At 64.5% G+C, this 56882-nt stretch carries 51 protein-coding genes (2 of these 51 cut by a window edge); 21 read left to right on the top strand and 30 right to left on the bottom strand.

What is annotated here, in order from left to right:
- The 3 genes in view from ACFVSJ_RS13615 to ACFVSJ_RS13605 are tightly spaced (at most 24 nt apart) and all read left to right on the top strand, a layout consistent with a single transcriptional unit that may run on beyond the window.
- Window positions 1–1054: the 3' portion of a CoA transferase gene (locus tag ACFVSJ_RS13615; protein ID WP_387437325.1), read on the top strand. It extends 317 nt beyond the left edge of the window; the window shows 1054 of its 1371 coding nt (coding positions 318–1371); its start codon lies beyond the left edge, outside the window; its stop codon occupies window positions 1052–1054.
- A 24-nt stretch (window positions 1055–1078) separates the two neighbouring features.
- Window positions 1079–1591: a GNAT family N-acetyltransferase gene (locus tag ACFVSJ_RS13610; RefSeq protein WP_387437324.1), complete on the top strand. Its 513-nt coding sequence runs from the start codon at window positions 1079–1081 to the stop codon at window positions 1589–1591.
- A complete protein-coding gene (locus ACFVSJ_RS13605) occupies window positions 1563–2933 on the top strand; it encodes an alpha/beta fold hydrolase (RefSeq protein ID WP_387437323.1) in 1371 nt (456 codons plus the stop codon). Before ACFVSJ_RS13610 ends, ACFVSJ_RS13605 begins: the two co-directional genes overlap by 29 nt.
- Here the strand turns inward: ACFVSJ_RS13605 and ACFVSJ_RS13600 are convergent.
- The 4 genes from ACFVSJ_RS13600 to ACFVSJ_RS13585 form a co-directional block, all read right to left on the bottom strand.
- On the bottom strand, window positions 2930–4240 hold the full coding sequence (locus ACFVSJ_RS13600) for an MFS transporter (protein ID WP_387437322.1): 1311 nt from the start codon (window positions 4238–4240) through the stop codon (window positions 2930–2932). The genes ACFVSJ_RS13605 and ACFVSJ_RS13600 overlap by 4 nt on opposite strands.
- 29 nt (window positions 4241–4269) lie before the next feature.
- Window positions 4270–5295 carry a TerC family protein gene (locus ACFVSJ_RS13595; RefSeq protein WP_387437321.1) on the bottom strand — a complete coding sequence of 342 codons (1026 nt, stop codon included), beginning with the start codon at window positions 5293–5295 and terminating at the stop codon, window positions 4270–4272.
- 169 nt (window positions 5296–5464) lie between these two features.
- Window positions 5465–7564, bottom strand: coding sequence for an excinuclease ABC subunit UvrB (uvrB, locus tag ACFVSJ_RS13590; protein WP_387437320.1), 2100 nt, complete (start codon window positions 7562–7564; stop codon window positions 5465–5467).
- A 157-nt stretch (window positions 7565–7721) separates the two neighbouring features.
- Window positions 7722–8276 (bottom strand): NAD(P)H-dependent oxidoreductase, encoded by a 555-nt coding sequence (locus ACFVSJ_RS13585; RefSeq protein ID WP_387437319.1) that lies wholly within the window; start codon window positions 8274–8276, stop codon window positions 7722–7724.
- A gap of 446 nt (window positions 8277–8722) precedes the next feature.
- Here ACFVSJ_RS13585 and ACFVSJ_RS13580 point away from each other — a divergent pair, with 446 nt between their 5' ends.
- On the top strand, window positions 8723–9775 hold the full coding sequence (locus tag ACFVSJ_RS13580; protein ID WP_387437359.1) for an Lrp/AsnC family transcriptional regulator: 1053 nt from the start codon (window positions 8723–8725) through the stop codon (window positions 9773–9775).
- Between the two features lie 23 nt (window positions 9776–9798).
- Here ACFVSJ_RS13580 and coaE read toward each other — a convergent pair whose 3' ends face one another.
- A complete protein-coding gene (gene coaE, locus ACFVSJ_RS13575) occupies window positions 9799–11067 on the bottom strand; it encodes a dephospho-CoA kinase (RefSeq protein WP_387437318.1) in 1269 nt (422 codons plus the stop codon).
- 22 nt (window positions 11068–11089) lie between these two features.
- On the opposite strand from coaE, the gene ACFVSJ_RS13570 reads away from it, so the two are divergent.
- Window positions 11090–11779, top strand: a complete 690-nt coding sequence (locus ACFVSJ_RS13570) for an IMPACT family protein (RefSeq protein WP_387437317.1) — start codon at window positions 11090–11092, stop codon at window positions 11777–11779.
- A gap of 96 nt (window positions 11780–11875) precedes the next feature.
- Here ACFVSJ_RS13570 and rpsA read toward each other — a convergent pair whose 3' ends face one another.
- From rpsA to polA, 4 genes are all read right to left on the bottom strand, one after another.
- Complete coding sequence (rpsA, locus tag ACFVSJ_RS13565) at window positions 11876–13351, bottom strand: 30S ribosomal protein S1 (protein WP_387437316.1); 1476 nt, start codon at window positions 13349–13351, stop codon at window positions 11876–11878.
- Window positions 13352–13557: 206 nt separating this feature from the next.
- Window positions 13558–14580 (bottom strand): polysaccharide deacetylase family protein, encoded by a 1023-nt coding sequence (locus ACFVSJ_RS13560; protein ID WP_387437314.1) that lies wholly within the window; start codon window positions 14578–14580, stop codon window positions 13558–13560.
- A 51-nt stretch (window positions 14581–14631) separates the two neighbouring features.
- Window positions 14632–15993, bottom strand: a complete 1362-nt coding sequence (locus tag ACFVSJ_RS13555) for a GNAT family N-acetyltransferase (protein ID WP_387437313.1) — start codon at window positions 15991–15993, stop codon at window positions 14632–14634.
- A gap of 76 nt (window positions 15994–16069) precedes the next feature.
- Entirely contained in the window at window positions 16070–18712 is a 2643-nt protein-coding gene (gene polA / locus ACFVSJ_RS13550; protein WP_387437357.1) for a DNA polymerase I, read from the bottom strand.
- Between the two features lie 160 nt (window positions 18713–18872).
- Here polA and ACFVSJ_RS13545 point away from each other — a divergent pair, with 160 nt between their 5' ends.
- The gene (locus ACFVSJ_RS13545) at window positions 18873–19361 is read left to right on the top strand and encodes a hotdog fold thioesterase (protein WP_387437312.1); all 489 of its coding nucleotides are present in this window, start codon (window positions 18873–18875) and stop codon (window positions 19359–19361) included.
- Here the strand turns inward: ACFVSJ_RS13545 and ACFVSJ_RS13540 are convergent.
- From ACFVSJ_RS13540 to ACFVSJ_RS13515, 6 genes are all read right to left on the bottom strand, one after another.
- Window positions 19358–19909, bottom strand: coding sequence for a dihydrofolate reductase family protein (locus tag ACFVSJ_RS13540; RefSeq protein WP_387437310.1), 552 nt, complete (start codon window positions 19907–19909; stop codon window positions 19358–19360). The genes ACFVSJ_RS13545 and ACFVSJ_RS13540 overlap by 4 nt on opposite strands.
- 50 nt (window positions 19910–19959) lie before the next feature.
- Window positions 19960–20904, bottom strand: coding sequence for a hypothetical protein (locus tag ACFVSJ_RS13535; protein WP_387437309.1), 945 nt, complete (start codon window positions 20902–20904; stop codon window positions 19960–19962).
- Complete coding sequence (locus tag ACFVSJ_RS13530) at window positions 20901–21878, bottom strand: hypothetical protein (protein WP_387437308.1); 978 nt, start codon at window positions 21876–21878, stop codon at window positions 20901–20903. Before ACFVSJ_RS13530 ends, ACFVSJ_RS13535 begins: the two co-directional genes overlap by 4 nt.
- 109 nt (window positions 21879–21987) lie before the next feature.
- Window positions 21988–22209: a hypothetical protein gene (locus ACFVSJ_RS13525; RefSeq protein WP_387437306.1), complete on the bottom strand. Its 222-nt coding sequence runs from the start codon at window positions 22207–22209 to the stop codon at window positions 21988–21990.
- Window positions 22206–23408, bottom strand: coding sequence for an anion permease (locus tag ACFVSJ_RS13520; RefSeq protein WP_387437305.1), 1203 nt, complete (start codon window positions 23406–23408; stop codon window positions 22206–22208). Before ACFVSJ_RS13520 ends, ACFVSJ_RS13525 begins: the two co-directional genes overlap by 4 nt.
- 177 nt (window positions 23409–23585) lie before the next feature.
- Window positions 23586–24092: an HAD domain-containing protein gene (locus ACFVSJ_RS13515; protein ID WP_387437304.1), complete on the bottom strand. Its 507-nt coding sequence runs from the start codon at window positions 24090–24092 to the stop codon at window positions 23586–23588.
- Between the two features lie 128 nt (window positions 24093–24220).
- On the opposite strand from ACFVSJ_RS13515, the gene kynA reads away from it, so the two are divergent.
- Genes kynA through ACFVSJ_RS13500 form a run of 3 tightly spaced genes read left to right on the top strand, consistent with a single transcriptional unit; the run spans window position 24221 to window position 27253 of the window.
- The gene (gene kynA, locus ACFVSJ_RS13510) at window positions 24221–25105 is read left to right on the top strand and encodes a tryptophan 2,3-dioxygenase (protein ID WP_387437303.1); all 885 of its coding nucleotides are present in this window, start codon (window positions 24221–24223) and stop codon (window positions 25103–25105) included.
- 34 nt (window positions 25106–25139) lie between these two features.
- On the top strand, window positions 25140–26378 hold the full coding sequence (gene kynU, locus ACFVSJ_RS13505) for a kynureninase (RefSeq protein ID WP_387437302.1): 1239 nt from the start codon (window positions 25140–25142) through the stop codon (window positions 26376–26378).
- Window positions 26375–27253 carry a PaaX family transcriptional regulator C-terminal domain-containing protein gene (locus tag ACFVSJ_RS13500; protein ID WP_387437301.1) on the top strand — a complete coding sequence of 293 codons (879 nt, stop codon included), beginning with the start codon at window positions 26375–26377 and terminating at the stop codon, window positions 27251–27253. The genes kynU and ACFVSJ_RS13500 overlap by 4 nt, the downstream gene beginning before the upstream one ends.
- Here the strand turns inward: ACFVSJ_RS13500 and ACFVSJ_RS13495 are convergent.
- The 6 genes from ACFVSJ_RS13495 to ACFVSJ_RS13470 all read right to left on the bottom strand — a co-directional run bounded on the left by ACFVSJ_RS13495 (window position 27213) and on the right by ACFVSJ_RS13470 (window position 33169).
- Complete coding sequence (locus ACFVSJ_RS13495) at window positions 27213–28595, bottom strand: MFS transporter (protein ID WP_387437300.1); 1383 nt, start codon at window positions 28593–28595, stop codon at window positions 27213–27215. The two genes, ACFVSJ_RS13500 and ACFVSJ_RS13495, sit on opposite strands and share 41 nt — an antisense overlap.
- Window positions 28596–28648: 53 nt before the next feature.
- Window positions 28649–28939 (bottom strand): Dabb family protein, encoded by a 291-nt coding sequence (locus tag ACFVSJ_RS13490; RefSeq protein ID WP_387437299.1) that lies wholly within the window; start codon window positions 28937–28939, stop codon window positions 28649–28651.
- Entirely contained in the window at window positions 28936–30594 is a 1659-nt protein-coding gene (locus ACFVSJ_RS13485) for an FAD-dependent oxidoreductase (protein ID WP_387437298.1), read from the bottom strand. Before ACFVSJ_RS13485 ends, ACFVSJ_RS13490 begins: the two co-directional genes overlap by 4 nt.
- 38 nt (window positions 30595–30632) lie before the next feature.
- Complete coding sequence (locus ACFVSJ_RS13480) at window positions 30633–31427, bottom strand: SDR family NAD(P)-dependent oxidoreductase (RefSeq protein WP_387437297.1); 795 nt, start codon at window positions 31425–31427, stop codon at window positions 30633–30635.
- Window positions 31428–31606: 179 nt separating this feature from the next.
- On the bottom strand, window positions 31607–32401 hold the full coding sequence (locus ACFVSJ_RS13475) for an IclR family transcriptional regulator (protein WP_387437296.1): 795 nt from the start codon (window positions 32399–32401) through the stop codon (window positions 31607–31609).
- Window positions 32402–32437: 36 nt separating this feature from the next.
- Window positions 32438–33169 (bottom strand): GntR family transcriptional regulator, encoded by a 732-nt coding sequence (locus ACFVSJ_RS13470; protein ID WP_387437356.1) that lies wholly within the window; start codon window positions 33167–33169, stop codon window positions 32438–32440.
- Between the two features lie 133 nt (window positions 33170–33302).
- Here ACFVSJ_RS13470 and ACFVSJ_RS13465 point away from each other — a divergent pair, with 133 nt between their 5' ends.
- The 6 genes from ACFVSJ_RS13465 to ACFVSJ_RS13440 all read left to right on the top strand — a co-directional run bounded on the left by ACFVSJ_RS13465 (window position 33303) and on the right by ACFVSJ_RS13440 (window position 39014).
- Window positions 33303–34211 (top strand): N-acetylglucosamine kinase, encoded by a 909-nt coding sequence (locus ACFVSJ_RS13465; RefSeq protein ID WP_387437295.1) that lies wholly within the window; start codon window positions 33303–33305, stop codon window positions 34209–34211.
- A 37-nt stretch (window positions 34212–34248) separates the two neighbouring features.
- Complete coding sequence (locus tag ACFVSJ_RS13460) at window positions 34249–35316, top strand: SIS domain-containing protein (RefSeq protein WP_387437294.1); 1068 nt, start codon at window positions 34249–34251, stop codon at window positions 35314–35316.
- A 115-nt stretch (window positions 35317–35431) separates the two neighbouring features.
- The gene (locus ACFVSJ_RS13455) at window positions 35432–36547 is read left to right on the top strand and encodes an outer membrane lipoprotein carrier protein LolA (protein ID WP_387437293.1); all 1116 of its coding nucleotides are present in this window, start codon (window positions 35432–35434) and stop codon (window positions 36545–36547) included.
- Complete coding sequence (locus ACFVSJ_RS13450; protein WP_387437355.1) at window positions 36534–37520, top strand: ABC transporter ATP-binding protein; 987 nt, start codon at window positions 36534–36536, stop codon at window positions 37518–37520. The genes ACFVSJ_RS13455 and ACFVSJ_RS13450 overlap by 14 nt, the downstream gene beginning before the upstream one ends.
- Entirely contained in the window at window positions 37510–38373 is an 864-nt protein-coding gene (locus ACFVSJ_RS13445) for an ABC transporter permease (protein ID WP_387437292.1), read from the top strand. The genes ACFVSJ_RS13450 and ACFVSJ_RS13445 overlap by 11 nt, the downstream gene beginning before the upstream one ends.
- Window positions 38374–38393: 20 nt before the next feature.
- Window positions 38394–39014 (top strand): L-threonylcarbamoyladenylate synthase, encoded by a 621-nt coding sequence (locus ACFVSJ_RS13440; RefSeq protein WP_387437291.1) that lies wholly within the window; start codon window positions 38394–38396, stop codon window positions 39012–39014.
- 39 nt (window positions 39015–39053) lie between these two features.
- Here ACFVSJ_RS13440 and ligD read toward each other — a convergent pair whose 3' ends face one another.
- A complete protein-coding gene (gene ligD, locus ACFVSJ_RS13435) occupies window positions 39054–40091 on the bottom strand; it encodes a non-homologous end-joining DNA ligase (RefSeq protein WP_387437290.1) in 1038 nt (345 codons plus the stop codon).
- A gap of 132 nt (window positions 40092–40223) precedes the next feature.
- Here ligD and ACFVSJ_RS13430 point away from each other — a divergent pair, with 132 nt between their 5' ends.
- A complete protein-coding gene (locus tag ACFVSJ_RS13430; RefSeq protein ID WP_387437289.1) occupies window positions 40224–40889 on the top strand; it encodes an alpha/beta family hydrolase in 666 nt (221 codons plus the stop codon).
- A 1-nt stretch (window position 40890) separates the two neighbouring features.
- Here the strand turns inward: ACFVSJ_RS13430 and ACFVSJ_RS13425 are convergent, their stop codons facing one another.
- From ACFVSJ_RS13425 to ACFVSJ_RS13415, 3 genes are all read right to left on the bottom strand, one after another.
- Window positions 40891–42993 (bottom strand): elongation factor G-like protein EF-G2, encoded by a 2103-nt coding sequence (locus ACFVSJ_RS13425; RefSeq protein ID WP_387437288.1) that lies wholly within the window; start codon window positions 42991–42993, stop codon window positions 40891–40893.
- 122 nt (window positions 42994–43115) lie between these two features.
- Complete coding sequence (locus ACFVSJ_RS13420; protein ID WP_387437287.1) at window positions 43116–43883, bottom strand: M50 family metallopeptidase; 768 nt, start codon at window positions 43881–43883, stop codon at window positions 43116–43118.
- Between the two features lie 30 nt (window positions 43884–43913).
- Window positions 43914–44531 (bottom strand): TetR/AcrR family transcriptional regulator C-terminal domain-containing protein, encoded by a 618-nt coding sequence (locus ACFVSJ_RS13415; protein ID WP_387437286.1) that lies wholly within the window; start codon window positions 44529–44531, stop codon window positions 43914–43916.
- A gap of 150 nt (window positions 44532–44681) precedes the next feature.
- On the opposite strand from ACFVSJ_RS13415, the gene ACFVSJ_RS13410 reads away from it, so the two are divergent.
- Window positions 44682–46139, top strand: a complete 1458-nt coding sequence (locus ACFVSJ_RS13410) for an APC family permease (protein WP_387437285.1) — start codon at window positions 44682–44684, stop codon at window positions 46137–46139.
- The gene (locus tag ACFVSJ_RS13405; RefSeq protein ID WP_387437284.1) at window positions 46129–47766 is read left to right on the top strand and encodes an amidohydrolase; all 1638 of its coding nucleotides are present in this window, start codon (window positions 46129–46131) and stop codon (window positions 47764–47766) included. The genes ACFVSJ_RS13410 and ACFVSJ_RS13405 overlap by 11 nt, the downstream gene beginning before the upstream one ends.
- Before the next feature lie 11 nt (window positions 47767–47777).
- Here the strand turns inward: ACFVSJ_RS13405 and hrpB are convergent, their stop codons facing one another.
- On the bottom strand, window positions 47778–50486 hold the full coding sequence (hrpB, locus tag ACFVSJ_RS13400; protein ID WP_387437283.1) for an ATP-dependent helicase HrpB: 2709 nt from the start codon (window positions 50484–50486) through the stop codon (window positions 47778–47780).
- A gap of 187 nt (window positions 50487–50673) precedes the next feature.
- Between hrpB and ACFVSJ_RS13395 the strand changes: the two genes are divergently transcribed.
- Together ACFVSJ_RS13395 and aqpZ are read left to right on the top strand one after the other, a co-directional pair.
- Window positions 50674–50898 (top strand): antitoxin, encoded by a 225-nt coding sequence (locus ACFVSJ_RS13395; RefSeq protein WP_387437282.1) that lies wholly within the window; start codon window positions 50674–50676, stop codon window positions 50896–50898.
- 51 nt (window positions 50899–50949) lie between these two features.
- Complete coding sequence (aqpZ, locus tag ACFVSJ_RS13390) at window positions 50950–51735, top strand: aquaporin Z (protein WP_387437281.1); 786 nt, start codon at window positions 50950–50952, stop codon at window positions 51733–51735.
- A gap of 64 nt (window positions 51736–51799) precedes the next feature.
- Here the strand turns inward: aqpZ and ACFVSJ_RS13385 are convergent, their stop codons facing one another.
- The gene (locus tag ACFVSJ_RS13385) at window positions 51800–52843 is read right to left on the bottom strand and encodes an NAD(P)-dependent alcohol dehydrogenase (protein ID WP_387437280.1); all 1044 of its coding nucleotides are present in this window, start codon (window positions 52841–52843) and stop codon (window positions 51800–51802) included.
- 191 nt (window positions 52844–53034) lie between these two features.
- On the opposite strand from ACFVSJ_RS13385, the gene ACFVSJ_RS13380 reads away from it, so the two are divergent.
- A complete protein-coding gene (locus tag ACFVSJ_RS13380; protein ID WP_387437279.1) occupies window positions 53035–54771 on the top strand; it encodes a DUF222 domain-containing protein in 1737 nt (578 codons plus the stop codon).
- A gap of 22 nt (window positions 54772–54793) precedes the next feature.
- Here ACFVSJ_RS13380 and ACFVSJ_RS13375 read toward each other — a convergent pair whose 3' ends face one another.
- The 3 genes from ACFVSJ_RS13375 to ACFVSJ_RS13365 form a co-directional block, all read right to left on the bottom strand.
- Entirely contained in the window at window positions 54794–56047 is a 1254-nt protein-coding gene (locus tag ACFVSJ_RS13375) for an RNA polymerase sigma factor (protein ID WP_387437278.1), read from the bottom strand.
- 35 nt (window positions 56048–56082) lie between these two features.
- A complete protein-coding gene (locus ACFVSJ_RS13370; protein ID WP_387437277.1) occupies window positions 56083–56502 on the bottom strand; it encodes a YciI family protein in 420 nt (139 codons plus the stop codon).
- 241 nt (window positions 56503–56743) lie between these two features.
- Window positions 56744–56882: the final stretch of a hypothetical protein gene (locus tag ACFVSJ_RS13365; RefSeq protein WP_387437276.1), read on the bottom strand. It continues 413 nt past the right edge of the window; 139 of the gene's 552 nt are visible here — the last part of the coding sequence; its start codon lies beyond the right edge, outside the window; the stop codon is at window positions 56744–56746.

Here is a 56882-nt window from a genome sequence, read left to right as displayed (position 1 = left end):
TGCCAATTATCCGCACCACGCTGCACGGTTGCTTGAAGCGCTCCACATACGCTCACCGGAGCACGCAGCGGACGCGCTCCTCGGCCTGACGGCGTTGGAAGCCGAAGCTCGCATCAATGACAGGGGCGGAGTGGCTGCCGCCGTGCGCCGCCGCGACGACTGGTACGGCACACCGATGAGGGAGCAGCTCGCCGGCATCCCATGGATCCAGGTTGTTCCCGCGTCCGGTCCACGGGCGCCGGCACGGACGTGGCAATCTTCCGCAGACGTACGCCGTCCTTTGCGGGGCCTCCGGGTCCTGGACCTCACCCGGGTCATCGCCGGCCCTGCGGCCACCCGCCTGCTTGGCGCCCTGGGCGCGGACGTCCTGCGCATCGACCCTCCGCAATTCCCGGAGTTGCAGGACGCCTTCATCGACTCCGGCTTCGACAAGCGAAGCGCCGTGGTGGACTTCCGCAACGCCGGAGGCCAGCAGAGGGTCCGCGACCTGGCAGCCACGGCGGACGTCGTCGTCCTCGGCTACCGCGACGGCGGACTGGACCGCTACGGGTTGGGCGCTGAAGCCCTCGTCCACGGGCGCAGCGACCTGGTGGTGGCCACCTTGACTGCGTGGGGCGATGGCCCGTGGCAACATCGCCGCGGCTTCGACAGCCTGGTGCAGGCGGCAAGCGGCATCGCTGCGACGTACGGGATGGCGGACGACGACGGGTGGCGGCCAGGTGCGCTGCCCGTACAAGCGCTGGACCACGCCACGGGCTATGGGCTTGCTGCGTCCGTGCTTGGACTGTTGGCCCAACGGAGCCTGACCGGGCGGGGCGGCTTGGCCCGCTTGTCCTTGGCCCGGACCGCCGAGGGACTCTTTGGGTTGGGGGAAGTATCCGAAAGGGAGCCGGTCGGCCCCCTCCATGCGCCGAAGTATGTGGAAAAGGGCAGCCCGCATGGTCGCCTGCGGTTTGTGGGACCGCCCCTCCTGGTGGACGGCACACCGCTGGAATATTCGGTCCCGCCGGTGGCCTACGGCTCCTCGCAACCCGCTTGGAGCCTTCCCGCGTGAGCATGCCCTAGTAAGCTCGAATCCATGAGTGTAATCCGCCCCGCAACTGTTGATGACGTCCCTGCAATCCTGCGCATGATCCATGATCTGGCGATCTACGAAAAGGAACCGGACGCGGTCAAGAACACCCCGGAGATGCTGACGGAGGTCCTGTTCGGGGAGAACCCGCGGGTCTACGCAACCATGGCGGAGAACGCCGCGGGAACGGTGCAGGGTTTCGCGCTCTGGTTCCTGAACTACTCCACCTGGGAAGGCGTCCACGGCATCTACCTCGAAGACCTCTACGTCATCCCTGAAGCCCGGGGCGAGGGCCATGGCAAGGCGCTCCTGCAGCACTTGGCGGCGACCGCCGTCGAACGTGGCTACGCGCGGGTGGATTGGAGCGTCCTGGACTGGAACGAGCCGTCCATCAGGTTCTACAAGGGCCTGGGTGCATTGCCCATGGATGAGTGGTCCACCTTCCGTTTGACGGGTGATGCCCTGGCGGCATTCGGAACGTTGAGCACAGATGACGGCAAGGCCCTGGCCCGTGGCTGAACAGCACTGGATCCGTGCACGCCACGAGTTCCGCGGACTTCGGACCGCTGAGCACTTTTTCACTGTTCCGCTCAACCATGGCCTCATCGAGGCCTGGGGCAACAAGGGTGGACACGGACCCAAGGCGACCACGGACGAGACCATCACGGTCTTTGCCCGTGAGTACTCGTCCACCGAGCACAGCGAAGAAGAAGCCGAACGGCTCCCATGGCTTCTGTACCTGCAAGGCGGTCCCGGTGGGCGCGGCAACCGTGTGACATCCCTGGCAGGCTGGATGAAGGCCGCCGCCAAGGACTTCCGGATCCTCATGCTGGACCAGCGCGGAACGGGCCTGTCCACGCCCGTGGAGCAGCCCACCCTGGCCTTGCGCGGAAACGCCGAAGACCAAGCGGAATACCTGACCCACTTCCGGGCGGACTCGATCGTGGCCGACGCCGAATTCATCCGGCGGACCCTGGGCTCAGGTCCGTGGAGTGTGCTCGGGCAGAGCTTCGGCGGCTTCTGCGCGCTGAGCTACCTGTCCTTTGCTCCCGAAGGACTTCGCGAAGTCATGATCACCGGCGGCCTGGCCCCCATCCAAGGTCCCGCCGACCGCGTGTATCGGGCCACCTTCCGTCGGGTGGCAGCCCGCAACACCGAATACTTCGGCTGGTATCCGGAAGACCGGGACGTGGTCACCAGGATCGCACGCCACCTGGAGCAACAGCCGGAGTTCCTCGCGAGCGGCGAACGACTCACCCTGGAGCGCTTCCAAATGGTGGGCTCTTACCTGGGCGGCAATACCCGCGTGGACTCCCTGCACTACCTCCTGGAGGATGCGTTCGTCGAAACAGCAACAGGGCCGCGCCTGTCGGAGGCGTTCCTGGAGCAGGTCCGTTCGCTGGTCAGCCGTGCCGCCAATCCCCTGTACGCCGTGCTCCACGAATCCATCTACGCCCAGGGGGAAGCAACCAAATGGGCTGCGTGGCGGGTCCTGGAGGAGTACCCGGAATTCGAGCCAACCGCAGGGCAACCTTTGTTGACGGGTGAAATGGTGTATCCGTGGTACTTCGACCAGGATCCGTCACTTGTCCCCTTCCGCGAGGTAGCGGAGTTGTTGGCCGCGAAGGAAGATTGGGCTCCGTTGTACGATCCCCACCGGCTCGCTACCAACACCATTCCTGTGGCAGCAGCGGTCTACAAGGACGACATCTACGTGGACCACGATCTCTCCATGGAAACCGCGGCAGCCGTACGCGGGCTCCAGCCGTGGGTCACTGACGAATTCCACCACGACGGTATTGGCGAGGACGGCGAAGGCATCTTCCGTCGGCTGTTCGGTTTGGTCAGGGGCAGCCGCTAGGCTGCCGTACGCACCTTGTGCCTGGCCACGGTGGCGATGGTCCAACCCAACGCCACTGCGGCCAGCACACCGCCCGCCACGTTGAGGCCCTGGTAGCCAAGTAACGCGAGGACCAGTCCTGACGTTGCTCCGCCGACTGCCCCGGCAGCGCCCATGAGCGTATCGGAGACACCCTGTACCGTGACCCTTTGCTTCTCCGCGACACTTTCCGCAAGGAGCGTTGATCCGGCGATGGTCGCCGCGGACCATCCGAGACCGAGCAGGATCAGCCCCACCGTCACGAAGAAGGGTTCGGCCTGGCCCAAGGCCGCCACGAGGACGGCCAGCAGGATCAATCCATGACCCATGGCAATCGTGGGAAGCCGGCCCGCCCTGTCCGTCAGCCAACCCCACAGCGGTGACAGGGCAAACATGCCGGCAATGTGCAGGGAAATCGTCAGCCCGATCACCACCAACGCGTCGGTGCTGTCGGTCGTGTGGTGTTCGGCGTGGGCACCACCCACCAACTGCTGCAGGTGAAGCGGGGTCATGGACATGACTGCCACCATGACGCCGTGGGCCACCAGCACGGCCGCCAGGGCCAGGATGGCCCGAGGTGAGGAGCGGATTGCGCCCAGCCCGGACCGGATGCTGCCGCGCACGGCAGGCTTCGCGTTTCCGGCGGCCTCCGAAGCAAGGCGCCGGGCCAGCAACAGCGGGTCCGGCCGTAGCCCGAGGAAGAGCAGCCCGGCGGCCAGGAACAAGCCCATGGCCGAGAAAACAAAGGGGCCCGCGATTGGCGGCATTCCCAATGCGGAGCCGACGGCGGCACCGGGCTGGATGAGGTTCGGTCCGGCCACGGCACCAATCGTTATGGCCCAGACAACGGTGGACAGCGACCTGCCGCGGTGCTCGGCTTCGGCGAGGTCGACGGCGGCAAACCTCGCCTGGAGATTCGCGGCGGTGCCCAGTCCAAGGAAGGCCCCGCCCAGCAGAAGCAGCACGAAGGATCCGGCGACGACCGAGGCCATCATGAGCAGCGCCCCCGCCAAAGCGGCAACCAGCCCGGTCACGAGGCCCACCCGGCGTCCCCGGGCTTCGGCGAGCCTGGCCAGCGGCAACGCCGTGACAGCTGCAGCGAGCGTAAGCACCGTGGTGATGGAACCAGCCCAGGCCTCCGAACCCGAGAGGTCTACAGCAAGCAACGATCCGATGGAGAGGGTGGCACCATTGCCGATGCCGCTCAGCAACTGCGAGGAACCGAGCAGGAAAACAGTACGGCGCTGGACCCGTTGGGGGTCCAGCGCCGTAGGTGAAGTGGTAGTCACCTCACGAGACTACAACGTCCGCGGTGCGGTTACTCCGCCTCGCTCATGCTCTTCTTGGCGTCTTCTTCCAGGCGGGCATCGATCTGCGCCTGGCGTGCGGCCGGGCTCAGCAGGCTGGCAACGACGGCGATGATGATGGTGCCGACAATGACGCCAAGGGATACGAACGTGGGAATCTCAGGTGCCCACTCGATGTGGTGGCCGCCGTTGATGAACGGCAGTTCGTTGACATGCATGGCGTGCAGGACGAGCTTGACGCCGATGAACGCGAGGATGACGGACAAGGCGTGCTTAAGGTACACGAGCCGGGTCATGAGGCCACCCAGCAGGAAGTACAGCTGGCGCAGGCCCATCAGCGCGAAGATGTTGGCGGTGAACACGATGAACGCGCTCTGGGTCAGGCCGAAGATCGCCGGGATGGAGTCGACGGCGAAAAGGAGGTCGGTCATGCCGATGGTGATGAACACAATCAGCATCGGCGTGAAGACCTTCTTGCCGTTGACCGTGGTGCGGATCTTGCCGCCGTCGAACTTCTCCGACATAGGCAGCACCTTGCGGATACGGGCAATCAGCGGGTTCTCCACGTCTTCTTCATGTTCACCGGAGTCGGTGGCTTGCTTCCAGGCTGTCCAGAGGAGGAACGCACCGAAGATGTAGAAGATCCAGCTGAACTGTTCGATGACCACGGCACCCAGGGCAATGAAGATGCCGCGGAGAATCAGCGCGATGATGATGCCCACCATCAGCACTTCCTGCTGGTACTTCCGGGGCACCGAGAAGCGGGCCATGATGATGATGAACACAAAGAGGTTATCGATGCTGAGGCTGTACTCAGTGACCCAACCTGCGACGAACTGGCTGCCATATTCCGGGCCGGTGAAATAGAACATCGCGCCGGCGAAGACCATGGCCAACGCTACGTAGAAGGCGACCCACAGGCCGGCTTCCTTCATTGACGGTTCGTGGGGACGCTTGACGACCAGAAGAAGATCGATCAGCAGAATGATTCCGAGGGCGACAAACGAGCCGACCTCAAACCAGATAGGGAGCTCCATTAAAGAAGGCCTTTCGCAGGGTACGGGAAAGCGGTGTAAGTCTCTCCGGCCGCCGTGATGCACTGGAAGGCAACTTGTGGCGACCCGCTAGGCCCGGCGAGGCATCTGTGCCTTGCGTGTTGACGGACGTAGCGCTTGGGATACTCCCCTACGTGGATCCAACTTTACCTTAGGCGTGCCCTGCTGATTGCATCTGGCGTAACTCGCGCTTCAACTCCTTGACTTCGTCACGGATCCGGGCCGCGACCTCGAACTGCAATTCGGCCGCCGCTCCGTGCATTTGCTCCGTCAGCTGCTCGATCAGACCCACCAGGTCCTCGGCGGGCGCGGCGGCAAGGCCGTCCTGCCGAACGGTTGCCGCACCTTTTGCACTGGTCTTGCTGCGCTTGGCGCCCTTGGCCAGCCTGTTGTTGTTGAGCAGTTCCTGGGTGTCAGCATCTTCCTTGGCCAGCTGGTCCGTGATGTCCGCGATCCTCTTGCGCAGTGGCTGAGGATCAATGCCGTTGTCCTGGTTGTATTTCACCTGGATAGCTCGGCGGCGGTTGGTTTCATCGATGGCATGGGCCATGGAATCGGTGATCTTGTCCGCGTACATGTGGACCTGGCCGGAAACGTTACGCGCGGCACGGCCGATGGTCTGGATGAGGGACGTGGACGAACGCAGGAAGCCCTCCTTGTCCGCGTCCAGGATGCTGACAAGGGACACCTCGGGCAAGTCGAGGCCTTCACGGAGCAGGTTGATGCCTACCAGCACATCGAACACGCCCATCCGGAGCTCCCGGAGAAGCTCCACGCGGCGAAGGGTGTCCACATCCGAGTGCAGGTACTCCACCTTGACGCCGTGGCCTACCAGGTAGTCGGTGAGGTCCTCCGCCATGCGCTTGGTCAGCGTGGTCACGAGGACGCGTTCGTCCTTGGCAGTCCGCGTCCGGATCTCTTCCAGGAGATCGTCGATCTGGCCCTTGGTGGGCTTGACCACCACTTCCGGATCGATCAGACCGGTAGGCCGGATGATCTGCTGGACGTAGCCATCGGCCTTGCCGAGCTCGTACTTGCCGGGCGTCGCCGAGAGGTACACCGTTTGGCCGATGCGTTCCAGGAACTCGTCCCACTTGAGGGGCCGGTTGTCCATCGCCGAGGGCAGGCGGAAGCCAAAGTCAACGAGGTTGCGCTTCCGGGACATGTCGCCTTCATACATGGCCCCGATCTGCGGAATGGTGACATGGGACTCGTCAACCACCAGGAGGAAATCGTCCGGGAAGTAATCCAACAAGCAGTGCGGGGCGGTCCCGGCGGCACGGCCATCGATGTGGGCGGAGTAGTTTTCGATGCCGTTGCAGAAGCCCATCTGCTGCATCATTTCGAGGTCGTAAGTGGTGCGCATCCGGAGCCGCTGGGCCTCCACCAGCTTGTTCTGGCTTTCCAGGACCTTCAGGCGGTCCGCCAGCTCGTCTTCGATCCGCTTGATGGCGCGGGACATCCGCTCCGGGCCGGCGACGTAGTGGGATGCCGGGAAAACGTACATCTCTTCCTCGTCGCGGACCACCTCGCCGGTAAGCGGGTGGAGGGTCTGGATGTTCTCGATCTCGTCGCCGAAGAACTCGATCCGGATGGCAAGTTCCTCGTACATGGGAATGATTTCCACGGTGTCGCCACGAACCCGGAATGTTCCGCGGTGGAAGTCCATGTCATTGCGGGCGTACTGCATGGACACGAACTTCCGCAGGAGGTGGTCACGGTTCATTTCCGCGCCCTTCCGCAGGGTGACCATTCCGGCGATGTACTCTTCCGGGGTACCCAGGCCATAGATGCAGGACACTGTGGCAACCACGATGACATCGCGCCTGGTGAGCAAGGCATTGGTTGCGGAGTGGCGCAGCCGTTCGACTTCCTCGTTGATGGAGGAATCCTTCTCGATGAAGGTGTCCGTCTGCGCGACGTAGGCCTCAGGCTGGTAGTAGTCGTAGTAGGACACGAAGTATTCGACGGCGTTGTTCGGCAGGAGCTCCCTGAATTCATTGGCCAACTGCGCGGCAAGGGTCTTGTTCTGCACCATCACCAGGGTGGGCCGTTGAACCTGCTCGATGAGCCAGGCCGTGGTGGCACTCTTGCCGGTACCGGTGGCGCCCAGGAGGACAACGTCCTTCTCGCCGTTGTTGATCCTCTCGGTCAGCTCGGCAATGGCGGTGGGCTGGTCACCGGCAGGTTTGTATTCGCTGACGACTTCAAAGGGAGCGACGACGCGGTTGATTTCCTGGGCAAGGCTCATGCAATCAATCTACCCCTGCCCACGGACAGCTACTGTCCGGAATAGGGTCCTTCCGCCACAGGTGAACCAGGGCCCCTAGGCGCAACGCTTGATCAAACCGGCTAGCCAACCCTCCCCCGGGGTTGCATGGCCACCCGCCGGCCCGAGGACACGATCGTCATCCCACAGGCACCCCACTCGTCGCAACAAGCCTGCCGTATTCCTTTGCATCGAGAATGAGGTCTTCGTCTGAAGGATTGAGCATCATGCCGTAAACCGCGTGAATACCTTGATACTCGAGTTGGCAGAACTCAAGTGTTTGACGCACAGGAGCGAGGTACTCCTCCAGGCTCCGCCGGGCAACTCCCTCTGGTGAGTATGTGTCGAAGTCACTGCCCACAGAAACTGCCAGCCAAGCCTTCTTGCCGCGGAGTGCTGAGGCTGAACCATCAAGGGTAAACGCGAAGCCATAGTTCAGCACAGCATCGAACCACGCTTTCATGAGTGGAGTTACGTTGTACCAGCACAACGGAAACTGCAGAATCAATGTGTCGTGTTCACGCAGCAGCTGCTGCTCTCGCGCCGTATCGATCTCGAAATTTGGGTAGTTCTGGTAGAGGTCGTGGACGGTGACGTTACCCAGGTTCTCTATCTCGGCGATCCGGGCAGCGTTGGCACGCGATTCTTCGAGATTCGGGTGGGTGATGATGATGAGTGTCCGATTCGTGGTCACAAACAATTCCGTTTCTCGTGTTGGATGCCAACCTGCTTGCGTACCAAGCGTCCGCAACTGCAGGAATGTTGGCCCTGAATACATGCTCGTCGCCGTCAGCCCTCTTGGAATGGCCGTTCTCGATGACGAACACGTATTCAGTCAAGTCGATCCGTCGGCCAGGGCGCATTGACTACCCAAGATTGACCTAATGATTCCATCGAGAAGGCCCCCGTGGTGGATATTCACGCAGACATGGTCCGCCAAACCTCTGCGATGGTGCGATGGAAGCCCTGCTATATTACTGGGGACTCAGCAGGTGGTTCCCGTCAGGACGCGGCGCAACAAGTTACACGTACTGAATGGAACCACCCGTCAGCGCCTCAGACTCAAACGTTTATCTTTCGGGGACGCACACCCAGTACTGCAACCCTAGTTTGGAACCTAAGAAACGGGTGTTGGGAAATATGCTGAGTGTCCCTGGTCAAAAGCAGCCAGACCTCGACGAACTGGACCATTCGATTATTCATGCCCTACGCATAGACGGTCGATTGCCGTTCAGCCGTATTGCCGAAGTACTGAACGTGTCCACACAAACTATTGCCCGTCGATACCGGAGGCTGAGCACCGAAGCAGCACTTCGTGTCGTCGGCGTAGTAGACCCTCGGCGCTCCTCGGGTGAAAAATGGATTTTGCGGCTCTCAACCCGCCCGGACACCGCTCAACGCATTGCGGAATCATTGGCTCGGCGAGACGACACCACATGGGTACGGCGCATGGCCGGCGGAAACGAGCTCTGCCTCGTCACGGCCGCAAATTCGGCGGCAAACCACTCATTGCTACTGCGCGAAATCCCTCGCACGGCCAGCATCACATCTGTGTCGGCCCATCGCCTGCTCCATACATATCTGGGTGGACCAACTGCGTGGCAGGGTCACACAGCCGCACTCTCCGACTGGCAGCAGACTCAGCTTCACGAAGGATCTGGTTTACCAAACGACGTTGACGTAGCGGATCCTGCAGCACCTTTGGGCCTTACGGATTGGCTCCTGCTGACCCAACTGCAACGTAACGGCCGCACGAGCTACGCAGACCTCGCCACCGAAACCGGGCTTTCCGCCTCCACGGTTAGACGACGGCTCACGGCCCTGCAGGCTGATGGCATACTCACCTTTGACGTTGAGATCGGCGCAGAAATGTACGGCATCACAACGCAAGCCCTGTTGTGGATGTCGATCGCCCCTGCCCATCTGAACCGAGCAGCAACGATCCTGAGCCAACATAAAGAAGTCGCTTTCCTGGCCTCCACTACCGGCCAAACAAACTTGGTAGCCCTGGTGTTCTGTAAAAATCCTTCGGAACTCCACGACTACCTTTCAGATGCTCTCGGTTCTCTGGATTCCATCCGGGTGCTCGAAACAAGCCCTGTCCAAAAAACTTTGAAAACCTGCAGTCCATTCCTGGCCGGCGTCCTTAGGACCGGTCAGTACGGCCGGAACTTGCGGGGGGCCAGCAATTAGTTGTCCCTGTGCTTTGACCGGGCTTACGAAGGGCCGGAATCCGGTCCTTCCGCCACAGGTGAACCAGGAACCGCAGAAACGGAAGGGTACGACGGCGGCACCCACCCCGTGCGCTCCGCCCACGCCTCCATGCGGGGCCAGGCAACGTCGGTGAACCACGGCTCCTTGGCGTCGGCGTACCCGGAGGTGCCCTGGTCTTCGGCGAACCTCGCAGCCAAGTCCCGCTTGTGCGACTCGTAGGCTTCCCGGGCCTCGGCATCGGCGCGCAACCAGTCCCGGAACATCAGGGCATAGCGCCACCCGGGCGATCCAGCGACGCGGACATGGAGGTTCACGGCGCGGCCGGGGTCGGCGTTGGCGTGGAACCGCTTCTGCCAACCCGAGGGATCTGGATCGGAGGGCTTGGGGGAATCGCTCGTGACGTGCGGAACCGCCGGGAATCCGGCGGAGGCCAGCAAGGGGGCAACGCGGTCAGCGACATCCAGGTCCTTCACGCCGAGTTGAAGATCAAGGACATCCTTCGCGGCCAGGCCCGGGACCGAAGTGGAGCCGACGTGATCCAACGAGAGAGCCCCGGCAGGGATTGCTGCCACGATGCGGGACATAAGGCGTGCGGCATCCGAAGGCCACTCCGTCCGGGATTCCGACAGTACCGGGCCGGTTCCCCGCAGGGCGCGTCGGTTCAGCTTGAGGTTCCCGGCGAAGGGCACCAGCCTCCCATTCCAGAGGACGTCGACCCGGGACACCAGTTCAGCCTGGCTCCCTGAGTTATCCAGGACGACGTCCGCCGCCGCGATCCTGTCAGCCCGCGTGGCCTGCGCTGCCATCCGGGAACGTGCATCCTGCGACGTCATCCCCCGCAATTCCACCATGCGCTGTATCCGCACGTCATCCGGGGCGTCCACGACGATGACCAGGTGGAAGCTGCTCGCCTGGCCGGTCTCCACGAGCAGCGGAATATCCTGGACGACGACTTCCCCGGGCCCGGCCGTAGCGAGTGTCGCCGCAGCCGAGGCGCGGACCAGCGGGTGGACGATGCCATTGAGCACTTCCCGTGCGGACGGGTCCTGGAAGACGATGGCGCCCAGGGCGGGTCGATCCAGGCTGCCGTCCGCGGCAAGAATCCCCTCTCCGAAGGCAGCCACTACCTGGGCAAGTCCAGGAGTGCCCGGCTCCACCAACTGCCGCGCCAGGACATCGGCATCAATGAGGGTGGCCCCCAGTTCACGGAGTCGGGCAGCCACCAACGATTTTCCCGAGGCAATGCCGCCCGTCAGCCCAATCTTCAGCACCCCTCCACACTAGACTGAAGCGGTGCAAAATGAGGACGAAAGCCGCGCGACCAGCTACACGACACTCGCAGCCGGGTCCGATTTCCGCAACGAACTGGAGATCCGCCGCTCACGCTTCATTACCGTCCTCCATCGGTCCCCTGACGAGGAGTCCGCCCGGGAACTTGTCGCAGGGCTGCGGCGTGAGTTCCACGATGCGCGCCACCACTGCTCAGCCTTCGTCATCGGGCCGGACCGGATGATCCAGCGTTCCTCCGACGACGGCGAACCCTCCGGCACTGCGGGAATTCCGATGCTCGAGGCCTTGACCAAACGCGAGACGGCACCCGGGGTGACCGACCTCAGCGACGTGAGCGCCGTCGTCGTGCGCTATTTCGGCGGCGTCCTGCTTGGTGCCGGCGGCCTGGTGCGCGCCTATTCCGAGTCGGTGTCTTCAGCCCTGGAGTTGGCATCGCTGGTGCGGCGGAAGCGCTTGCGGCTGTGCGACCTGGCGGTTCCGCACGCCGATGCGGGACGGCTGGAGAACGAACTCCGGAACAGCGGGTTCGTCATGGCGGACACGCTTTATGGGGCAAAGGAAGCGGTCCTTCGGGTGGCGCTCCCTGACGAAGCGCCGGCGATCGAAGACGCCCAGGCCCGGGTAGCGTCGCTGACTGCAGGGATGTCCGAGTTGAAACCGCAGGGCACTGAATGGATTGACGTTCCCCTCTAGTCCGACGAAACCGGCAGTACAGCGCAAAAGGACCCCCACCGAAAACGGTGGGGGTCCTTTGTTGGCTATTCAGCCCAACCCGTCAGGGCGGCGGAATTAGTTGCCGGTGAGCTTCTCGCGCAGTGCGGCGAGGGCTTCGTCGGAAGCCAGGGTGCCCGCGTTGGACTCAGCAGCAGCCGGCTCCGAGGAGTAGCTGGTAGCGCCGGAGTCACCTTCGCCGGACGTTGCCGCAGCGGCGTCGTCAGCAGCGTGCTGTGCAACCTGCTTCTTGTGGGATTCCCAACGTGCCTGGGCGTCAGCGTACTGCTGCTCCCAAGCGGCACGCTGTGCTTCGTAGCCCTCGAGCCATTCGTTCGACTCGGGGTCGAAGCCCTCAGGGTACTTGTAGTTGCCCTCATCGTCGTACTCAGCGGCCATGCCGTACAGAGCGGGATCGAACTCGGTGCTGTCTGCGTCAACGCCCTCGTTGGCCTGCTTGAGGGAGAGGGAGATGCGGCGACGCTCGAGGTCGATGTCGATGACCTTGACGAACAGTTCGTCGCCAACGGAGACAACCTGCTCGGCGAGCTCCACGTGGCGGACAGCCAGCTCGGAGATGTGCACGAGGCCTTCGATGCCGTCTTCGACGCGAACGAACGCACCGAACGGAACGAGCTTGGTGACCTTACCCGGAACAACCTGGCCGAGGGCGTGGGTGCGGGCGAAGGTCTGCCACGGGTCTTCCTGCGTAGCCTTGAGCGACAGGGAGACACGCTCGCGGTCCAGATCCACTTCGAGGACCTCGACGGTGACTTCCTGGCCAACCTCGACAACCTCGGACGGGTGGTCGATGTGCTTCCAGGACAGCTCGGAAACGTGGACGAGGCCGTCTACGCCGCCAAGGTCCACGAAGGCACCGAAGTTGACGATGGAGGAAACGACGCCGGGACGGACCTGGCCCTTTTCCAGCTTGTTGAGGAACGTGGAGCGAACCTCGGACTGGGTCTGCTCGAGCCATGCACGGCGGGACAGCACAACGTTGTTGCGGTTCTTGTCCAGCTCGATGATCTTGGCTTCGATCTGCTGACCGATGTACGGAGCGAGGTCGCGGACGCGACGCATCTCGACGAGGGAGGCGGGCAGGAAGCCGCGCAGTCCGATGTCCAGGATGAGGCCACCCTTGACAACCTCGATGACGGTACCGGTAACGACGCCGTCTTCTTCCTTGACCTTCTCGATGTCGCCCCAGGCACGCTCGTACTGAGCACGCTTCTTGGAGAGGATCAGACGGCCTTCTTTGTCTTCCTTGGTGAGAACCAGGGCTTCGACCTGATCGCCAACGGCGACAACTTCGCCGGGGTCAACGTCGTGCTTGATGGAAAGCTCGCGGGAAGGGATGACACCTTCGGTCTTGTAACCGATGTCGAGCAGAACTTCGTCGCGGTCGACCTTGACGACGGTACCTTCGACGAGGTCTCCGTCGTTGAAGTACTTGATGGTGGCGTCGACAGCTGCGAGGAAGTCCTCAGCGGTACCAATGTCGTTGATCGCGACTACGGGGGTACCGGGCTTCTCGGTGGAGGTGATGGTCATGTAGTAGGGGCTCCGTTGTGGATAGTATGTCGGTCAGGCAAACCGCTGCCGCCCGGGTCCGGACGGCAGAACACGGCGAAATGCCGGGTCATCCTGATTTGTGGATTATTACAAAATGGACGCGCGCACGTAGTACACGCCCGTTTATTGTAGTCGATTCTGCAAAGCAGGGTCAAAAGAGCACCCTCGCCGCCACCGGCACGGCGCTAGGCCGGAAGAACCTGCCCCAGCTGGGCAAACGTCACTCCGCCGTCCAGCAGGCGGGGCAGCACCTTGGCGTAGCCTTCGGCGGTCCCGGAAGCCGGCCGGTTGAAATGCGAGATCACGATGTCTCCGGCCTTGGCCTTGCCTACCTCAGCGGCGACTGTCGGAGGCGCGTAGGTGGCCCCGCCGTCGCCATTGATGGTGAAGTTGACCGGCAGCATGCCGAGCCTCCGCGTCATGGCCGCAGCGACGTCGTCGTAATACGCCGTTCCCGGCCGGAAGAACCGGGGCCACTTCCCCGTCAGTGAGTGCAGGACGGCCTGGTTGCCCGTCAACTCGTCATAGGCGTCACCGGCGCTGGCTGTGCCGGGAATGCCATAGGCCGCGCGTCCGCTGACGGACAGCGGCAGGTGCCTGGTTCCATGGTTGGCGAGCTCGAACAACGGTTCGGCGGCCAGGTCTGCTGCCAGCGATGGGTTCGCCGAAATCCAGCGGCTGTTGACGAAAAGCGTGGCCGGTACCTTGAGGCTCCGCAGCGTATTCAGGAGCTTCTGGTCACAGCCTGCTCCGCCCGGACCACCGCAGGCATCGAAGGTGAGGGCTACGTGCCGCCCCGGTGAACTGTCCACCACGCCCGTCACGTGCAGTCCCCATTCCTTGGGGCGTAACGTACCGAATTCGGCCAGGATCTGCTGCCGGCTTGGCGGCAAAGAAGCGTTCGACGGCGGTGTTCCCCTGCCAGCGTCCACGCCGCCTGCCGCTTCCCCGCTGTTGGCGTCGAGGCCCGCGGTCCCACCCGGAGCAGCCTTCCGGAGCGCCAGGGCCGCCGCTTCCTCTTCCCTGGACAGTTCGGCGATGGCCGGCGGTGGCGTAGCCGGCCCCGCCTCCACGAGCACTGAAGCCGTGGATGTCGCAGTCCCGTTGCCATTGGTGGTGCATGCGGCCAGGGCGGTGGACGCGAGGCCCACCATTCCGAGCAGCACTGATCGACGGCCGGCCAAAGACCGCCTTGTGGAATCCCCCATGGATGTCCTTCTTTTGTTACTGGCTATGTAGTTGTGAAGCGTTGGGTGAAGCTAGAAGTGCGTCAGGCAATGCGCAGGACGCTCGACGGCAAACAACTGCCGGGCCGCAAAGGCTGCCCCTGGTTTGTGCTCGTGGATCCGGCCCGCCGCAGCGAGGGTCACGGGCGACACAGCGCCGAGGTAGATCGAGGCCAGGTCTGAGATGTCCAGGCTGAGGTCCGGGTCCGCGCCGAGGTAGATCGAGGCCAGGTCTGAGATGTCCAGGCTGAGGTCCGGGTCCGCGCCGGTGACTTCCCGCACCGTGGCTGTGCCGGCGTCGGACGCGATTTCCCATGTCCCGCCCGCCAAGCCGAGGGTATCCGAAACCTGGAGAACCAGTGTGCTTGTTACGGGGTATTGCCGGGCCACCAAAGCGGCAGGGACATCGAGGATCCTGAGCCACAGCATGTCCCGGACGTCGGAGGAATCAATGCAGCGGGGATCCGTCAACGCCCAGGCCAAGGGGTCGTCCACCGGGGCTTCGTTCCAGGTGACCAGGTCGATGAGGTCGATGCTGCCCAGGAAGCGCCACAGATCAAGGTAGGCGGCATCGTTGCCGGCCACCAGATCCACGATTTCCATGGTGAAGGGCTTGGCGTCCCACCCCTTGAAACGGTACGAGACGTACCCGTCCGGGGTTCCCTTGGCGTCATAGTGCAGTGCGCTGCGCACGGCGAGGTCCGGCTGCCCGTCATGGCCGATCGATCCCGATGCCAAGAGGCGGTAGTACTCCTGGCGCCCAATGGAACCGGGGGTGGCACGCTGGACGCGTTCGAAGATCCGGGGGGCGATGTCCAGGAGGACGGCCGGATCAGCCACTTCCACGGTTCCGGTCATCATGCCGCGAACGCTGAACCGGGGCCCGGTGTCCACCTTGATGCTCCGTTCGAAGGTGGCTACGCCAAAGCCGAAGCGTCCGTAGATGGTGCCTTCCGAGGCGGTGAGAGCCGCGATGGCCAGTCCGTCATCCTTGGCCCCTTCAAGGTCCGCAGTGATCATGCCCCGCAGGATGCCCCGGCGCCGGTGGGTGCCCCGGACGGTGACCGCTGTGACGAGGTTGGCCTCAAGCTCGCGGCCGAAGCCGATGTTGAGTGGCTTGCGCATGGTGCCGTACGTGGCCACAGGAACGTCGGCACCCATCGAGTGCCGTGGTACGTCGCCGGCAACGTACACACCCGTCAGCTCGCGCTGGTCGATGGCATAGGAGGCCAGTGTCTTGGCAACGAAGTCATCATTGCGCCGGTGCTGGTGGAAGCCGTGGGAGACTGCGTGGATCCAAGCCGCACTGCGGGCGTAGTCAGGGTTGTCTTGGCCCGCGGCGGGGAATCGCTGGACGGTGTACTTTGCCTGGTTCGTTTCATTGGGATCAGCCACGGTCCCGAGCCTAGCCAGCGGCAGGAGGGCGCGCCACCATCGCGGCGGCGCGCCCTCCCGGTGTCATCCGAAGGGATTAGTGCCCTGCCTCGTGCCAGCTTGAGCCGACGCCGATCTGGACATCAAGGGGAACGGACAGGTCCGCTGCCGCACCCATTTGTTCAGCGACCAATTTCTCCACCGCCTCGCGTTCGCCGGGGGCCACTTCCAGGACAAGTTCGTCATGGACCTGCAGCAACAGGCGCGACTTCAGGCCTTGGCCGGCCAATTCGGCCGCCACACCGAGCATGGCCCGCTTGATGATGTCCGCGGCCGAACCCTGGATCGGCGAGTTCAGCGCGATGCGTTCGGCTGCCTCGCGGGCCTGCCGGTTGGTACTGGTCAGGTCCGGAAGGTAGCGGCGACGGCCTTCGATGGTGGCGGTGTAGCCGTCAACGCGGGCTTGGTCCACTACCCCGCGCAGGTAGTCCCGCACGCCGCCGAAGCGATCGAAGTAGTCCTTCATGAGCGTGCGGGCCTCGTCGACGGAGATCTCCAGCTGCTTGGAGAGACCGAAGGAAGTCAGGCCGTAGGCGAGGCCGTAGGACATGGCCTTGACCTTGGACCGCATCGCGCTGGTGACTTCCCCGGGTTCGACGTTGAAGATCCGCGAACCGACAAAGCGGTGCAGGTCTTCGCCGTCGCGGTAGGCCTGGATCAAGGCCTCGTCACCGGAAAGGTGCGCCATGATGCGCATTTCGATCTGCGAGTAGTCGGCAGACAACAGGCATTCGTACCCTTCGCTGACCACGAAGATGCCGCGCACGCGGCGGCCTTCCTCGCTGCGGACCGGGATGTTCTGCAGGTTCGGGTTGTTCGAGGAGATACGTCCGGTGGCCGCGATGTTCTGGGCGTAGGTGGTGTGGATCCGGCCATCCTCCGCCACGGACTTCTTGAGCGTTTCCACCATCTGGGCGAGCTTGGACGACTCGCGGTGCGCCATGAGCTGCACCAGGAATTCATGCCCGGTCTTCTCCAGCAGCGCCTTCAGCGAGGCGGCATCGGTGGTGTAACCGGACTTGATCTTCTTGGTCTTCGGCAAGCCGAGTTCTTCGAACAGGACGGTCTGCAACTGCTTGGGTGAACCAAGGTTGACCTCATGGCCGATCGCGGCAAACGCCTGTTCCTGCGCATTCTCGATCACCTTGGTCAGGTCCGCGAGCTGCTCGTTCATCCGGTCCATGGACACGTAGATGCCGGTCAGTTCCATCTGGGCAAGGACGCGGGCCACGGGAAGTTCCAGCGTGGTCAGGAGGGCATCGGCCTTGCGCTCGGCAAGTTCCTTTTCGAAGTGCTTGCTGAGGGCGTGCACGACGGCGGCCTGCTGGACAAGTGCCGCAGCGGCAGCTTGGTCACTGCCACCGGCGAGGTCCAGTTCAAGTTGTCCCGAGGGGGCTGCGGCCACGCCCAAGGTGATCTTGAGGTGCACTTGGGCCAGTTCAGCGAGGTCATAGCTGCGCCGGTCCGGTTGGATCAGGTATCCCGAGATCGAGGTGTCGTCCACGACGCCTTCGAGGCCCAGGCCGCGGTTGTGCAGGGCCTTGAGGGCGGACTTGAACTCGTGGAGGATCTTGGCTTCCTCGGGGTCCTTGAGCCAGGTGGCCAGCACTGATTCCGCTGCGGCATCCAGGCCGGTGAGTTCGATGAAGGCGGCTCCGTTGTTCCGGACCACGGCAACGGCGGCAGCGTCTTCGCCGATGCGTCCTGGAACAAACTGGACGGTGACAGCGGAACGCGTGCCCGAACCGGCCGCGAAGAATGCCTCCAGACCGGCAGCGTCGGACAACGTGGCAAATTCCGGGGCGTCAATGGTGTCCGGTGCAGCCCCGGCAGTGTCGTCCCCATAGAGGTCGAACAGGCGCGTGCGGAGCGTGCGGAATTCGAGCTCTTCAAACAGGTCCTCGACCGCCTGGCGGTCCGGCCGGGGTTCGTGGAGGTCGGCGAGGGAGACCGGAAGTTCCAGGTCCGTCAGCAGCTGGTTGAGCCGCCGGTTGCGCTTGACGTTCTCGACGTTTTCCTTGAGTGCTCCGCCGACCTTGCCGCCGATGGAGTCCAGGTTCTCCAGGATGCCTTCGAGGCCGCCATAAAGGTTGATCCACTTGGCTGCCGTCTTGGGACCCACGCCCGGGACACCGGGCAGGTTATCCGCGGTTTCGCCCACGAGCGCTGCGAGGTCCGAATAGAACGCAGGCTTGACGAAGTACTTCTCCTCGATCGCGGCAGCATCAAGTTTGGGAATGTTGCTCACGCCCTGCTTGGGGTAGAGGACGAACACGTTGTCATTGATGAGCTGGAAGGAGTCCCGGTCGCCGGAGACCAGGAGGACCTCGAACCCTTCGGCGTCGGCCTGGGCAGCCAAGGTGGCGAGGATGTCGTCCGCTTCGTAGCCCGGCAGCGCGATTGTCTTGATGCCCCAGGCTTCCATCACCCGGGCGATAAGTCCGATCTGTCCCTGGAACTCGGCGGGCGTCGCGTTCCGGCCGCCTTTGTACTCGCTGTACTCGGCCTTGCGGAAAGTGGTGTCGTCCGAGACGTCGAAAGCCACGGCAACGTGGGTGGGCTTCTGGTCCTTGATCAGGTTGATCAGCATGGACGTAAAACCGTGGACGGCGTTGGTGAACTGGCCGCGGGCCGTAGAGAAGTTCTCTGCGGGAAGTGCGTAGAAGGCACGGAACGCCATGGAGTGGCCGTCCAGGACCAGCAGCCGCGGCCGCTCCTCCCCCGTGATGGAAGTTGTTGCTGCGGAAGAGGGTGCTGGTGCCGTTGCGACGGCAGCAGCCTGGGCCGTTGGAACCTGGTCCGGTTTGGTTGTTTCACTCACAGGTGCCAGCCTAGTTGGCATGATGGACAATTTCACGCCGAACCAGTTTGTGGACGAACTGAACCAGGCAGGCATCCCTGAGGAATTCCATGGTTGGCTTTCGGCCCACGGCGTGGGTTCCCTCGTGGTCAAAATGGGCATCCGGTTCACCGAACTCAGCGCCGAGCGCACGGTAGCTACGATGCCTGTGGAGGGAAACACCCAGGTAGCAGGCATCCTGCACGGTGGAGCACACGTGGTCCTGGCCGAAACCCTTGGCTCCTTTGCCGCATCCCTGCACGCCGGACGGGGCCGTCACGCGGTGGGAATCGAAGTGGGCGCCACCCATCACCGTTCCATTGCTTCCGGCACCGTGACGGGCACGTGCACCGCCGTCCACCTCGGTGGAACCCTTGCCACGCACGAAATCGTCATCACCGACGAGAAGGGGCGCCGGCTTTCGACCGCCCGGATCACCAACATGATCCGGGACAACCGCCCCCAGCGCGTCGGAGCACCAGCGGACTAAGCGCCCTTTCGGGGCATCCGGTAATGGAGCTCGGCCGCCGCGCCTCCAAGGATGCGCGACGAGACCAACTCAAGGGGCGCCGTCGGGCCCTTAAGCGGCAACAACCGCTTCCCCGCACCGAGCACCACCGGAATGACGGTGACGATCATCTCGTCCAGCAGTCCGGCGTCGGCGAATTGGGCCACCAGGTCACCACCGCCTACCAGCCAAACGTTCTTGCCAGCGGCGTCGGCCACGAGGTCCGGCGCGAATTCGCGCACGTCGCCCCGGACAAACGTCACGTTGGCACCAGTTGGCGCAAGGTACTCGTGGCGGGTAAACACCCAGCAGGGATGGTCCGGATAGGGCCACTTCCCGGACTCATGCTCCATGAGCCAGCGGTAGGTGGCGCCGCCCATCACGATCGCTCCGACGCCCGCGAAGAAGGACTCGTAGCTACCGCTGACGCCCTCCACGCGATCGAATTGAAGCAGCCACCCGAGATCGTCCTCGGGGGAAGCGATGAAGCCGTCAATGGTGGACGCAACGTAGTACTGGAAGAGGGGCATGGCCCCAGACTAGCCAATAGGCACCGACTAGTCAGTGTGGACCCGGCGCATCAGCTGGAACCGGCATTTCCGTACTCCACCCGCACGCTTCCGTCGTCGCGCAGCACCACCACACGCCCCTGCGCCAGCGTCCAGCCCTCATTGAGCAGGAAGATCCTTCCACCGCTGACCACCAACAGGCGGAGGCCGGAGTACCGGTACAACGGTGCGGTTTCCGTCCCGGCCGATTCCTCGCGCACATTGGGTGCGGTGACGGCCAGGCGTTCCTTGCTGTAGACAACCGCCGTGGGCAGCAAGGCGGAACGCTCTTGGTAGTCGACGGCGGCACCCCGCCCCAAGGCCTGCGCGTAGTCCGAGGTTCCCCAGAACAGCAGCAAGGTCACCAGTACGAAGACCAGCGACCGTTCCAGCGCCCTGGGCGTGATGCGGAGGGTACGGATTCCCGGAGCCACCGAGCGGCGCCGGACACTCAACCCCCACGCGCCCACAATGAGGCCCGCCGCGATGAGGAACGGGACATAGAGCAGGGTCCGGTCCGGCTGGGCCACTATCACCACCCACATCACCGCCGCATACGCGAAACCAAGAACCAAAACCACCAAGGCGGTGCGGTGCAGAAGCACCCTGTAGCGGGCCGCATCCAAAAGACGCGAGACGGCACGGTCCACCATTAGCCACAGCAACCCCAGCACCACCAGCCACGCGAGGGGCTGGAACAGTGACTGGATGCTGCGCAGGATGAAGTCCTGCACTGTGTAGCCGAACAAGCTGACATCCAGGCCCATGGCCTTGGCCTGCGCATCGGTCCGCGCCCAGCCGAAGTAGACCAACAGCGCCGTCGCCACGGTGAGCGGCGGGCCGATGACGGACAGCACATCCAAGGTTCGCTGCCAGCGCGTATTGATCAGGCTGCGTTCCTCGGTGTCGGATGTGGTGGCCGTATTCGCTTGTGGGGTGGCTGCCTGTACTGCGTCAGGAACCGGGCCCTCGCTCATGGCGTGGCCGTGGGCGATGGCGACACCGACGGACTGGCCGGCGGCGTGCTGGGCTCCACCGTAGGCCGCGTCGGGCTGCCCGTGGATGGCGTGGCGGCGGAATCGTCGTAGTAGAACGTCACCGTTCCGCTGATGTCCACGGTGTCGGTGATCGAGATATGGACGGCATCCTGCCCGGCGGCCGCTGGAGGCATTTTGAGGTACACCGGAAGATAGTCGCCACCATCGGGGAGGATTTCCGGAAACACCACTTGCCCGTCGAACAGGATGTCCCCCACCCGTACGTAGTAGCCATCCAGCCGCACGATGGTCCCGCCGCTCCTGGGCCCGGAGGCACGCAGCATGCCCGGAACCGGGACCTTGTTCCCGTCCACGACGGTCAGTCCGCTCAAGTGCCGCGGACATGCTTGCCCGGGTGCCGTCGTCGTCCTCAGGGGAACGGCGGGCGTGGCGCGGTGCTGTGCCACGACTGCTGCGGATGTCGCAGCCACCGTTGACTCCAAGCACTGGGTCTGCGGTACGCGCGGGGTCGATGCCACGGCGTTGGACGCGGTCAGCCAGTCCTGCTGGCTGCCGGTTTGCAGGGCCTTGCAGACGGCAGCCGCGGCCAGCCATACGGCCGCATCGGGGTCTCCGGCGACGTTCTGCGCGAGGGCATCGCACTGGAACTGCTGCAGCAGGAGGTAGCGCTGGCCGGAGGTCGGATCGTTCGGACCGACAGGCCCTATCGGCACCCACCTGACGACGGGCGCTTCAGCTTGGGGCGCTGCCGGACCTGCTGGCCCCGCGGGCTGCTGGGCAGTCGGTCCGACGGCGGTTGGCTGGGACGCGGACGGCGCCGCCGTTGCCGTGGGAGCCGGGTTCGGCGACGGGCTGTCCGGATTGCTGGTGGGCGGAAGACAGGCAGAGAGTCCCAGCGTCAGGACCGGCACCAGGGCCAGTCCGACGAGGTGGCTTAGGGAATGGCTCTTCATGACAGCCCCACATCTGCCGGATCACCATCATGCAGTGATGTAAGTTCACTGCTGATTATTCTCCCGAATGGACTTTACTGCCAGAGGGCCGCTTCCCGGCCGGAGGAGGCTACTTCCCGAAGTACGGGACGATCAGGTAGATCCCAAAGAGGACGGCAAGGCCACAAAATCCGAAGCAGGCGTAGGCCAGGGACTTGAACAGTGCCGGTGATTTTTGCTGGGCGTCACCCGCGATGGCCGTGAGGCGGACACCCAGGGAATACATGACCACCAAAGTTACGGCTGCCACGAGCGTTACTCCGGCAACCTGCAGCAATTCCAACCATTTCATCGCTGCACATCCTTGTTCGTTGCGGCTTTGGCCTTCTTCTTCTTGCGGAACCTCACTGCGTGTCCGGCCTCTTCGACTTCCACGGCGTTGTGGTGCCCAACATGGGACCGGCGGGACACGACGAACATGAACAGCACTGCCGCCGTGCCCACCACCGCGGCGATGACGACGCCCACCACTCCGATGTTGACCAGCAATGCCGTCAGGGCGCCAACGATGGCCGAGGCGGGCAGCGTGAACAACCAGCCGAGGGCGATCTTGCCAGCCGTGCCCCAGCGGACCGAGGTGCCCTTACGGCCCAGGCCGGAGCCGATCACAGAACCCGAGGCGACCTGGGTGGTGGACAGGGCGAACCCCAGGTGCGAGGACGCCAGGATGGCCGTGGCAGTGCTCGTTTCGGCGGAGAAGCCCTGCGCCGGTTTCACTTCGGTAAGGCCCGAACCCATGGTGCGGATGATGCGCCAGCCGCCGGCATACGTGCCGATGGCAATCGCGAAGGCGCAAGCTGCGATCACCCAGAACTGGGGGCCGGATCCGGGAGCCTGGCTGCCGGCGGCAATGAGGACCAAGGTGATGATGCCCATGGTCTTCTGGGCGTCGTTGGTGCCGTGGGCCAGAGCCACGAGGCTGGACGTAAAGATCTGGCCGGTCCTGAATCCACCGCGCTTCTGGGTGAGCTTGTCACCGGTCTCCGGGTCGTGGCGGGACGTCAGGGCGTAGGCGAGGCGGGTGCAGACATAGGCCACGCCACCGGCGATCAGCGGAGCGAAGATGGCCGGGAGGATGACCTTCAGGAGTACTGTTTCGAAGTTGATGGAGTGCAGCCCGATGCCCACCACCGCGGCGCCGATCAGCCCACCAAAAAGCGCGTGGGAAGAACTGGACGGCAGCCCCTTCAACCACGTGATCATGTTCCACAGAACGGCGCCCATAAGGCCGGCAAAGATGATGTCCGGGGTGATGTGGATACCGTCGGTGCCTTCGCGGATCAGTCCGCCGGAAATGGTTTTTGCCACTTCCGTGGAAAGGAAGGCACCCACCAGGTTGAGGACGGCCGCCAAGGCAACCGCCGTCTTGGGCTTGATCGCCCCCGTGGCGATGGGCGTGGCCATCGCATTGGCTGTGTCGTGAAACCCGTTGGTGAAGTCAAAGAAGAGGGCCAACGCTATTACCAGCGCGACCATGAAGGTGATTTCCACCTGTTGCCCAATCTGCAGAGTCGACGTTCAGCAGTTTCACTTCCCCATACCTGCCAAGCACAGCATAGTTCAGCAACTGTTCACTGACTGGACTTGCCGGATTCTTCGTGGCGGGCTTGAAACCTTAAGAATCCTACGTGCCAGCCACCGAGGGGACAAACGTATCCGGGTGCTACTTCAGCCCAGAAATGCCCGGACCGCCACCAGATCGCGGCGGGAAAGCCCTCGCCGGGGATCCGGTGAGATGCACAGCACACGATCCTCCTGGTACTCAGCCCAGGATTGCGCCTCCGATTCCTGGCCGAGCTGATCGTCCAGCCAGATGAAACGCCCCGCACCGGCCGTGGCGAGATCCTTCTGCAGGGCCGTCAATTTCCACCATTCCGGACCCGCATCCCAGCCTTCGCTCGAAAGGACGGGCCACTGCCCACCGTTGAGTCCTATGGCCGGGCATAAATATTCCGGGGCGAGGCGCTCCCACGTGGTCAGCCAGACGAAGCGGGCCAAGGGGTGGTCCGCGATCTCGTTAAGTTCGGCCACGAGCTCGGGCGCGTACGCGACGTCCAGGATCCCGGCGTCGGCAATCTGCCACTCACTACCCCAATCGGTGACGCCCATGGGACTGAACGGGTTCACGACGCCGTCGACATCCAGATAGATGGACACCGGCACGATGGACGACATCAACAGTTCTCCCTTCCCCAAAGGTTCAGGTTCAGCGTACGGTACGGCGCGGGGGTGGCAGAAAGCCCGCCACATGGGGCTTGGTATCACTTCCTTGACGTGCGTCATGTGAATGATATTGTTAAGCCATGGAAAAGTCCCAGGCAGAGTCGCCGAACGGCCACTCGCACCAGAGCGTCCGCCCCATCGAAGATTCCGTTCGAACAGATTTCCGGCATGCCATGTCTTATGGCGGATACCTGGACCTGGACCGGCTCCTCAGCTCCCAGCACCCCTTGAGCCAGCCCGAACACCACGATGAACTGTTGTTCATCATCCAGCACCAAACCAGTGAACTCTGGCTCAAGCTGGTCCTGCACGAGCTGCTCGAAGCCCGCAGGCTGTTCGACCAGGACAACCTGGGCAAGGCCCTGAAGTGCATCGCCCGGGTGAAGGCCATCCAGCGCACCATGACCGAACAATGGTCGGTGCTTGGCACCCTCACACCGCGCGAATACGCACAGTTCCGTGGCTTCCTGGGCAGTTCTTCCGGTTTCCAGTCCTACCAATACCGCGGAGTGGAATTCCTGCTGGGCAACAAGAACCGGGGCATGCTCCGGGTTTTCGAAAGCGATCCCGAGGCCCACGCGCTGCTCAGCACGCTCCTGGCCGAGCCGACCCTCTACGATTCCTTCCTCCGGGTCCTCGCCCGCGCCGGATACGACATCCCCGCCGACATCCTGGAACGGGACACGAGCGAACCGTGGACCTACCGGAAGGACCTGGTCCCGGTTTTCCAGATGATCTACGAATCCGACGACACACCCTGGGGCCTCTACGAAGCCTGCGAAGACCTGGTGGACGTCGAGGACAACTTCCAGGCCTGGCGCTTCCGCCACCTCAGAACCGTCCAGCGCACCATCGGCTTCAAAGTAGGCACCGGCGGTTCTTCGGGCGTCGACTTCCTCAAGCGCGCACTGGACCTGACGTTCTTCCCCGAGCTCTACGCCGTCCGCACCGAGATCGGCAACTGACAAACCTTCCGCCCACTTTCGCAGGAGCAACACCATGACCACTACACAGCAGACGCAGCGGCCAACATCCGCCGAACTGGACGCAGCCGATCCCCTCGCCACCCAGCGCGAGGCCTTCTACACGCCCGACGCCGGGCAACTCACCTCGTACTTGGATGGGAACTCACTGGGCAGGCCCCTCAAGGCGACCTCGGCCTCCCTGCAGTCGTTCGTTGAGGACGCGTGGGGCAGCCGTTTGATCCGGGGTTGGGACGAGCAGTGGATGGACGAACCCACCCGCGTCGGCGACCGGATTGGCGAGGTGACCCTCGGGGCCGCCGCCGGGCAAGTGACGGTGGGCGATTCGACGTCGGTCATGCTCTACAAACTGATCCGCGCCGCGGTGGATGCCCGTCCCGGCCGGGACGAAATCATCATCGACCGGGACAACTTCCCCACCGACCGCTTCATCATCGAAGGCATCGCCAAGGAACGCGGCGCCACCATCAAGTGGATCGCCCCCAACCCGGCCAGCGGCGTCCGCGCCGCCGACCTCGAGGGCCTCCTCGGCGAGCGGACCGCCGTCGTCGTCCTCAGCCATGTTGCCTACCGCTCCGGGTTCCTGGCGGACGCCAAGGCGATCACCGCCCAAGTGCACCAAGCGGGAGCCTTGATGCTGTGGGACCTCTGCCACTCAGTGGGTTCCGTACCACTGGAGCTGGATGCCTGGGACGTTGACCTTGCCGTCGGCTGCACCTACAAGTACCTCAACGGCGGTCCAGGCTCCCCCGCCTTCGCCTATGTCAACGCTGCTTGCCAGGACCTCCTCCAGCAACCGATTTGGGGCTGGATGGGCGCGGACAATCCCTTCGGCATGACTGAGGCCTACCAACCGGCCCAAGGCATCCGCAGGTTCATCACGGGCACCCCTCCAGTGCTTGCAATGCAGCCGCTTAAGGACATGGTGGAATTGATCGCGACGGTCGGCATGGACGCGGTCAGGGAGAAATCCATCAAGCTTACGGAGTACGCGATCGAACTCGCCGACGAGTTGCTGGTACCGCTCGGCGCGGACATCGTCAGCCCCAGGGACGCGGCAGACCGTGGCTCGCACATCACCGTGGACCACCCACTCTTCGCCGACGTCACAGCCAGGCTGTGGGAGCGGGGCGTCATCCCGGACTTCCGCCCACCGCACGGACTCCGGATCGGTCTGTCCCCGCTCAGCACCAGCTTCGCCGAGGTGGAACTGGGCGTCCTGGCCATCCGTGACGTCCTCACAGAACTCCAGTGAGCGCCGTCCTCGACGACATGGACTCCCGCCCCGGGAGTACTCCGTCACTGCTGCGCACCGTGATCGGCCTCTACCTCCGGGAAGCCGGCGGCTGGATGTCCACCAAGGACATCGTGCTGCTCATGGAAGCCCTGGGAACGTCCGGGACGGTCACCAGGACAGCCCTGGGGAGGTTGCGCAAGAAGGACGTCCTCCAGCAGGAAGTCCGTGACGGCTCTCCCGGCGTCACCCTCACACCGGGGGCCGCCGCGATGTTGGCACGCGGTGACCGCCGGATCTTCACGCCCCGCACCATGGACCCGGCCGATCCATGGTGCTTGGTTTCCTTTTCCATTCCGGAGACCGAACGCGAAAAACGGCACCAGTTGCGCCGCAGGCTGCACTGGATCGGTTGCGGGACCGTGGCCGCAGGCTTGTGGATCTGCCCGGATACGCTGCGTGGCGAAGTGGAGGAAATCCTTGCGGATCTTGAATTGCGGGACATGGCCACCCTCTTCGTCAGCCAGGCTCCGTTGGTGGGCGGCAGCCTCAAGGACGCTGCCGCCGCATGGTGGGACCTCGACGCCGTGGCGGGACTGCACCGGGATTTCCTTCGCGAGCACGGTGCAGTTGCTCCGGCCACGGAAGCTTCGGCCGTGGAACCCACGGCCGAAGCGTTCGCCGGCTACGTCCGCAGCATCGACCGCTGGCGGATCATCCCGTATCTCGATCCCGGTCTTCCCGCTGCCTTTCTACCCGTCGACTGGCCAGGAGCCGAAGCATCAGCACTCTTCGCCCGTATTGTGGAAGCCCTCGCTGGTCCCAGCGCGCAGTTCGTCCGCCAGTCCCTGGGACTCACGGCCGTGGGACTAACGGCACCTCGGGGCGTCCGGTAGCCGCCCGCTCACGGGCTGCAATGCCACGGAGGTAGGGCTCGCCCAAGTCTGCAATGGGCGTCTTGGCCGTCTCACGGGAGAACAAGGCCGAGACGGCCGCGATTGCCATGCACAGGGCCGCGAAACACGCCACTGGCAGCCAGCCGTCCTGTCCTTTGCCCAGTAGGAGGCCGGCGATCAAGGGGCCGAATCCCGCCACCACCAGGCCCAGTTGATTACCCAGCGCCATCCCGGAATAGCGGACCGGTGCTGCGAACAACTCGGCAAAATAGGCGGGCCAGATTCCGTTGAAGCAGGAGTACAACAGGGTCATGTTGACGAACGCCGCAAGGAAAACCAGCACGATGCTTCCGCTGGCCAGCGCCGCGAAATACGCGAAGATCGTGACTGAGCAGCCGACGGCGGCCGTCAAAAGCAAGGGCCGCCGTCCCACAGCGTCCGACAACTTGGCGACGAACGGCATCACGAACATGGACAGGCCAATGGCCACCGCGTTGACCGTGAGGATGGACGCCTTGTCGAAGCCAGCCGAACCGGTGGCATAGGCCAGGCCGAAGACCGTAAAGATGGTCTGCATGACGGACATGATGGACATCCCGATGACGCGGAGCACGTCCGGGGATTGGAACCGCAGGACCTCCCGAAGTGGCATCCGGGCGACCGTCCGCTGCTCTTTGGCTTCCTCGAACACAGGAGTCTCGTCCAGATGGGTCCTCACCCAATATGCAATGGCAAGAACAACCACGGACAGCCAGAACGGAATTCGCCAGCCCCAGCTCATCAAGGCCTCGACCGGCAGGGCCGCCACCGGAATGAAGACCAGGGTGGCCAGGACCATGCCGGAGGCATAACCGGTCATGACGAAGCTCGTGAAGAAGCCACGGCGCCCTTCAGGAGAATGCTCCAGGGTCAGGGTCGAGGCGCCGGCTGATTCCGCTCCGGCAGAGAAACCCTGCGCCAGCCGGCCGACCACCAGCAGGATCGGAGCCCAGACACCTATTTGTTCGTAGCCCGGCAGGAAGCCGATTCCCAGTGATGCCAGCCCCATGACGCCTAGGGTGATCAGCAGGATCTTCTTCCTGCCCAGTTTGTCGCCGAAATGGCCCATGACCAGTCCGCCGACCGGGCGGGCGATGTAGGCGACCCCGAAGGTTGCGAACGCTCCTGCCAAGCCGGCGGCAGGATCGTCGGATGGGAAGAACAGCGGCCCGAAGACCAAGGCGGCCGCTGAACCGTAGATGAAGAAGTCGTAGTACTCAAGCGTGCTGCCCAGGAAGGAGGCGAGGGCTGCCTTCCTGGGTGTCTTGCGCAGCATGGCTGGCTGCGTGTTGGTGCTTTGCATGGGATTCTCCTTGGGACAACGTTGTCCGGCCGTACTGAGTTGTCCGGCCGTGCTTAGAGGTGGAAATCAACCGCGATGATCTGCTCGCTGTTGGGGAACGAGAACTTCTTCAAGGGCTCGTGGCAAGGGTGCGTGTCGTACACCGCGAGGTCTTCAACCGTGGCGAAGTCGGCCACAATGGCGTAGTGGAAGGATCGCTCCTGTTGCAGCACGTCGGGGCCATGGGTGAGGCGCAGGAGGCCCGGGATGGCGCCCTGCATCCGGTCCAGACCCTCGATCCATGCCGCTTTGTCGGCTTCGGGAAAGCCGGGCTTGAATTTGAACAGGACGGCATGCCGGATCATGCCACGGCTCCGGCCCTGGCGCCGGCGTACTCGGCGGGCTGCCCGGCAAGGGTGCGTCCGGCCAGGTAGCCCATGGTCATGATCGGTCCCAACGTGGCTCCTGCACCGGGATACCCGGCAGCGTAGGCATTCTCCGCCGTGTTGCCGGCCGCGAACAGGCCAGGGATGGGCCGCCCGTCGACATCCAGGACGCGGGCCAAGCCGTCTGTTGCGACACCGCCGTTGCTGCCGAAGGCTCCGTTGACCACCTCAAGCGCATAGTAGGGGCCGTACTGCAGGGGCCCGAGGGACGGGTTGGGCCAGGGGCTGTGGTCATCTCCCCAATAGCGGTCGTAGGCGCTCTGCCCCCGCCCAAAATCAGGGTCTTCTCCCTTGACGGCGAAACTGTTGAAGCGCTCCACCGTGGCGACGAGGTTGATAGCCGGAACACCAATTTTTGCAGCGAGCTGCTCCAGCGTGGGGGCCTCGATGAGGTACTCCGGCGTCGCCAGGCCCGCCCGGTGGGCCAGGATGCCGTACCGCTCCAGGTAACTGTGGTCGAACACTACGTGCGCCGGGGTGTTGAGCGTCTGGTTGTTGGGCGAGTCCCACGATTGCAGGCAACGTGCGAGGTCGTTGTAGTTCTGGGATTCGTTGGCGAACCTCCGGCCATGGCGGTTGACCATGAGGGACCCCGGTCCTTGACGCTCAAAACGGAGGAGCGTCCCAATCGGCTTGCCGTCGCGGGTGTCGCCGGTGATGGCCATCGGCGCCCACCAGGCCTCGCGGGTTCCGCGGGTCTGCGCACCGATACGTTGGGCCATTTTGAGTCCGTCACCTGTGTTCGAGGGCGGTGAGCACATGGTGTAGAGGCGTGAGGCCAGGAGCGAGTCCGCCAGGGCTTTGTCCCACTCGAATCCACCGGTGGCAAGGACCACTCCGTCCCTGGCCCGGATCGTTTCTCCCGTGGCGAGTTCCAGCCCCACTACGCGACCGCCGTCGAGCACCAACCGGTGGGCGCGGGCGCCAGTGACCAGCGCCGCGCCGTCGCGGACCAGGCTGGCCAACAGCATCGCTACAAGGGCATGGCCCTTGGCTGCCAATCCTTCGTCCTGGCGGTCCTTGAGCTCCTCCCAAGGAAACTTGGTGAATGCGCCCCACTCCTCGTATTCCTGCATCGTGAAAGGTGCCCGGCCGTCAGACCGGACATGGGCGGCCAGGTCGCCGAGTGCTTCGCGGATATTGAACAGGCCAGGCTCCACGGTTCGCCCTCCTGCCACGGCGCCGGGCAGATCCTGGCGGTAGTCGGGAAAGTTGTCCAGGAAGAGTAAACGCACGCCGCATTCATCCTCCGTGAAACGCAGCATCGAATCGCCGTAGGCCAGTGCGGCGTCCAGGAGCTCGTCCCGGCCCCGGCCCCGGGCGACGGCCCGGACGTACTGCCCGGCTGCCTCCAAGGAGTCGCTGAGGCCCGCGTCGCGGGCATGGTGGTTGTCCGCCACCCACAGCATGCCGCCGGAGACGGCGGAGGTGCCGCCCAGCAATTCTGTCTTTTCGAGGACAACGACGGACTTCCCGGCGCGGGCCGCCGTGACGGCAGCGGTCAGGGCGCCGGCGCCCGAGCCGGCAATAACGACGTCGTAGGTGCTTTTGGGGGTACCGTTCAGGTACTTCATGGCTTGCCTTTCAGGTTGGGGGGTTGTGCCGGTTGCGGCTAGACGGCCGTGTACCCGCCGTCGATCACCAGCTCCGCGCCGGTGGTGAAGCGGGATTCGTCGGACGCGAGGTACAGGACGCCATAGGCGATTTCGTCAGGCTCGCCCTGGCGGGGCACTGGATTCCCGCCGACGAGTTGCTTGTAGTAGGCCTCAGGGCCGATGTCCGACTGTTCGGCTGACCGCCGGCTCATCCGGGTATTCATCGAGCCCGGATGGATGGAATTGACGCGGATGCCGTGGGGTCCGTAGGTAGCCGCGTCAGCTTTGCTGAGGAGGCGGACGGCGCCTTTCGTGGCATGGTAAAGCGGCACGTTGCGGCCGCCGGTCAGGCCATGGATCGACGAGAAATTGATGATGCTGCCGTTGTTCCTGCCCATCATCGCCGGGACGACGTGCTTGGTCATCAGCCACACACCTTTGACATTGATGTCGAAGAGAAGGGTGAAGTCGTCCTCGGAGGCTGTGTGGCTGGCTCCCGATGGTCCGATGATGCCCGCCGCATTCACCAGGATGTCCGGTGCGCCGAGCTCAGCCGTGATGCGTTCCACGATCCCGGCAACGCTTTCTGCCGCGGTGACGTCCACGTCGTATTCCCGCACAGCGGGGTGGCCGGTGGAAGCCGGCGTTCCCGCCCGGTCGAGGCTGGCAACCTTTGCCCCGTGGGCGGCAAGCAAACGGACGGTCGCACCGCCCAGGTCTCCCCTGCCGCCGGTGACGATTGCCACCTTTCCCTCCACGCGGCGTCCGGTGGTTGGGCTGTCCCCCGTGCGGGGATCCGACGCTGTCTTCATTGCTCTGTCCTTCCCGCCGCGGCGCTGCGGCGTGTCAATTCAGCGAACCGACGCAGGGCAGCACGAATCCGGGCCAATGCAGCCAGAGGAAGACGGGTGACGGGCGATGTGCCCTGCGCTTGGCTCCACTGTGCCAACCATGGTGTGAGTGGAACCACAGCATTACCGATGATCGGGAATCACATGCGGCCGTTGCTTTGTCGGAGCGCGCCTTTGAGCTCGCCATGCCATCCCAGGCTCCGCGAGATTGCCCTGGCTGCAGCCATCAGGACCGGTACCCGGGCCGGGGCGTCTTCTTCGTTCCTGGGCACCACGACGCTGAGCGCCGCAAGCACCGTGTTGGATGGGCCGTAGACAGGAACGGCAATACCGCTGGATTCAGGCACGATGATGCCCGGCATGACGGCGAAACCCTGTTGTCGGATCTGAGCCAGATGGCGGCGAAGTTCGGCAGGATCGGTCAAAGTGGAGTCCGTGAACTTCTGCAGCCGGCGGGACAAGAAGAGCTCCTGGTACTCCGCTGTGGAGTGCGCCAGCAGCACCAGGCCGGAAGATGTGCCGTGGACCGGGAGCCGGCCGGCCACTTTGGTAATGTCCACCATGGACTCCCGCGATCCGATCCGCTCGATGTAGAGGACTTCGTCCGAATCGAGGATGCCCAGCGTTGTGGAGTGCTGGACGACTGATTGGACGTCTTCCATGAAGGGAAGCGCGGCCTCACGCAGGCCCATCATCCGGGAGCTGCGTGAGGCCAGCTCCCACAGTTTGGTGCCGATCCGTACGTCCCCATTGGCTTCCCGCTCCAGGAGCCCTTCGGCCAACAGTTCGTCCACCAAGCGGTACGTGGTGGTCACCGGCAGTCCCGAGCGGCGGCAAAGTGCGGCGACGCTCATGGTCCTGTGGCCGTCGTCGAAGGCTTCAACCAACCGCACCACCCTGCTGATGATCGATTCACCGGATGGGGAATTCGCCACTACGCCTCCTGCCGGCTCTCCCGTGTCATGACGTGGCTAGGAATCCGCCTTGACCCTGGAGACGAAGCGGAACCGGTCTCCGCGGAAGGCGCTGCGCGTCCACTCTACCGGCGCCCCCGCGGCGTCGCGCGCCAGGCGGTGCACCACCAGCAGGGGTGCGCCCATTTCGATGCCGAGCAGCCGGACATCCTCGGGACCGGCCAAGGCTGTTTCGACGGTGTCCTCGACGTCGGAAATGTGGATGCCGTACACGGTGGCCAGTGCGAGGTACAGGGACCCGGCTTTGGCAAGGTTGGCCTTGAAGCGCGGAAGCTTCCCCGGAAGCCAGGCCACCTCGTGCGCCAGGGGTTCACCATCGATGAGGCGGATGCGTACAAGGCGCGTCACGGGATCTCCGTGGTCCAGTCCCAGGTGCGCCGCGACGTCGGCGTCCGCTTTTGTGCCCGTGAGCGCCAGCAACTTCGAGTCCGGGCGGAGTCCTTGGCTCCGGGCATCGTCTGAAAACGAGGTCAATTGGCGGACGTGCGTCATCTTCGGTGGGGCCACGAAGGTGCCGTGGCCCTGGATGCGACCCAGCTTCCCTTCTGCCACGAGTTCGCTGATGGCCTGCCTGACGGTGGTGCGTGAGGTCTTGTATTTCTCGGCGAGGGCGCGTTCGGTAGGAATGAGTGTGCCTGGCTGCAGTCCCGAGATCAAAGTGAGGACCTCGGTCTTCAAGACGTAGTACTTCGGGGCGGCCGGCGCGACATCAGTGGACATATTGGACATCCTACTTGTAGACACAAATTTTGGTCTATGCCAATCTAGTCCGAGTTGGTCTGAAGCGGAAGGATCGCCCCATGAAGTTCGCCACGCACCACCCCGATTGCGGGAACGCCCGATGGACACAGGAGGAGGCCCGATGAGCCCGGCAGTCCTCGGCCTCCACATCGGCGGTTCACGAACGCATGCACTCCGCTCGGAGGTGGACCCGGCCCGTGGGCGCAGCAACGGCGGGGACCTTCCGGAAATCACCGAATCGAGCGCCAACCTTTCCTCCGTGGGCCACCAAGGCGTGGACGCCGTCCTGCGCCGCATCGCCGCGGCCGCGGGCGACGGCGTGAAAGCCGTCTGCGCCGGTGCGGCCGGGGCGGACACGCCCGCCAGCCGTGCCGTGCTTTCCGCCCTGCTCGCGGAGCACTTTCCCGGCGCCCGCATCAGCGTGGTCCATGACACCCGGATCATCCTCGCCGCCGCGGACCTCGAGGCGGGAGCCGTCCTGGTGGCCGGCACCGGTTCGGTGGCGTGGGGCCGGAACGAGGACGGCCGCGAGGCACGCAGCGGCGGCTTCGGTTATCTCCTGGGAGACGAAGGCGGCGGCTACTCCGTGGTGAGGGACGCAGTGCGGGAAGCTCTCCGTGAGCACTACGCGGGCCTTGAGCCGGGAACGCTGGTCCGAGCGCTCCTTGCCGCGACCGCGAGCGCCGATGCCTTGCAGTTGATGGACTTGTTCTACGCCAAACCGGAACCGGACCACTGGGCCAGCCTGGCGCCCTTGGTCCTGGAACTGGCCGTCGACGGCGACCCGGCGGCGTTGCGCATCCAGGCTGAGGCTGCCCACTCCCTCGCCTCCATGGCGAGGCAGGTGCTGGGGGAACTCGGGCTCCACCTGCCTTTGGTGATGGCAGGTGGCCTGCTGGTCAACCAGCAGCAACTGGCAAGCGCCGTGTCCAGGAAGATCGGCGCCGAGGACCCCGAGGCGGTCCGCATCCTGACCCAGTCGCCGGTGCGTGGCGCGGTGACATTGGCCGCGGAACTACTTCAGGCCTGAATACTCCGTTTTGCCCTTACGACAACCGACAGGAATCATGACCATCACTTCCCCTGCCCCCAGCGCTTCGAGTACTCCCGGCTTCCGGATGGCCAGCGAGATCAACCAACAACCAGCGGTGCTGGCCGGGCTCCTTGAGCCAGGGGGCCGGCAGTTCGCGGCCATTGCGGCGATCATCCGGAAGGCCTCGCCACGCTTTGTCCTCCTGGCCGCCCGAGGTACCAGCGACCACGCAGCTTTGTACGCGAAGTACCTCATTGAGATCAACCTCGGCTTGCCCGTTGGCCTCGCGTCGCCGTCGACCCTCACCGCTTACGGCGCCACGCCGCAACTGGAGGGGGTTTTGTGGTTGGCCGTGAGCCAGTCCGGCGGTTCGCCGGACCTGGTGGAGTCGACGGGGGCGGCCCGTCGTCTCGGTGCCCTCACCGTTGCGGTGACCAACTCGCCGGCGTCGCCTTTGGCGGCCGCAGCCGAACACCACCTGGACATCCACGCCGGGAACGAAGCTGCGGTGGCAGCCACCAAGAGCTACACGGCGCAATTGCTGGCCTTGTGGCTGCTGATCGACGCGTGGCGTGGTGGTACCGGCGCGGCTGCCGAAGGCCTGCCCGGTTGGGCGGAGACTGTCCTGGCGGATGATTCGGTGCTGGAGGTGGCAGGCCGGTACCGGTTCGCTGACCGGATCATCACCACGGGACGCGGCTACTCCTATCCGACGGCCCGTGAGGGTGCGCTCAAGCTCATGGAGACCTCCTACCTTCCGGCGCAGGCGTTCTCCGGCGCGGACCTCCTTCATGGACCGTTCGCCATGGTCGATTCCCAACATCCGGTGATCGCTGTGGTTCCGGAAGGCATCGGCGGAGCCGCCATGCGTCCCGTGCTCGAAAGGCTCGCGGATCGCGGTGCCCACGTTTGCGTTGTTGGTGACCCCACTGTGGCCGGACCCAAGGACCTGGTGCTCCCGGTGCCGGCGGGCATCCCGGAGGAACTCGCCCCCGTTGTGCAGATCCTGCCGCTGCAGCGATTGGCGCTGACGTTGTCCGTGGACCGCGGCAACGATCCCGACTCGCCGCGGGGCCTGCTGAAGGTGACCGAGACCTGGTAGACGCGGGTCGCGTGGCTGGTGCTGCCGCCCGGCGTTCACCAGCCACCACCCGTGATGCGCGGCAGTAACCGGAGTAGGCTGGAACCATGCCTCTCACGCACGGTGGTCGGTAACCATGTCACGGGCAAAGCAGCGTTGGCTGCCTGCTCTCCTCATCCCCCTTGCGCTCATAGCGGCGATCCTCGTTGGATCCATCCAAGCAGGTGCCGCCCCGTCGCTCCCGCCGAAGTCCGCCGCGGAAATCCTGGCCATGATCGCCAAGACGTCCGTCCGGGCATTCTCGGGAACGGTCTCCCAGGAGGCGAACCTCGGCCTGCCGGACGTGGGCACCGGCGTGGGAGCAGCGGCCGGGGCGGGCTCGGCCTTGGAATTCCTGAGCGGTTCGCATACTGCCCGTGTGTACGTGGACGCCCCCGGCCAGGCGCGGGTGCAGGTCCTGGACCGCATGGCGGAGCGGGACGTGATCGTCAACGGAACCGACGCCTGGTTCTACAACTCCTCGGACAACAGCGTGGTCCATGCAGCCCTGCCCTCGCGAACGGGCACCAGCGGCACGGAGGTCCCGCCCGCGAGGCAGCCCCGTTACGGGGAACTGACCCCCGAGGCACTTGCCACGCGCTTCCTGGCGGCCGTGGATTCCAGCACTGAGGTTACCGTGGGCGGGGCTTCCACCGTGGCGGGACGCAGCGCCTACAGCCTGACGCTGACTCCGCGCTCCGCGGACACGCTGGTGGACTCGGTGACCATCAACGCCGACTCCGAAACGGGGTTTCCTCTGGGCGTGACCGTGAAGGCCAAGGGCCAAGCTGAACCGGCCTACTCCCTCGCGTTCACGGAGCTGGTCCTCTCGGCCCCGGATGCAGCCCTCTTCACTTTCACGCCACCCGCGGGTGCGACGGTAAAGGAAGAGATCGTAGCCGCCAAGCCTGCTCCGCCGCTGCCGGTCCCCGAAACCACAACGCCCGCCCCTGATGCCCCACGGGCCATGCCGCTCCCCCACCCGGGCCCCAGCATTACTGGTGAAGGATGGGGTTCTGTCATGGCTTTGCCGGCTGGTTCCGCGCCGGCCGGGCTCCTTTCCAACCCCCAGCTGTCACAAGTACTGCAGCCGGTGGCCGGCGGGCGGGCTTTGACCACCTCCCTGGTAAGCGTCTTGATTCTCGACGACGGCCGCGTCTTGGCGGGCATGGTTCCTTTGGACCGACTTGAGTCAGCCGCTGCCGCCGGTTGAGGGACCTCCTGCCAAGGAGGCGCGCGTCGGGGACAGCGGTGACCTCGCCATAGAGACGCGTGGCCTGCTGAAGAGTTTCGGCCGCCGCGCAGCCGTGGACGGCATCGACTTGGCCGTGCCCCGTGGCGCAGTCTTCGGCTTCCTGGGACCCAACGGGTCAGGGAAGACCACCACCATCCGCATGCTCCTGGGCCTGGCCTCTGCGGACAAGGGCCTGATCCGGGTGCTGGGCCGGGACATGCCGCAAAGCCTGTCCGCCGTCCTCCCGGATGTAGGCGCCTTGGTGGAGGGCCCCGGCTTCTATCCGTTCCTCACGGGTGCAGGAAACCTCATGCGACTGGACGCCGCTGACAGGCATGCTTCCCCGGCCACGCGGCGCCAACGCGTGGAAGACGCGCTGGGTCGTGTGGGCCTCAGCCACGCAGCACGGAAGAAGGTCCGGGCATATTCCCTGGGAATGAAGCAACGGCTTGGCCTGGCCAATGCGCTGCTCAGGCCGAGGGAACTCCTGGTCCTGGACGAGCCGACCAACGGCCTGGATCCGCAGGGCACGCGGGAGGTGCGCAACCTGGTCAGGTCCTTGGCGGCCGGAGGCACCACGGTCTTCGTTTCCAGCCACCTTTTGGCCGAGGTGGAACACATGTGCACCCACGTCGGCGTCATGAGTGCCGGGAGGCTGGTGGCCCAGGGTCCCCTGGATCAACTCCGGTCCGCCGGGCAGGCACACGTATTGGTGCAAACGCCCGACGTCGACCATGCCGCCCGTGTCCTGACGCGCCTGGGCCTGGTACCCGGTCCGGCCCCGGCTCCGGGCGCGCTGCTGGGCACCGGGCTGGATGGTGTGGCACCCGAGGCGATCGTTGCCGCCTTGGTAGGGGACGGCGTCAGGGTGCGCGGGTTCTCCGTGGAAAACGCCAGCCTGGAAGAACGGTACGTTTCGCTCACCGGAGAGGGGTTCGACGTTGTCGGCTGAAGCAGTTGAAACGGGTGCTGCACGGCCTCGCCCTGGATCGGGCTGGCGGCTCGCAGGCTCCGAACTGTCGGTGCTGTTCCGTCGGCTCCGTACCTTGGCGATGCTGCTGGCCCTCGCTGCCGTGCCAGTGCTGATTGCCGTTGCGGTGAAGCTTTCTTCCCGGGAAGTCCCGCCCGGGCGTGGTCCGCTGTTCCTTGACCGCGTGAGCCAGAACGGACTGTTCGTTGCCGTGACCGCGCTGGTGGTCTGCGTCCCGTTGTTCCTTCCCTTGACTGTCGGTGTGGTGGCCGGAGACACCATCGCGGGCGAAGCGAACCTCGGCACGCTCAGGTACCTCTTGCTGGCACCCGCCGGCCGGATCCGGCTCCTGCTGGTGAAGTATGCCGGTGCCGTCGCCTTCTGTTGCGCAGCCACCGCTACCGTGGCGACGGCAGGTGCCTTGGCCGGCGTCGTGCTTTTTCCGATCGGTCCGGTGACGCTGCTCTCCGGCGACACCATCAGCGTTGGCGAATCCGTGGTGCGGTCCCTGCTGATCGCCGCCTACATCACCGTCTCCCTGCTGGGCCTTTCCGCGATCGGCCTGCTCATCTCCACGTTCACCGACGTTCCCGTGGGAGCGATGGCCGCCACGATCGTGCTGGCCGTCGTCTCGCAGGTCCTGGACAACCTGCCCCAGCTCGAATGGCTGCACCCATGGTTGTTCAGCCACCATTGGCTCGGTTTCGCCGACCTGTTGCGGCAGCCCATCGCGTGGGGTTCCTTTGGTGACAACGCACTGCTCCAGGCCGGTTACATCGCGGTGTGCGGCGCCCTCGCGTACGCAAAGTTCTCCAATAAGGACGTCCTGTCCTAGCTTTGCCGTAGGCTCGTCCCATGGCCAGATTCTTCGACGTCCATCCTGTAGATCCCCAACCCCGGGCCATTGGCCAGGTGGTCAACATGCTGCAGGACGGCGGACTCATCGCGTACCCCACCGACTCCTGCTATGCATTGGGCGCGCAGATCGGAAACCGGGAAGCGCTGGACCGGATCCGGGCCATCCGACACCTCGACGACAAGCACCATTTCACGCTGGTCTGTAAAGACTTCGCCCAGATGGGGCAGTTCGTGATGCTGGACAATGACGTCTTCCGGAGCATCAAGGCAGTGACTCCGGGCAGTTACACGTTCATCCTCCCCGCCACGCGCGAAGTCCCGAAGCGCCTCCTCCACCCCAAGAAGAAGACCGTGGGCGTGCGCATCCCGGACCACAAGGTGGTCCAGGCGATCCTTGCCGAATTGGGCGAACCGTTGCTTTCCAGCACGCTCCTGCTTCCGGACGAAGAAGAGCCGTTGACCCAGGGCTGGGAAATCAAAGAACGGCTGGACAACGAAGTGGATGGCGTCATCGACTCGGGAGACACCGGCTCGGAACCCACCACGGTGATCGATTTCTCCAGCGGCGTGGCCGAGGTAGTACGGCGGGGCACCGGCGACACATCCCGCTTCGAATAGCCCGACGGCGGGACTAACCGAAGCGGAACCGGCTTCACCCTAGCTCCCCGCTGGTTCCTCCGGCTTGCGTGCGCGGCTGGGCTGCACCCGCATGGGCTCGCCCGGCATCTTGGGGAATTCGGGCGGGAAGGGCATTTCCCCTTGGCCGTTTTGCACGTCACGTTCCCACCACTGCAGCAGCACATCGATATCGCCGGGCTTCTCATGCATGGCCGCCCAGGGGTCCCCCAGCTTCTTCAGGCGCTCCGGGACGGTCGTGATGGTGTACTTTGCGGGATCGGCGTTCTCCAGTTCGTCCCAGGCAAGAGGGCATGAGACCTGTGCCCGGGGAACGGCACGCGGGCTGTAGGCACCGGCAATGGTCCTGTCCCGGTTGGCTTGGTTGAAGTCCACGAAAATCCGCGCTCCCCTCTCCTCTTTCCACCAGGCCGTGGTGACTGTGTCCGGCATCCGGCGTTCCAATTCGCGGCCGGCAGCAATGACAGCATGCCTGACATCAAGGAACTCGTGCTTGGGGTGGATTGGAGCGTAAACGTGCAGGCCACGGTTGCCCGATGTCTTGATGAAGGCAGTCAGCCCCGCTTCGTCCAATACTGACCGGAGTTCCTGGGCGGCCGGGATCGCATCCGCGAAATCGGTGCCGGGCTGGGGGTCGAGGTCGATCCGCAATTGGTCCGGGTTGTCGGGATCGTTGGCCCGCGACGCCCACGGGTGGAAGACTACGGTGTTCATTTGGGCCGCCCACACAGCAGCCGCCGGTTCGTCAATCACCAATTGCGGGTGGGACCGCGCGCTCGGGTACGTCACCATGACCGATCGGATATAGTCCGGAGCGCCCTTGGGAGGGTTCTTCGAGAAGAACATGTCCCCCTCGATGGTGCCCGAGTAACGCTGCAGGCTGACCGGACGGTTCCCGTTCGCTGCGACAAAGGCATCGCCCACTTCCGCCAGATAGGTGGCAAGATCCAGTTTGGTCACCCCGGCCTCCGGCCACACGACGCGGCTTGGACTGGAAATGCGGACCTCGCGGGGACCTTCGGGGCCGGGCACGGTCAGGGTGGTGGATTCGCTCGCCATGGCCACAAGCTATCGCGTGGAGACCGTGCGCGTCAGCACGCCGCTGGCATTTCGGAGCATTTTTCTGCCCGCGTTTTGCCGAGGTGGCGGTTGCATGCCATCGGGACGGCCCGGCTGGACCATGATGGTTGTATGCCGCACACCGAAACCGCACTGACCATTGCCGTCGACGACCTCCGCGTCTCCGGGCTCCACATCCGTCCGGAGAATCCCTTTGCGACCTTGGTTGTTGCCCACGGTGCAGGTGCAGGGATGGAGCATCCGTTCCTGCAGGGCTTTTCGGAGGCCATGGCCAACGAAGGCGTCGCCACTCTTCGCTTCAACTTCCCCTACCGCGAGGCGGGCCGGAAGTTCCCCGACCGCCCTCCCCTGGCCATCGCGACCTGGCGGTCCGTGATGGACAAAGCCGCGGAACTCTCGGACGGTGAACCCCTGTGGGCTTCGGGAAAGTCCTTCGGTGGACGAATGGCCTCCATGGCAGTGGCCGAAGGCATGGCCGCCACGGGCCTGGTGTACTTCGGCTACCCCCTGCACGCACCCGGCAAGCCGGACAAGCTCCGCGATGAACACCTTTACGGCATCACCGCGCCCATGCTGTTCCTGCAAGGTACCCGGGATACGTTCGCCACGCCTGAGTTGCTTGAGTCCGTTGTTGAGCGGATCGGCCCGACGGCGACCCTCCAGTGGTGCGAGGGCGGAGACCATTCGTTCGCAGTCAAAGGCGTGAAGCGGACTGCCGCCGAGACAGGGGCTTCGCTGGCGCCGGCCACGGCGGCTTTCCTGCGGGATCAGGCCTAGCCTATTTGGCCAGCGGTTCGTGGCGAAGATACGAACGCCTGAACCTTCCCGTCCCGGCGGTCAACGCCCGCAGCTCGATCGCGTAGCGCAGGAGCTCCTGGTCGGGCACTTCGGCACTGACCTCGGCACCCTCGCCGCCTCCACTGTCCGTACCGGTCACCCGGCCCCGCCGGCCGGACAGGTCGCTCATGACCGTGCCCACATATGCGTCCGGGACGCTGACCACGACGCTGGACACCGGTTCCAGCAGTTGGATTTTTGCTGCCCCCGCGGCTTCGCGAAGGGCCAAGGCACCGGCCGACTGGAAGGCGGCGTCGGACGAGTCCACGCTGTGTGTCTTGCCGCCCACCAGGGTCACTTTGATGTCCACTACGGGAAAGCCCTCGGCGACACCCTTCAGCATTTGCGCACGGACGCCTTTCTCAACCGACGTAACGAACGTGCCGGGGATGACGCCCCCAACGATCTTGTCCACGAACTGGAATCCTTCACCCCGGGCCAGCGGCTCCACCTCGATGTCGCAGATGGCGAACTGGCCGTGGCCGCCGGACTGCTTCACATGCCGCCCGTGACCGGATGCCTTGGAGGCAAACGTCTCGCGCAGCGGCGTGACCACATCCACGGTTTGCAGCTTGACGCCTTGGTTGCGAAGCCTGTCCAGGACCACTTCGGCGTGCGCCTCCCCCATGCACCACAGCACCAGTTGATGGGTGTCCTGGTTGCGTTCCACCCGGAGGGTGGGATCGGCAGCAGCAATCTTGCCGATGCTCTTGGCCAACGCATCTTCGTCACTGCGGGAGGCGCCCTCAACGGCAATGGGCATGAGCGGCTCAGGAATGTTCCAGGTTTCGATCAGCAGGGGGTTCTCGCGGTCCGAAACCGTGTCCCCCGTCTCGGCGCCCGCGAGCTTGCTGATGGCACAAATGTCTCCGGCGATGCACTGCGGCACTGCCTTCAGGCTGGAACCAACGGGTGAGTACAAGTGCGTTACCCGTTCATCGCTGTCGTGGTCTTCGTGTCCCCTGTCGGCCAGCCCGCGTCCGCCGATGTGGATGGCCGAGTCCTCCCGCAGGGTCCCGGAAAACACCCGTACCAGGCATACCCGGCCAAGGAACGGATCCACGGTGGTCCGGACCACCTCTGCCGCCAGCGGCCCATCCGGGTTGCATCCGAGAGGCTTGAGGGACGCACCGTCCAGCTTCATGGCCGGTGGTGCTGAACGCTCGGCCGGTGAGGGCAGGGCGTCAGTGAGCAGGGACATAAGTTCGGCCAGGCCCAACCCTGTTTCAGCCGAGGTGGGTATGACGGGAAAGAAGCTGCCGCGGGAGACCGCTGTTTCGAGGTCGTCGATGAGGTCCGCCAAGGGCAATTCCTCACCGCCCAGGTAGCGGTCCATGAGTGTCTCATCTTCGCTTTCGGCGATGATGCCCTCAATAAGGGGTCCACGGGCGTCCTCCAAGGCTGCGGCCGTGGCGGCGTCGAACGGGGTGTCAGTTCCGTGAAGCACACCGGCGAGGGCGTCCCCTGCCGGGAGGTACAACGGCAGCACCGCCTCGCCGAACGCGTCCTGGCAGCGAACGACGGCGGCACTGAAGTCGGCGCGCGGATGGTCCAGGCGGCTGACCACTACGGCCCGTGGCAGGCGGATCCTCCCGCACTCATTCCAGAGGGCAATGGTGGCGCCGTCGATTCCATCGACGGCCGAGACAACAAAAAGGGCCGCATCAGCGGCCCTGAGTCCGGCACGCAATTCGCCGGTGAAATCCGTGTACCCCGGAGTGTCAATGAGGTTGACTTTGACGTCACCCACCCGGATGGGCGCCACCGAGAGCGTGACGGAGCGCTGTTGATGGACCGCGGACGGATCCGCATCGCCCACCGTGGTGCCTTCAATGATGGAACCCATCCGGGTGATGGCACCCGTCGCGGCCAAGAGCGCCTCGACGAGCATGGTCTTGCCCGCGCCGGAATGTCCCACCAGTGCCACGTTGCGGATCAGGGTGGGGTCGGTGGCGGAAAGGCCTGTCCCGTTGTCGCTTCGTCGGGACTCGGGAGCGCTTGCTCCCGCCGCCTTGGCTGTTTCCCGTGCGCCCTTCGCGGACATGGGCACCTCCTGGTGTCGTATCCAAGCCTGTGGTCCGAACGCCTGGGATGGTTCGAACATGTACAAGGATTGGACACCCTCAAGCAACCGCAGGGCAAGAGGCAACGGCGGAGCCGCGCGGATCAGCTGAGCACGACTCCCACTACATCCCAGAGCAGCCACACCAAGGCTGCGGCGCATGCTGCAATGACTGCCGTGAACGCTGTTATCCACACGAACCCTGGTACTCCAGTGGTTCGTCCCAGGATCCATGCATCCGATGACTGGAGCCGGTTCCGCCGCCGGGTATGGACACCGGCCAGTTTGAGCAGATCCCGCACACCGCCCACGGTCAGGGCGATTCCGAGCGCCAACACCACGTAGTTCACGGCTTCGGGCGACGCGAAGATGATCAACAGTTGGGCGGTGGCTGCGCTGACCACGGCCACCAGGATGCCCGTGAGGTTGCGCAGGAAAATCAGCGAAACCAAGAGGATGATCGCTCCGATGGACATTGCCGCGCCCGAACGTCCGGCTGAGAAGGCAGCAATCAGGGCCAGTCCGACGACGGCCGGCGCCGGATAGCCCCAGAACCCGGACCACGCCGCACCAAAGGCACTCCGGCCACTGCTGACCAGCCGGCCGGAGTGGTCCAGCCCGATGTGGAGGCTGTGTACAAAGCGTCCAGTCATGAGCGCTGCATAGGCATGGCCGAGTTCGTGCACGAACGTCACGTAAAGACCGAACCAACGCCAGGTGATGCGGGGAATGCTCAGGAGCGTGGCGCCCACAAGGATTGCGAGCAGCACAGGCAGCGGCACGGAGCTGGTGTGGACGTCGGTGAAGCCGCGGACTACTGCCGCCCACCACGTCTCGGGCAGGGAGGCGGGATCAATGGCGGTGTGGGTCACCGTCGAAATGGTACCCAAGAAGTCTGGGAGTCAGGCCACCGTTTGCTGGAGCCGCGACCGCAAACCGGCCACCAGGATTTCCAAGCCGAAGTGGAACGCAGCCTCACCACGCTGCGCCGGCGGTCCAGAGTGCGTCAAAGCCTCGGAGAGGTTCGGGTAGCCCTCGGCGGGCGGCGCCCACACCACATCCGGAGCCGCCAGATCCAGGGCGAACCCCAAGGCAAAGCTGTCAATCGTGGAAATCGCCGACACTACGTCCCGGCCCCGGAATCCTGCGTCTTCCAAGGCGATGGCGAGATTTTCGTAGAGTGCCAGAACTTGGGGATCCTGGACCGTCTGCAGGACCAACAGGGGCGCCAGGCGGGGGTGGCGGGCGAACGCGTCCCGGTAACTGCGGACGATGGCCCTGAGCGAGTGCTCCCAATCGCGTCCCTCGTCGAGCTGGTAGGGGGCTTCGGCAATGATCCGGCCTCGCATGAGCTCAAGGATTTCGTCCCTGCCGCTGACGTGGTTATAGATGGACGATTGGCTGACGCCGATCCTCTTGGCCAGTTTGGGCAGGCTGAAATCGCCGGCTTCGTCCACGAGTTCCAAGGCAGCCGTGACCAGGGCGTCGATGGATATGAGCGGGACCGGCGGGCGTGGCATAGGAACTCCAATCGGGTTGTTGGTACGACTCTAGCCAGAACTTCGGACGAAAGTATTGTGCGTCGGGTCACAACACCCTACGATAAAACGAAAGGCTTTCGCTAAGGCCTTCCTCCCCCACATTTCCAGCTTGAGACTTTCGAGGCCCCCATGTCTGATACCGAAACCCGCCCTCCGGCAGCCGATGCTGCCAACGGGCTGAAACGAAATGCCATCGGCACCGGAGGGATTGCCTTCCTGGTGATCTCCGCAGCAGCACCCCTGACCGTCATGGCCGGCGTGGCCCCGGTAGCCATCGGCATCGGGGGCATAGGCGCCCCCATGGGCTACCTCATCGCCGGCGCGGTCCTGCTGGTCTTCGCCGTCGCGTTCATGGCCATGACCAAACATGTCAAGGCCGCAGGCGGCTTCTACACGTACATCACGCTGGCCATGGGCAAGACCGTCGGGCTGGCCTCCGCCATCCTCGCGATCGTGTCCTACAACTGCCTGCAGATCGGCGTCTACGGACTCTTCGCCGTGCAGACCCAGGCCATGCTCCGCACGCTCTTCGGCCTGGATGTCCCCTGGCCCGTGGTTGCCCTCGTGGCCATAGGCGCTGTCTGGTTCCTTGGCTACCGGGGAATCGACGTCGGGGCAAAGGTGCTTGGCATACTGCTCATCGCCGAAACAGCAATCCTGGCCGTCATGGGCGTCGGTATTCTCAGCGCGGGAGGCGCCAGCGGCATCAGCGTGGCCTCCTTCTCGCCCGAACATGCGTTCACGCCCGGCGTGCTCGCAATCCTGGCCATTTGCTTCGCAGCCTTCATGGGTTTCGAATCCACGGTGCTGTATCGTCGCGAAGCGCGGAACCCGGACAAGTCTGTGCCGCGGGCGACCTACATCGCCGTCGGCTTCATGTCCGTGTTCTACGCCTTCATCGTCTGGACCGTGGTTCAGGCCTATGGGGATGGGGACGTCATTGCCGCCGCGGGCGAACTGGCCGACGGAATGTTCTTCGCCACCATCAACCACTATGTGGGGCCGTGGGCGGAAGTGGTCATGTACATCCTCATCGTCACCAGCGTCTATGCGTCCCAGCTGGCCTTCCATAACGCCATCAACCGCTACGTGTACATGCTGGCCAAGGACGGCGTCCTCCCGGCTTTCCTGGGCAGGACTCACCCCAAGTACAAGTCCCCGCACCGCGCCGGGCAGCTCCAGACGATCCTCGCCGCCGTCGTCATCATCATTTGCGCCGTTGCCGGCGCCGATCCCTACAAGCAACTGCTGATCTGGGTGAATACCCCCGGCATTTTCGGAATCGTCGCGCTCCAGGGACTGGTCTCGGTAGCAGCCTTCCTCTACTTGCGGCGCAACCCCGAAGCCGTCACCCACCGACTGCTGGTGCCGATAAGCATCGCCTCCGCCGTCCTCCTGTTCGGTGTGGTGGCCCTCATCGCCATCAACATCGAGCTGCTGACCTTCGCCGATGCACTGACCAACACCATCCTCCTGCTCGTAGCACCCGCCGTTTTCCTCGGCGGACTGCTGGCGGCCCGCAGCCTGCGCGCCCGCCGTCCCCACGTTTTCGACCGCATTGGAAGCTTTGAAACCCATGACTCCTGACCTGATAATCCTCGCCGACACCATCCACACGCTTGCCCGCCATCGCACCGAAGAAGAGCCCATCCAAGCCGTCGCGGTCAGCGGCGGGCTGGTTGCCGCCGTCGGGAGCCGCCTGGAGGCACAAGACTGGCGACGGCCGGGCATCCGGGTGATCGACCTGGGCAACGCGACGCTCACCCCGGGTCTGGTGGACTGCCACATCCACCCGGTGTTTGGACTGGACCTCACCGTCGGGTGCGATCTCTCCACCGCTGGAACCCTGGACGAAGTCCGCGCCATGCTGCAGGCCGAAAGCAGGCGAAGCAACGACGACGGCTGGTTGCGTGGATGGGGCCTGAACCCGAACGCCTTTGGTTCCGAGCCGCTTCACCGCTCAGTCATCGATGAGCTGGCAGAGGGTCGGCCGGCCTTGATCCGGCTGTTCGACGGGCACTCGGCGTTGGCCAACAGCCGGGCCCTGGAGATCGCCGGAGTCAACGGACGCCGCGATTTCGAGCAAGCGGCCGAGATAGTGTGTGACGCAGACGGCGCACCGACCGGCCTGCTCCTCGAAGCGGCAGCAATGGAACTCGTGCAACGCCACCTTCCCCAGGAGCCGTTCCAGGAACGGAAGGCCCGCCTGGGGCAACTCCTCCAGGATTTTGCGCGCTCCGGCCTGACGGGCGGGCACGTGATGGACCACAGCGACGAAACAACTGCACTCCTCCAGGCTTTGGAGGCCGAGGGCGATTTGCCCTTGCGGCTCCGGACTGCCCCCTGGTGCATGCCGGGAACGGGCGAGGCCGACTGGGACCAACTGGCACGGTCCATCGGCACTGGCGGGCGGCGGTGGTCCATTGAAGCCATCAAGCTCTTTGTGGACGGCACCATCGACAACGGCACAGCATGGCTGTACGAACCGGATATCTACGGCCAGTCAACGGCACCCTTCTGGCCGCGTCCGGAAGAATACGCGGCCGCGGTGCACTTCTTCGCCGCCCGTGGAATCCCCACGGCGACCCATGCCATCGGGGACGCAGGCGTTGAGCACGTGCTGGACGCTTTTGGCTCGCTGCCGCAGGCCGCGGGATCCGCTGGCCGGCAGGCCGTCCACAGGATCGAGCACATCGAAACCGTTCCGGATGAACTGGTGGAGCGATTCAGGGCCGCTGGTGTCATTGCCAGCATGCAACCGAGCCATTGCACCCACTACTCATTGGCTGACCACAGCGACAACTGGTCCACCCGGCTCGGCAAGGAACGGGCCGACCGGGCCTGGCGGTGCCGGGACCTCCGTGATGCGGGCATCGTCCTGGGCATCGGCTCGGACTGGCCGATCGCACCGTACCAGCCCCTGCCGATCATTGCCGACGCCCAGTTGCGCAGGCGCTCAGGGCATCCCGAACAGGATCCGGTTGCTCCCGCCCAGGCGCTGACCGCCCTTCAGGCCTTGGAGGGATACACCTCCCACGCCGCCCGGGCAGCCGGACTGTGGGATGTCTCCGGTTCGATTGAGGTGGGCAAACGAGCCGACTTCACGGCCTTCGAACTCGATCCACTCGCGACTGCGCCGGATGAGTTCGCAGCAAGCAGTGTCCTGGGAACCTTCGTGGACGGGGAGGTTCAGTTCATGCTGGACAGGCTCTAGGAACCCGCGGGCTACATCCGGTTCTTGGTCTTGGCCGTCGCAGGCGCCGTCCATGGGTCTTCCGGCCAAGGATGCTTGGGGTAACGTCCCCTCATCTCGGCCCGCACCTGGCTGTACGGGCCGGACCAGAAGGAGGCGAGGTCGTCGGTCACGGCCAAGGGTCGCCCTGCAGGCGACAGCAAGTGGAACAGCACAGGGACCCTGCCATCCACGAGGCGGGGCGTGCTGGCCCAGCCAAAGCATTCCTGGAGCTTGACCGCCACAACGGGCCTGCCGCCGTCGTGGTTTCCGCCTCCGGTGCCGGCCTCCGGATACTCGATCCGCACCCGCGAGCCGCTTGGGACCTCGAGCCTTTCGGGGGCGAGGCTGTCCAGGTGGACGGCCTCGGGCCAGGGAAGGAGCCGCCGCAGTGGTTCGGCGAGGTCGAGCGCGTTGGCAGGCTTTCCGTCCGCCAACGCTTCCAGTTCGGGCGCGAGCCATTCGTCCAGGCGGGCCAGTAGTGCGGGCTCGCTGACGTCGGGCCAGGGGTCGCCGAGGTGGTGGTGCAGAAGGGCGAGGCGTCGTCGCAGGCCATCAGCAGCTGCCGACCAGCCAATCATCGAGAGGCCGGTCTTCGCGAGAGCTTCGGCCACGGCGATGCGGCTCTCCTCCGGTCCAGGCCGCTCGGGTGTGGAAGCCAGGACGATGGCACCAAGTCGCCGCTCCAACCGGGCAGTGACTTTGCCCCGTTCGAAGCGTGCCTTGAGCGACTCTTCCAGCAGGTCCGGCGCCGCCGCGATGGCCAACTCCTCGGGGATCGGGGCCGCCGACCGGATCACGGCGCCCGTTCCAGCAGCGTCACGACCCTGGGCGCGGGAAACCTCGGCCACGGCCAGCCAGTCATGCCCGGCCAACGAACTGCCGGCCGGAAGCCCGGCGCGGGTTCCCGACGTCAGGAGGTACGTGGTTGCGCCATCTCCGGGCACCCGCCGGGCGATCCGGTCCGGAAAAGCCAGCGCGACGACGAACCCGGGTGCCTCAGACGCCGCGGTCTTGCGCGGTGGTTGGGAATGCACGACGCCGGTCCCACCTTGACGGGCGATCGATTCGAACCGCTTCGCCTCCTCGGCGAATCGTCTGGAACCCGGATCGGAACCGGACTTCAGGGCAGAAAGCAACCGGGTCAGATCAGCGCCTTGGGCCCGCTGCTCCCCCGAAACGAGGGCAACCGCCTCCGCCGCGGGCCGGGGACCAACAACTGCCGAACCGTCCAGCAGCGCCCTCGCGAGCCTCGGATCTGCGGGGATGCGGACCAACGTCTTGCCAAGGTCGGTGGCAGCGCCCTTGGACGTCACGGCGCCAAGTTCCCGCAGGACCTCCACAGCATCGTCCATGGCTGCCTTGGGCGGCGCGTCGGGAAGTGCCAGGCCGTCGCCACGCGGAGCGCCCCAACAGGCCAGGACCAGCGCTGCGCCGGTCAAGTCCGCGACGGCCATCTCTGGCACCTGATGGGCGGGCGCTGCGGCGAAGGCCTGCTCGTCATAGCAACGGACAACCGTCCCCGGACCTTGACGGGCCGCACGTCCGGCGCGCTGCTCGGCGGACGCCTTGGAACAGGAAACAGTAACCAGCCCGGACATGCCGCGTCCCGCGTCCCGCCGCGACTCCCGGGACAGGCCCGAGTCCACCACCAGCCGGACACCGGGAACAGTCAAGGACGATTCCGCGAGGGCGGTGGAAACGATGATCCGCGGCCGGCCGCCCGGCCGGCGCCCCGAAACCGCGCGGTCCTGCTGTTCCGGAGTCGCTTGGCCGTGGAGCTCAAGTACCTCAGTCCCGCCGCCCACGCGGCTGCGGAGGCGGGCAGCGACGTCGGACACTTCCCGGACGCCGGGAACAAAGACGAGCGCGTCCACGTCCGGATCGTACGCAAGTGCCTCAGCGTGGGACCCTTCTGCGGTGTCCGCGATGTGGTCCAGGAAGCTGCGTGTCACGCCGCGGCCATCGAGCCGGGGCGCGGACGCCGGAACCCATTCGACAGTGAGTGGGTGCAGGGCCGAAGGGCAGTCGACGACGGGAGCCGGCCTGCCGCCGTCGGGGGCTGGTTGTTCCTGGGTTGCCGCCGCTGGAAGGGCCGTCCGCCCCAGGAGGGCCGCGAAGCGTGGCGCGTCCAGGGTCGCCGACATCGCCACCAGCACCAGGTCGCCGCGAAGCTCGCGGACCTCCGCCAGCATGCCCAGCAACAGATCGGTCTCCAGTCCCCGCTCATGGACTTCGTCCAGGATTACCGCGTGGACGTTTTCGAGGCCCGGGTCCGTGAGGAGCCGTCGAAGCAGGATCCCGGGAGTGACGAACTCCACAACGGTATCCGGGCCGCTTGTTGACTCACCCCGGACGGTGAAGCCGACTCGCGCACCTGGCCTGGCCCCTGCAGGCTTGCCTTGCGTCCTGTCCCGCGTTTGGTCCAGCCGGCTGCCGGCGTCGAGGGCCGCCAGGCGACGAGCGGCGGACCGCGCGGCGACGCGACGCGGCTGGGTGACGATGACGCGGGGCTGGGATATGCCCCGTTCGTGAAGCAAGTTGACCAGCAGCGGCGGAACAAGAGTCGTCTTGCCGGTTCCCGGCGGTGCCTGGACAACCGCCGTGCCGCCGTCGGGCTGGCTGTTCAATGCCGAGGTCAGCTTCTCGATGGATTCGGCGAATACAAGGCCCTTGCCGATGGTGTCCAGGTTGAAAGTCACTGAACCATTCTCCCTTGGGGCGGGTGTGGTTCAGGGTTCAGGACCCGCTTGGCCAACGGTTCCGAGTCGGAATTCACCGACCATGCACAAGAAGATCGCCGAGTCGCGTCACGAATGTCCCTCTCGGAGGACAAAACCTGTGGAGCGAATCGGCTCCACGACCACACAGCAGAGAAAGAGGTACGGCATGGGACTGTTTGACGATCTCCAGGGCAAGGCACAGGACCTGATTGCGGGCAACGAGGAAGCCATCCGCGACGGCATAGAAAAAGTCGGCGATTTCGTCGACGCACAGACCGGAGGCAAGTTTTCCAGCCAGGTTGACCTTGTGCAGGGTGCCGCTTCGGACTACGTGACGAACCTCGAAGAAGAAGGTGGGCAAGCTTCCAACACGGAGTCTCCTCAGCAGTAGCTCTTCTTCTGTCGTTCCTACCCCTACGATCCCTCGTTTGAAAGGCCCAGCATGGTCAGCCGCAATACCCAAACCCCCGTACGACCCACGGATGGAGATGCCGGACCAGCGCTGGCGTCCAGACTCGGGGCCGAGGCAATCGGTACGTTCATTTTGGTCTTTGGTGGTGTTGGCACTGCATTGTTCGCAGCGAACTTCCCGGATGCCTCAAACACCTTGGGCGTTGGGTTCCTCGGGGTATCGCTGGCCTTCGGGCTGACGGTCGTCGCCGGCGCCTACGCTTTCGGCCACGTTTCCGGCGGGCATTTCAACCCGGCTGTGACCATAGGCCTGGCGGTCGCCGGGCGCTTTCCGGCCAAGGACATCGCAGCCTACGTCGTGGCCCAGGTTGTGGGCGGAGCGGCGGCCTCCAGCGTGCTGGCCGCGATCGCCGCGGGCGGTCCCGATGGCTTCTTCTCCGCCGCGCGCGCCGGCGGGTTCGCCTCCAACGGTTACGGTGAACACTCCCCTGGCGGGTTTGGGCTCATGCCGGCGCTGGTGATCGAGTTCGTTCTGACAGCGGTCTTCCTCTTGGTCATTCTTGGAGTCACGGACCGGCGTGCCACGCCCGGCTTCGCGGCACTTGCCATTGGGTTCAGCCTCACGCTCATCCACCTCATCAGCATCCCCGTGACCAACACCTCGGTGAACCCTGCACGTTCCATTGCCACGGCGCTTTACGCCGATGGCTGGGCCGTCAGTCAACTATGGGTCTTCATCGTCGCGCCCATCGCCGGTGCCGTCGCGGGAGCGTTGCTGGACCGTTTCGTAAGGAACAGGAACTGCACGGACGCCTAGACGCAACAGCGTCCGGGCGTCCGGCAGTAAACACGCAACCAGGGCGGCCCCGTTGCCGGCCAGGTCAGGCGATGGTTTCGGCGTCGATCACGAAGCGGTACCGGACGTCCGAGGCCAAGACGCGTTCGTAGGCTTCATTGATCTTCTCCGCCGGAATGACCTCGATTTCTGCACCAAGGTCGTGCTCGGCGCAGAAGTTCAGCATCTCCTGCGTTTCGCGGATTCCACCAATGGCGGACCCGGCGAACGACCGGCGCCCACCGATCAGTGCGAACGCGTTGACCGGAAGCGGCTCGGCAGGCGCGCCGACATTGACCAGCGTGCCATCGAGGGCCAGCAACTTGAGGTAGGCGCTGATGTCGATGGACGCGCTCACGGTATTAATGATGAGGTCGAACGTGCCGCCGAGTTGTTCAAACGTCGAAGGGTCGCTCGTAGCGTAGTACGTGTCGGCCCCGAGCTTGAGGCCGTCCTCCATCTTCTTCAACGACTGGGAAAGCACAGTGACCTCGGCGCCCATGGCATGTGCCAGCTTGACGGCCATGTGACCCAGGCCGCCCAGTCCGACGACTGCGACCTTCTTGCCGGGTCCAGCACCCCAGTGACGCAGGGGTGAGTACGTGGTGATCCCGGCGCACAGCAACGGCGCCGCGACATCGAGGTCCAGGCCCTCGGGGATGGTGACAACGAAGTCCTCGTTCACCACCACGGCGCTGGAGTAGCCACCCTGGGTGATGGTGCCATCGCGGTCCACCGAACCGTAGGTACCTACGTTGCCGTTCAGGCAGTACTGCTCTTGGCCGGCCTCACAGTTGGCACATTCCTTGCAGGAATTGACCATGCAGCCAACGCCGACGCGGTCCCCCACTTTGTGCTTGGTCACTCCCGGGCCGACCTCAGTGACGACACCGGCGATCTCGTGGCCCGGGGCCAGGGGATACTGCTGGGGTCCCCATTCGCCGCGGACGGTGTGGATGTCCGAGTGGCAGATGCCGGCGAACTTGATGTCGATGTGGACGTCGTGGTGGCCAACTTCGCGACGCTCAATGGTGGTCAAGGCCAGATCGCCCGTGGCCGAAGGGGCAGCGTATGCGGTAGCGGTAGGCATGTTTCTCCTGCTGGTCATCATTTGTGGATGCTTCCATCAAACCTGCTTTTATCGGCCCGAGGGAGTGTCTGCTGAGACTGGGATTGGGAGTCCTACCCACACAAGCCGATGACTGTGCGAATTTTCGGGGTTTATCCACATAGGGATGTTGGGATGATCACAGGGAAACGGGAGGGTGTCAGGGTTGGTTTATGGGCATCAGCGGGCAGGATTCGGGGTTACGGGCGGAGGCGTCCGGTGCTGTTCCTGCCGCTGGTTCCGAGGTCACGACGGCGGTGGCCGGTTCCGTGGACACCGCCCGACCCTCCGGGCTGCTGATCAACGGAAACAGCATCAGCGAAGCCATCCCCGGTCACCACGCAGTTCCTTCGACACCGGTGGATCCCGCCGCCGAGGATGTAGGAACGGCGCTCGAAGACGGAGCGACAGCACTCGGAACGTTACGGGACGCGGCCTTGGACGCGGCACGGATGTTCGACTTTTACGAAGCAGCCGACTTCGCCGGGCACGTCGAGGACCTTTCCCGCACCATCGAGTACCTGCAGATCGTTGCGGCGCAGGCGGTCGAACGAACCCGCGAGGAAGCCAAAATCACCTCCCGCTCCCGTTTGGCTGTAAACAGCCGCCCGACATGGCGAACGGGGTGGGCGGAACCGGAGTCCAGCACGGCAGATCCGGCGGAGACTCCGGCTGCCGCGGCCGGTTCGATCTTGGATGACGGATACCGGAATGCTGCCGAGTTCCTCCGCGCCAGGCTCCGGATCGAAGTCCGGGAAGCCCGCCGCCGCCTTGCCCTGGCCGCCACCCTGCTGCCCTCAACCACCTTGACCGGTCAAACCACCCCACCCCGCCACGAACATCTCGCCGCCGCACTGGCCACCGCCTTGGTGCCCACCCGCGCGGCAACCATCATCACCGGAGCACTGGACCGCGTCGCGTTCATCGCCGAACCCGGCATCCTGGCCGCCATGGAACACGCCCTTACCCGCACGGCCACCGAAACCGACCCCGACTTCCTGGCCAAGACAGCCCGCCGCTGGACGGACAGAATCGACCAAGACGGACACGAACCCAGCGAAGAAGAACTCCGCACCCTCCAAGGCGCGTTCCTCCGCAAACCCCGACGCGGCCTGCACCACATCGAAATCTTCGCCACTGCCGAACAATACGAAACTCTCACGACGGTCATGAACGCTGCCACCAACCCCCGGCTCACTACCGCCGCCAGCGCCGTCGCAATGGACACTGCCGTCGCAGGCACCGAGAACGAGGAAACAGAGTGGGCTCCGGAACTGGACCGTCGCTCGCGCGCCCAGAAACTCCTCGACGGCCTCGTCGGCGGCTGCGCACTTGCCTTAAGAACAGGCAAGCTCCCCGCCAACGGCGGCCTCAAACCCCAAGTCAATGTCTACATCGGTGCCGAGGACCTTTGTACGCAACTTTCACCTTCAGGCATCGCAGACCCGACAACCAGCCAATCAAGCATTCCCCCACGAGTCAGCACCGGAACCGGCACCTTCACCGGCCCCATCCACCCCGAAACCATCCGCAAAATCGCCTGCGACGCCGACATCCTGCCCGTCCTGCTCGGCACCGACGGGCAAATCCTCGACATCGGCCGCACCAGCCGCGTCTTCCCACCCCACATCCGCAAAGCCCTCAACGCCCGCGACCAAGGCTGCGCCTTCCCCGACTGCACCCTCCCCGCACCCTGGTGCGAAGCCCACCACATCACCTACTGGTCACAAGGCGGACCTACCAGCACCGACAACGGCGTCCTCCTCTGCTCACACCACCACCACCTCATCCACAAAGAACAATGGAAAATAACCGCCAAAAACGGCGTCCCCTGGTTCACCCCGCCCCCACACATCGACCCCACCCAGACACCCCGACAAAACCACTACCGCAAACCACAAAGGACGTAAGCCATGCATTTGCCGCTGCCCGTCAGGAGATGCCGAGTCCGTCAATCTTCCGTTGCAGGGCAGACCGCTCGGCGGCATTCGAACATCGCTCAAATGCCAGAACCAGCGCGGCTTTGGCCTCAACGGGTCGGCCAAGCCGTGCCAGCAGCTCACCGCGAACCGCCGGCAAGGAATGGGACCCGCGCAGAACATCCCGCTCGGCCAATGCGTCCAGCAGCTCCAATCCCGCAGCCGGACCGGATGCCATGGCTACGGCAGCTGCCCGGTTAAGTTCAATGATTGGCGAAGGCGTCAGCCTGCCCAGGGCCTCGTACAGGATGACGATCCTGGCCCAATCCGTTTCGGCAACAGAAGGAGCAATGGCATGGCATTCCCCGATTGACGCCTGAAGCCCGTAGGCACCGAGGCCTCGGCCACCGGCCACGGCGGTCGCAAGAGCTGCGCGACCGCGCCGGATTGCAGACTGGTCCCACCGGCGTCGATCCTGGTCTTCAAGCAGCACAGGCCTTCCTTGCGAGTCCAGCCGGGCTGGAAACCGGGCGGCCGTCAACTCCATCAAGGCGAGAAGGCTGAAGGCTTCAGGTTCGGGCGACAACTGAACAAGGATGCGGGCCAGGCGCCTGGCTTCGCTCGCGAGGTCGGTGCGCATCCAATCGTCGCCTCCGCTGGCGAAGGACCCTTCGGAGAAGATGAGGTAGACGACGTGCAAGACGGAACCCAGGCGCTCGGGCAACTCGTGGGCCTCGGGGACGGCAAAGGGAATGTGCGCCGCGGCCAGTGTCTTCTTGGCGCGCGTGATGCGGGCCTGGATGGTGGGCACGGGTAGGAGGAAAGCTTTGGCGATCTGCTCGGTACCCATGCCACCCACGACGCGGAGGGTCAGTGCTATCCGGGATTCCTTGGACAGAATGGGATGGCAGGAGACGAACATCAAGGCCAAAACGTCGTCCTGGACTGCGTCCGGGCTGAAAAGCGCGTCCACGGTGGGATCCTCTTCCGACAACCCGTTGGCCAGCAGTGCGTACTTTTCGTCCCGGGCTGCATGCCTCCGGAAGGTATCGATCGCACGACGACGGCCCGCAGTGAGCAGCCAGCCCACCGGTTCGCTGGGGACACCGTTGACAGACCAGGAGACCAGCGCCTCGGCGACTGCCTCTTGGGCGAGGTCTTCGGCCAACGGGAAGTCGCCCGTGTAACGGGCAAGGGCGCCGACGATGCGGGCGGATTCGCTCCGCCACACGGCTTCGACCGCGGCCCTCGCCGCGTTGCTGCCCACGTTAGTTACAGTCCGGTACGCCCTGCGACGAGCCCTTAGAGTTGTCCGGTCTGCTCACGCCAGGCTCGTTCCTTTTGGATCCATTCGTTGTCCTGCGGGAATTCGTCGATGCCAGGTACCCTCCGGATCTCGGTCTTCGTTCCGGCCGTCATCGGTGCCCGCTTGGCCCACTCGACCGCTTCCTGCTTGGATGCCACGTCGAGAATGTAGTAGCCCGCGAACAGTTCCTTGGTCTCCCCGTACGGGCCATCCGTCACCATGGGCGTCTCGCCGGTGAAGTCCACCACGACGCCTTCCTTCGGGTCATCGAGCCCCTCTGCGGCAAGGAGCACCCCGGCGCGGATCAGTTCGTCGTTGAACTTACCCATGACTTCGAGCATTTCATTGAAGTCGGCGGTCTCGAAGTTCGCCAGCGACTCGTCGGTTGCACGCATGATCAGCATGTACTTGGCCATCTCAATCAATCTCCTTGGTTTTGGAAGGTCGCCCTCCGACCTTCTCATTACAAGGTCGAACGGATCGAGCATTAATCGACGGCGACTTCAAAAAACTTCTGACAGAGCGCAAGTTTGCCCCAGCCAAAGGAAAGATCCCCCGGAAACCCTGTCCGGGGGATCTCTTCTTTTTCTTTCAGGTCTTGATGGTTATGGGTTGCTGTGGGGCCTGGGAACCGTCGCCGTCCGCGGGCCCGAGGGGCTATCGACCGCCTCCCCCGATAACACCGGCTTCGACTGCCTTGGTCACTGCGTCTGCCTCGGCCTGCGTAAGCTTGCCGTCGGAGACAGCTTTGTCGAGCCGTGTCTTAAGCTCGGCGGAGCGATCAGCCTTGGCTTCG

The sequence above is a fragment of the Paenarthrobacter sp. NPDC058040 genome (genome assembly GCF_042885775.1).
In the GTDB taxonomy this organism is placed as follows: Bacteria; Actinomycetota; Actinomycetes; order Actinomycetales; family Micrococcaceae; genus Arthrobacter.
Note: the sequence above shows the minus strand (reverse complement) of the source record. Positions and strands in the feature narration are given on the sequence as shown.

Excerpts from the sequence above, each read along its gene's own strand:
- ACFVSJ_RS13610 (WP_387437324.1), top strand. The coding sequence starts at position 1,079 with ATGAGTGTAATCCGCCCCGCAACTGTTGATGACGTCCCTGCAATCCTG.
- ACFVSJ_RS13605 (WP_387437323.1), top strand. The coding sequence starts at position 1,563 with ATGACGGCAAGGCCCTGGCCCGTGGCTGAACAGCACTGGATCCGTGCA.
- ACFVSJ_RS13595 (WP_387437321.1), bottom strand. The coding sequence starts at position 5,295 with ATGGAGCTCCCTATCTGGTTTGAGGTCGGCTCGTTTGTCGCCCTCGGA.
- uvrB (WP_387437320.1), bottom strand. The coding sequence starts at position 7,564 with ATGAGCCTTGCCCAGGAAATCAACCGCGTCGTCGCTCCCTTTGAAGTC.
- ACFVSJ_RS13580 (WP_387437359.1), top strand. The coding sequence starts at position 8,723 with ATGCTGAGTGTCCCTGGTCAAAAGCAGCCAGACCTCGACGAACTGGAC.
- rpsA (WP_387437316.1), bottom strand. The coding sequence starts at position 13,351 with ATGACCATCACCTCCACCGAGAAGCCCGGTACCCCCGTAGTCGCGATC.
- ACFVSJ_RS13560 (WP_387437314.1), bottom strand. The coding sequence starts at position 14,580 with ATGGGGGATTCCACAAGGCGGTCTTTGGCCGGCCGTCGATCAGTGCTG.
- polA (WP_387437357.1), bottom strand. The coding sequence starts at position 18,712 with ATGGCGTTCCGTGCCTTCTACGCACTTCCCGCAGAGAACTTCTCTACG.
- ACFVSJ_RS13545 (WP_387437312.1), top strand. The coding sequence starts at position 18,873 with ATGATGGACAATTTCACGCCGAACCAGTTTGTGGACGAACTGAACCAG.
- ACFVSJ_RS13540 (WP_387437310.1), bottom strand. The coding sequence starts at position 19,909 with ATGCCCCTCTTCCAGTACTACGTTGCGTCCACCATTGACGGCTTCATC.
- ACFVSJ_RS13535 (WP_387437309.1), bottom strand. The coding sequence starts at position 20,904 with ATGAGCGAGGGCCCGGTTCCTGACGCAGTACAGGCAGCCACCCCACAA.
- ACFVSJ_RS13530 (WP_387437308.1), bottom strand. The coding sequence starts at position 21,878 with ATGAAGAGCCATTCCCTAAGCCACCTCGTCGGACTGGCCCTGGTGCCG.
- ACFVSJ_RS13525 (WP_387437306.1), bottom strand. The coding sequence starts at position 22,209 with ATGAAATGGTTGGAATTGCTGCAGGTTGCCGGAGTAACGCTCGTGGCA.
- ACFVSJ_RS13515 (WP_387437304.1), bottom strand. The coding sequence starts at position 24,092 with ATGTCGTCCATCGTGCCGGTGTCCATCTATCTGGATGTCGACGGCGTC.
- kynA (WP_387437303.1), top strand. The coding sequence starts at position 24,221 with ATGGAAAAGTCCCAGGCAGAGTCGCCGAACGGCCACTCGCACCAGAGC.
- kynU (WP_387437302.1), top strand. The coding sequence starts at position 25,140 with ATGACCACTACACAGCAGACGCAGCGGCCAACATCCGCCGAACTGGAC.
- ACFVSJ_RS13495 (WP_387437300.1), bottom strand. The coding sequence starts at position 28,595 with ATGCAAAGCACCAACACGCAGCCAGCCATGCTGCGCAAGACACCCAGG.
- ACFVSJ_RS13490 (WP_387437299.1), bottom strand. The coding sequence starts at position 28,939 with ATGATCCGGCATGCCGTCCTGTTCAAATTCAAGCCCGGCTTTCCCGAA.
- ACFVSJ_RS13485 (WP_387437298.1), bottom strand. The coding sequence starts at position 30,594 with ATGAAGTACCTGAACGGTACCCCCAAAAGCACCTACGACGTCGTTATT.
- ACFVSJ_RS13480 (WP_387437297.1), bottom strand. The coding sequence starts at position 31,427 with ATGAAGACAGCGTCGGATCCCCGCACGGGGGACAGCCCAACCACCGGA.
- ACFVSJ_RS13470 (WP_387437356.1), bottom strand. The coding sequence starts at position 33,169 with ATGTCCAATATGTCCACTGATGTCGCGCCGGCCGCCCCGAAGTACTAC.
- ACFVSJ_RS13465 (WP_387437295.1), top strand. The coding sequence starts at position 33,303 with ATGAGCCCGGCAGTCCTCGGCCTCCACATCGGCGGTTCACGAACGCAT.
- ACFVSJ_RS13460 (WP_387437294.1), top strand. The coding sequence starts at position 34,249 with ATGACCATCACTTCCCCTGCCCCCAGCGCTTCGAGTACTCCCGGCTTC.
- ACFVSJ_RS13455 (WP_387437293.1), top strand. The coding sequence starts at position 35,432 with ATGTCACGGGCAAAGCAGCGTTGGCTGCCTGCTCTCCTCATCCCCCTT.
- ACFVSJ_RS13440 (WP_387437291.1), top strand. The coding sequence starts at position 38,394 with ATGGCCAGATTCTTCGACGTCCATCCTGTAGATCCCCAACCCCGGGCC.
- ligD (WP_387437290.1), bottom strand. The coding sequence starts at position 40,091 with ATGGCGAGCGAATCCACCACCCTGACCGTGCCCGGCCCCGAAGGTCCC.
- ACFVSJ_RS13430 (WP_387437289.1), top strand. The coding sequence starts at position 40,224 with ATGCCGCACACCGAAACCGCACTGACCATTGCCGTCGACGACCTCCGC.
- ACFVSJ_RS13425 (WP_387437288.1), bottom strand. The coding sequence starts at position 42,993 with ATGTCCGCGAAGGGCGCACGGGAAACAGCCAAGGCGGCGGGAGCAAGC.
- ACFVSJ_RS13415 (WP_387437286.1), bottom strand. The coding sequence starts at position 44,531 with ATGCCACGCCCGCCGGTCCCGCTCATATCCATCGACGCCCTGGTCACG.
- ACFVSJ_RS13410 (WP_387437285.1), top strand. The coding sequence starts at position 44,682 with ATGTCTGATACCGAAACCCGCCCTCCGGCAGCCGATGCTGCCAACGGG.
- ACFVSJ_RS13405 (WP_387437284.1), top strand. The coding sequence starts at position 46,129 with ATGACTCCTGACCTGATAATCCTCGCCGACACCATCCACACGCTTGCC.
- ACFVSJ_RS13395 (WP_387437282.1), top strand. The coding sequence starts at position 50,674 with ATGGGACTGTTTGACGATCTCCAGGGCAAGGCACAGGACCTGATTGCG.
- aqpZ (WP_387437281.1), top strand. The coding sequence starts at position 50,950 with ATGGTCAGCCGCAATACCCAAACCCCCGTACGACCCACGGATGGAGAT.
- ACFVSJ_RS13385 (WP_387437280.1), bottom strand. The coding sequence starts at position 52,843 with ATGCCTACCGCTACCGCATACGCTGCCCCTTCGGCCACGGGCGATCTG.
- ACFVSJ_RS13380 (WP_387437279.1), top strand. The coding sequence starts at position 53,035 with ATGGGCATCAGCGGGCAGGATTCGGGGTTACGGGCGGAGGCGTCCGGT.
- ACFVSJ_RS13370 (WP_387437277.1), bottom strand. The coding sequence starts at position 56,502 with ATGGCCAAGTACATGCTGATCATGCGTGCAACCGACGAGTCGCTGGCG.